62 protein-coding genes, 1 tRNA gene, 1 other RNA gene and 1 riboswitch (2 of these 65 only partly in view) are annotated in these 57671 nt (G+C 26.7%); of the genes, 54 read left to right on the top strand and 10 right to left on the bottom strand.

Annotation, left to right across the window (positions count from 1 at the left end; all coding sequences use genetic code 11):
- From I2A66_RS11825 to I2A66_RS11785, 9 genes are all read left to right on the top strand, one after another.
- On the top strand, positions 1-175 hold the 3' portion of the coding sequence (locus I2A66_RS11825; protein ID WP_147515682.1) for a GntR family transcriptional regulator. 197 nt of this gene lie to the left of the window's left edge; 175 of the gene's 372 nt are visible here — the last part of the coding sequence; the start codon falls outside the window, past its left edge; the stop codon is at positions 173-175.
- Positions 176-179: 4 nt separating this feature from the next.
- Entirely contained in the window at positions 180-1034 is an 855-nt protein-coding gene (locus tag I2A66_RS11820; RefSeq protein WP_122640203.1) for an ABC transporter ATP-binding protein, read from the top strand.
- A 19-nt stretch (positions 1035-1053) separates the two neighbouring features.
- Complete coding sequence (locus I2A66_RS11815) at positions 1054-1698, top strand: ABC-2 transporter permease (RefSeq protein WP_147515683.1); 645 nt, start codon at positions 1054-1056, stop codon at positions 1696-1698.
- Entirely contained in the window at positions 1682-2251 is a 570-nt protein-coding gene (locus I2A66_RS11810) for a hypothetical protein (RefSeq protein WP_122640205.1), read from the top strand. The genes I2A66_RS11815 and I2A66_RS11810 overlap by 17 nt, the downstream gene beginning before the upstream one ends.
- Before the next feature lies 1 nt (position 2252).
- On the top strand, positions 2253-3497 hold the full coding sequence (locus I2A66_RS11805) for an ABC-2 transporter permease (protein WP_195251715.1): 1245 nt from the start codon (positions 2253-2255) through the stop codon (positions 3495-3497).
- A gap of 111 nt (positions 3498-3608) precedes the next feature.
- On the top strand, positions 3609-4043 hold the full coding sequence (locus tag I2A66_RS11800; protein WP_122640208.1) for a helix-turn-helix domain-containing protein: 435 nt from the start codon (positions 3609-3611) through the stop codon (positions 4041-4043).
- A 130-nt stretch (positions 4044-4173) separates the two neighbouring features.
- Positions 4174-5334 (top strand): MFS transporter, encoded by a 1161-nt coding sequence (locus I2A66_RS11795; protein ID WP_122640209.1) that lies wholly within the window; start codon positions 4174-4176, stop codon positions 5332-5334.
- A 135-nt stretch (positions 5335-5469) separates the two neighbouring features.
- The gene (locus tag I2A66_RS11790) at positions 5470-6372 is read left to right on the top strand and encodes an RluA family pseudouridine synthase (RefSeq protein ID WP_122640210.1); all 903 of its coding nucleotides are present in this window, start codon (positions 5470-5472) and stop codon (positions 6370-6372) included.
- A 12-nt stretch (positions 6373-6384) separates the two neighbouring features.
- Positions 6385-7389, top strand: coding sequence for a nucleoid-associated protein (locus I2A66_RS11785; protein WP_147515685.1), 1005 nt, complete (start codon positions 6385-6387; stop codon positions 7387-7389).
- Positions 7390-7435: 46 nt separating this feature from the next.
- Here I2A66_RS11785 and I2A66_RS11780 read toward each other — a convergent pair whose 3' ends face one another.
- Positions 7436-8821, bottom strand: coding sequence for a C40 family peptidase (locus I2A66_RS11780; RefSeq protein ID WP_195251714.1), 1386 nt, complete (start codon positions 8819-8821; stop codon positions 7436-7438).
- A gap of 212 nt (positions 8822-9033) precedes the next feature.
- On the opposite strand from I2A66_RS11780, the gene I2A66_RS11775 reads away from it, so the two are divergent.
- The gene (locus tag I2A66_RS11775; RefSeq protein WP_122640213.1) at positions 9034-9255 is read left to right on the top strand and encodes a hypothetical protein; all 222 of its coding nucleotides are present in this window, start codon (positions 9034-9036) and stop codon (positions 9253-9255) included.
- An 83-nt stretch (positions 9256-9338) separates the two neighbouring features.
- Here I2A66_RS11775 and acpP read toward each other — a convergent pair whose 3' ends face one another.
- Positions 9339-9566 carry an acyl carrier protein gene (gene acpP / locus I2A66_RS11770; protein WP_147515687.1) on the bottom strand — a complete coding sequence of 76 codons (228 nt, stop codon included), beginning with the start codon at positions 9564-9566 and terminating at the stop codon, positions 9339-9341.
- Between the two features lie 142 nt (positions 9567-9708).
- Here acpP and I2A66_RS11765 point away from each other — a divergent pair, with 142 nt between their 5' ends.
- The 7 genes from I2A66_RS11765 (at position 9709) to I2A66_RS11735 (ending at position 13120) form a co-directional block, all read left to right on the top strand.
- On the top strand, positions 9709-10140 hold the full coding sequence (locus tag I2A66_RS11765; protein ID WP_122640215.1) for a hypothetical protein: 432 nt from the start codon (positions 9709-9711) through the stop codon (positions 10138-10140).
- A gap of 44 nt (positions 10141-10184) precedes the next feature.
- Positions 10185-10388 (top strand): hypothetical protein, encoded by a 204-nt coding sequence (locus I2A66_RS11760; RefSeq protein ID WP_122640216.1) that lies wholly within the window; start codon positions 10185-10187, stop codon positions 10386-10388.
- A gap of 161 nt (positions 10389-10549) precedes the next feature.
- Positions 10550-10771 carry a hypothetical protein gene (locus I2A66_RS11755; protein ID WP_122640217.1) on the top strand — a complete coding sequence of 74 codons (222 nt, stop codon included), beginning with the start codon at positions 10550-10552 and terminating at the stop codon, positions 10769-10771.
- Positions 10772-10941: 170 nt separating this feature from the next.
- A complete protein-coding gene (locus I2A66_RS11750) occupies positions 10942-11175 on the top strand; it encodes a hypothetical protein (protein ID WP_164489049.1) in 234 nt (77 codons plus the stop codon).
- A gap of 196 nt (positions 11176-11371) precedes the next feature.
- Positions 11372-11551 carry a hypothetical protein gene (locus I2A66_RS11745; protein WP_122640218.1) on the top strand — a complete coding sequence of 60 codons (180 nt, stop codon included), beginning with the start codon at positions 11372-11374 and terminating at the stop codon, positions 11549-11551.
- A 123-nt stretch (positions 11552-11674) separates the two neighbouring features.
- Positions 11675-11869 carry a hypothetical protein gene (locus I2A66_RS11740; RefSeq protein WP_122640219.1) on the top strand — a complete coding sequence of 65 codons (195 nt, stop codon included), beginning with the start codon at positions 11675-11677 and terminating at the stop codon, positions 11867-11869.
- 237 nt (positions 11870-12106) lie between these two features.
- On the top strand, positions 12107-13120 hold the full coding sequence (locus tag I2A66_RS11735) for a LacI family DNA-binding transcriptional regulator (protein WP_122640220.1): 1014 nt from the start codon (positions 12107-12109) through the stop codon (positions 13118-13120).
- A gap of 42 nt (positions 13121-13162) precedes the next feature.
- Here I2A66_RS11735 and I2A66_RS11730 read toward each other — a convergent pair whose 3' ends face one another.
- Positions 13163-13567: a hypothetical protein gene (locus I2A66_RS11730; RefSeq protein ID WP_122640221.1), complete on the bottom strand. Its 405-nt coding sequence runs from the start codon at positions 13565-13567 to the stop codon at positions 13163-13165.
- Between the two features lie 215 nt (positions 13568-13782).
- Here I2A66_RS11730 and I2A66_RS11725 point away from each other — a divergent pair, with 215 nt between their 5' ends.
- Both I2A66_RS11725 and ssrS read left to right on the top strand, forming a co-directional pair.
- Positions 13783-14592 carry a hypothetical protein gene (locus I2A66_RS11725; protein ID WP_243113390.1) on the top strand — a complete coding sequence of 270 codons (810 nt, stop codon included), beginning with the start codon at positions 13783-13785 and terminating at the stop codon, positions 14590-14592.
- Between the two features lie 139 nt (positions 14593-14731).
- Positions 14732-14915, top strand: a non-coding RNA gene (ssrS, locus tag I2A66_RS11720) — 6S RNA.
- Positions 14916-14947: 32 nt separating this feature from the next.
- Here the strand turns inward: ssrS and I2A66_RS11715 are convergent.
- Positions 14948-15961 (bottom strand): hypothetical protein, encoded by a 1014-nt coding sequence (locus tag I2A66_RS11715; RefSeq protein WP_122640222.1) that lies wholly within the window; start codon positions 15959-15961, stop codon positions 14948-14950.
- Between the two features lie 188 nt (positions 15962-16149).
- Here I2A66_RS11715 and I2A66_RS11710 point away from each other — a divergent pair, with 188 nt between their 5' ends.
- Positions 16150-17346 (top strand): hypothetical protein, encoded by a 1197-nt coding sequence (locus I2A66_RS11710; protein ID WP_243113391.1) that lies wholly within the window; start codon positions 16150-16152, stop codon positions 17344-17346.
- A gap of 62 nt (positions 17347-17408) precedes the next feature.
- Here the strand turns inward: I2A66_RS11710 and I2A66_RS11705 are convergent, their stop codons facing one another.
- Entirely contained in the window at positions 17409-18068 is a 660-nt protein-coding gene (locus I2A66_RS11705; protein WP_147515689.1) for a hypothetical protein, read from the bottom strand.
- A complete protein-coding gene (locus tag I2A66_RS11700; protein WP_122640224.1) occupies positions 18065-19402 on the bottom strand; it encodes a polysaccharide biosynthesis protein in 1338 nt (445 codons plus the stop codon). Before I2A66_RS11700 ends, I2A66_RS11705 begins: the two co-directional genes overlap by 4 nt.
- Positions 19403-19543: 141 nt before the next feature.
- Here I2A66_RS11700 and pdxR point away from each other — a divergent pair, with 141 nt between their 5' ends.
- The 3 genes from pdxR to I2A66_RS11685 are packed head-to-tail and all read left to right on the top strand — an operon-like array spanning position 19544 to position 22614.
- The gene (gene pdxR / locus I2A66_RS11695; protein WP_195251712.1) at positions 19544-20956 is read left to right on the top strand and encodes a MocR-like pyridoxine biosynthesis transcription factor PdxR; all 1413 of its coding nucleotides are present in this window, start codon (positions 19544-19546) and stop codon (positions 20954-20956) included.
- Positions 20957-20979: 23 nt separating this feature from the next.
- The gene (locus tag I2A66_RS11690; protein WP_122640226.1) at positions 20980-21189 is read left to right on the top strand and encodes a DUF896 domain-containing protein; all 210 of its coding nucleotides are present in this window, start codon (positions 20980-20982) and stop codon (positions 21187-21189) included.
- 33 nt (positions 21190-21222) lie between these two features.
- Positions 21223-22614 carry an aminopeptidase gene (locus I2A66_RS11685; protein ID WP_122640227.1) on the top strand — a complete coding sequence of 464 codons (1392 nt, stop codon included), beginning with the start codon at positions 21223-21225 and terminating at the stop codon, positions 22612-22614.
- 43 nt (positions 22615-22657) lie between these two features.
- On the opposite strand, the gene I2A66_RS11680 is transcribed toward I2A66_RS11685, so the two are convergent.
- Positions 22658-23563 carry a selenium metabolism-associated LysR family transcriptional regulator gene (locus I2A66_RS11680; protein ID WP_122640228.1) on the bottom strand — a complete coding sequence of 302 codons (906 nt, stop codon included), beginning with the start codon at positions 23561-23563 and terminating at the stop codon, positions 22658-22660.
- Positions 23564-23747: 184 nt separating this feature from the next.
- Here I2A66_RS11680 and I2A66_RS11675 point away from each other — a divergent pair, with 184 nt between their 5' ends.
- The 18 genes from I2A66_RS11675 (at position 23748) to I2A66_RS11590 (ending at position 41635) form a co-directional block, all read left to right on the top strand.
- Entirely contained in the window at positions 23748-24476 is a 729-nt protein-coding gene (locus tag I2A66_RS11675) for a hypothetical protein (protein ID WP_147515691.1), read from the top strand.
- Between the two features lie 290 nt (positions 24477-24766).
- Positions 24767-25720, top strand: a complete 954-nt coding sequence (locus I2A66_RS11670; RefSeq protein ID WP_122640230.1) for an ABC transporter permease — start codon at positions 24767-24769, stop codon at positions 25718-25720.
- Positions 25710-26711: an iron chelate uptake ABC transporter family permease subunit gene (locus I2A66_RS11665; protein ID WP_330566221.1), complete on the top strand. Its 1002-nt coding sequence runs from the start codon at positions 25710-25712 to the stop codon at positions 26709-26711. The genes I2A66_RS11670 and I2A66_RS11665 overlap by 11 nt, the downstream gene beginning before the upstream one ends.
- Positions 26712-27467: an iron ABC transporter ATP-binding protein gene (locus I2A66_RS11660; RefSeq protein ID WP_122640231.1), complete on the top strand. Its 756-nt coding sequence runs from the start codon at positions 26712-26714 to the stop codon at positions 27465-27467.
- Between the two features lie 122 nt (positions 27468-27589).
- Entirely contained in the window at positions 27590-28537 is a 948-nt protein-coding gene (locus I2A66_RS11655; protein WP_122640232.1) for a siderophore ABC transporter substrate-binding protein, read from the top strand.
- A gap of 73 nt (positions 28538-28610) precedes the next feature.
- The gene (locus tag I2A66_RS11650; RefSeq protein WP_122640233.1) at positions 28611-28934 is read left to right on the top strand and encodes an antibiotic biosynthesis monooxygenase; all 324 of its coding nucleotides are present in this window, start codon (positions 28611-28613) and stop codon (positions 28932-28934) included.
- A gap of 126 nt (positions 28935-29060) precedes the next feature.
- On the top strand, positions 29061-30758 hold the full coding sequence (locus I2A66_RS11645) for an ABC transporter ATP-binding protein (RefSeq protein ID WP_122640234.1): 1698 nt from the start codon (positions 29061-29063) through the stop codon (positions 30756-30758).
- A 152-nt stretch (positions 30759-30910) separates the two neighbouring features.
- Positions 30911-31681, top strand: a complete 771-nt coding sequence (locus I2A66_RS11640) for a TatD family hydrolase (protein WP_195251710.1) — start codon at positions 30911-30913, stop codon at positions 31679-31681.
- A gap of 42 nt (positions 31682-31723) precedes the next feature.
- A riboswitch (TPP riboswitch) is annotated at positions 31724-31823 on the top strand.
- 90 nt (positions 31824-31913) lie between these two features.
- The gene (locus I2A66_RS11635; protein ID WP_122640236.1) at positions 31914-32210 is read left to right on the top strand and encodes an MTH1187 family thiamine-binding protein; all 297 of its coding nucleotides are present in this window, start codon (positions 31914-31916) and stop codon (positions 32208-32210) included.
- Positions 32176-32940 carry an ABC transporter permease gene (locus I2A66_RS11630; RefSeq protein ID WP_122640237.1) on the top strand — a complete coding sequence of 255 codons (765 nt, stop codon included), beginning with the start codon at positions 32176-32178 and terminating at the stop codon, positions 32938-32940. The genes I2A66_RS11635 and I2A66_RS11630 overlap by 35 nt, the downstream gene beginning before the upstream one ends.
- Positions 32941-32955: 15 nt before the next feature.
- A complete protein-coding gene (locus I2A66_RS11625) occupies positions 32956-33960 on the top strand; it encodes an ABC transporter substrate-binding protein (RefSeq protein WP_122640238.1) in 1005 nt (334 codons plus the stop codon).
- On the top strand, positions 33941-34663 hold the full coding sequence (locus I2A66_RS11620) for an ABC transporter ATP-binding protein (RefSeq protein WP_195251699.1): 723 nt from the start codon (positions 33941-33943) through the stop codon (positions 34661-34663). Before I2A66_RS11625 ends, I2A66_RS11620 begins: the two co-directional genes overlap by 20 nt.
- A 126-nt stretch (positions 34664-34789) precedes the next feature.
- The gene (locus I2A66_RS11615; RefSeq protein ID WP_122640240.1) at positions 34790-34972 is read left to right on the top strand and encodes a hypothetical protein; all 183 of its coding nucleotides are present in this window, start codon (positions 34790-34792) and stop codon (positions 34970-34972) included.
- A gap of 120 nt (positions 34973-35092) precedes the next feature.
- A complete protein-coding gene (locus I2A66_RS11610) occupies positions 35093-35782 on the top strand; it encodes a TetR/AcrR family transcriptional regulator (protein WP_122640241.1) in 690 nt (229 codons plus the stop codon).
- A 15-nt stretch (positions 35783-35797) separates the two neighbouring features.
- Complete coding sequence (locus I2A66_RS11605) at positions 35798-36670, top strand: metallophosphoesterase (protein WP_122640242.1); 873 nt, start codon at positions 35798-35800, stop codon at positions 36668-36670.
- Positions 36671-36903: 233 nt separating this feature from the next.
- Positions 36904-39003, top strand: coding sequence for an efflux RND transporter permease subunit (locus I2A66_RS11600; protein WP_147515693.1), 2100 nt, complete (start codon positions 36904-36906; stop codon positions 39001-39003).
- Between the two features lie 29 nt (positions 39004-39032).
- On the top strand, positions 39033-41195 hold the full coding sequence (locus I2A66_RS11595) for a hypothetical protein (RefSeq protein WP_122640244.1): 2163 nt from the start codon (positions 39033-39035) through the stop codon (positions 41193-41195).
- A 137-nt stretch (positions 41196-41332) separates the two neighbouring features.
- Entirely contained in the window at positions 41333-41635 is a 303-nt protein-coding gene (locus I2A66_RS11590; RefSeq protein WP_122640245.1) for a hypothetical protein, read from the top strand.
- Positions 41636-41843: 208 nt separating this feature from the next.
- Here the strand turns inward: I2A66_RS11590 and cdd are convergent, their stop codons facing one another.
- A complete protein-coding gene (gene cdd / locus I2A66_RS11585) occupies positions 41844-42266 on the bottom strand; it encodes a cytidine deaminase (RefSeq protein WP_122640246.1) in 423 nt (140 codons plus the stop codon).
- Positions 42267-42489: 223 nt separating this feature from the next.
- Between cdd and I2A66_RS11580 the strand changes: the two genes are divergently transcribed.
- The 6 genes from I2A66_RS11580 (at position 42490) to I2A66_RS11555 (ending at position 50116) form a co-directional block, all read left to right on the top strand.
- Positions 42490-42939, top strand: coding sequence for a YARHG domain-containing protein (locus I2A66_RS11580; RefSeq protein WP_147515694.1), 450 nt, complete (start codon positions 42490-42492; stop codon positions 42937-42939).
- 217 nt (positions 42940-43156) lie between these two features.
- Positions 43157-45256, top strand: a complete 2100-nt coding sequence (nrdE, locus tag I2A66_RS11575) for a class 1b ribonucleoside-diphosphate reductase subunit alpha (RefSeq protein ID WP_122640248.1) — start codon at positions 43157-43159, stop codon at positions 45254-45256.
- A gap of 11 nt (positions 45257-45267) precedes the next feature.
- Entirely contained in the window at positions 45268-46239 is a 972-nt protein-coding gene (gene nrdF / locus I2A66_RS11570; RefSeq protein WP_122640249.1) for a class 1b ribonucleoside-diphosphate reductase subunit beta, read from the top strand.
- A gap of 293 nt (positions 46240-46532) precedes the next feature.
- Entirely contained in the window at positions 46533-47051 is a 519-nt protein-coding gene (locus I2A66_RS11565) for a CarD family transcriptional regulator (RefSeq protein WP_147515695.1), read from the top strand.
- Positions 47052-47207: 156 nt separating this feature from the next.
- Positions 47208-48647 carry an FAD-dependent oxidoreductase gene (locus tag I2A66_RS11560; RefSeq protein WP_122640251.1) on the top strand — a complete coding sequence of 480 codons (1440 nt, stop codon included), beginning with the start codon at positions 47208-47210 and terminating at the stop codon, positions 48645-48647.
- A 266-nt stretch (positions 48648-48913) separates the two neighbouring features.
- Entirely contained in the window at positions 48914-50116 is a 1203-nt protein-coding gene (locus tag I2A66_RS11555; protein ID WP_147515696.1) for a M20 family metallopeptidase, read from the top strand.
- A gap of 61 nt (positions 50117-50177) precedes the next feature.
- Here I2A66_RS11555 and I2A66_RS11550 read toward each other — a convergent pair.
- Positions 50178-50263, bottom strand: a tRNA-Leu gene (locus I2A66_RS11550).
- 174 nt (positions 50264-50437) lie between these two features.
- Here I2A66_RS11550 and polA point away from each other — a divergent pair.
- The 5 genes from polA to I2A66_RS11525 all read left to right on the top strand — a co-directional run bounded on the left by polA (position 50438) and on the right by I2A66_RS11525 (position 56197).
- Complete coding sequence (gene polA / locus I2A66_RS11545) at positions 50438-53089, top strand: DNA polymerase I (protein ID WP_147515720.1); 2652 nt, start codon at positions 50438-50440, stop codon at positions 53087-53089.
- 8 nt (positions 53090-53097) lie between these two features.
- On the top strand, positions 53098-53703 hold the full coding sequence (gene coaE / locus I2A66_RS11540) for a dephospho-CoA kinase (RefSeq protein WP_122640254.1): 606 nt from the start codon (positions 53098-53100) through the stop codon (positions 53701-53703).
- 16 nt (positions 53704-53719) lie between these two features.
- A complete protein-coding gene (locus I2A66_RS11535; protein WP_122640312.1) occupies positions 53720-54247 on the top strand; it encodes a lytic transglycosylase domain-containing protein in 528 nt (175 codons plus the stop codon).
- Positions 54247-55899: an ABC transporter substrate-binding protein gene (locus I2A66_RS11530; RefSeq protein WP_122640255.1), complete on the top strand. Its 1653-nt coding sequence runs from the start codon at positions 54247-54249 to the stop codon at positions 55897-55899. The genes I2A66_RS11535 and I2A66_RS11530 overlap by 1 nt, the downstream gene beginning before the upstream one ends.
- An 85-nt stretch (positions 55900-55984) precedes the next feature.
- On the top strand, positions 55985-56197 hold the full coding sequence (locus I2A66_RS11525) for a heavy-metal-associated domain-containing protein (protein WP_122640256.1): 213 nt from the start codon (positions 55985-55987) through the stop codon (positions 56195-56197).
- 22 nt (positions 56198-56219) lie between these two features.
- On the opposite strand, the gene I2A66_RS11520 is transcribed toward I2A66_RS11525, so the two are convergent.
- Entirely contained in the window at positions 56220-56381 is a 162-nt protein-coding gene (locus I2A66_RS11520; RefSeq protein WP_164489051.1) for a hypothetical protein, read from the bottom strand.
- A gap of 273 nt (positions 56382-56654) precedes the next feature.
- On the opposite strand from I2A66_RS11520, the gene I2A66_RS11515 reads away from it, so the two are divergent.
- The gene (locus tag I2A66_RS11515) at positions 56655-57272 is read left to right on the top strand and encodes a hypothetical protein (protein ID WP_147515722.1); all 618 of its coding nucleotides are present in this window, start codon (positions 56655-56657) and stop codon (positions 57270-57272) included.
- 75 nt (positions 57273-57347) lie between these two features.
- Positions 57348-57671, top strand: the beginning of a protein-coding gene (locus I2A66_RS11510) for an endonuclease/exonuclease/phosphatase family protein (protein ID WP_243113392.1). It continues 432 nt past the right edge of the window; 324 of the gene's 756 nt are visible here — the first part of the coding sequence; its start codon is at positions 57348-57350; its stop codon lies off the right edge, out of view.

The following is a 57671-nucleotide window of genomic DNA, read 5'->3' as shown; positions in this document are numbered from 1 at the left end:
AGATATAGTTCCTGGTAAAGGAACTTTTGTAGCAGGTTTTAGTAAAGATATTATATATGAAGAAAAAATGAAAGAAATAGAACTTAAAATAGAAGAAATTATTGAAATTTCAAAGATTATAGATGTTTCAAGAGAAGATATAATAGAAATATTTAATTGCATATATGAGGGGTGAATTTATGATTAAAATTAAAAATTTAAATAAAAATTTAGGTGGATTTAAATTAAGTAATATAAACTTAGAATTACCTAAGGGATATATAATGGGCTTGGTTGGTCCTAATGGATCAGGGAAAACAACTTTAATTAAAATTATAATGGGGCTTATAGAATATGATAGTGGAGAAGTAAGTATATTTGATAAGAGAATGGATGAATATCCAGAAGATATAAAAAATAAAGTTGGTTTTGTATATGATAGGTTAAATTTTTACCCAGAGCTTAGTGTAAAAGATTTTAGAAATATATCGAAATATTTATATAAAGAATTTAATCAGGTTAAGTTTGATAATTATTTAAAAAAATTTAATATTAATCCTAAAGTAAAGATAAAAAATTTATCAAAAGGGCAAAGTGCAAAATTAATGTTAGCTAATGCATTAAGTCATAATGCAAAATTATTAATTTTAGATGAACCAACTTCTGGTCTAGATCCAGTTGTTAGAAAAGAAGTACTTACATATATTCAAGAATTTATAGAGGCAGAAGATACTAGTGTTCTTATTTGTACTCATAATACTGAAGAATTAGATAAAGTAGCAGACTATATTACTTTTATAGATAATGGAGAAATTGTGCTTAGTAAAGATAAGGAATGTTTACAAGATGAATATAGAGTGTTAAGAGCAAGTAGAGAAGATTTATGTAAAATAGAAAAAGTTGTAAATATAAATCATCAAAAATACTATAGTGAAGCTTTAGTAAGAGTAGATAATGATGAAGATTATAAAGAAATACTTAAATATGTAGATGTAGATAATATAAAAGTCCCAAACATAGAAGATTTTATGTATTACTATACTAAAAAAGTGTAACTTAGAAAGAGGAGATAAAATGTTTGATTTAATAAGAAAAGATATTTTAGTTTTAATAAAATCAGATAAGTTATTTTTAATTAGATATGTATTAACCGTACTTTTAATATATACAATATTAAATCCGATTTCATATTATTTATCTAGTATTTTTTTAAGCTATGTAACTTTAATAAGTACATTTTCCTATGATCAAGAAAATGATTCTAGTAGATTTATTATGAGCATGCCTATAAATAAGGAGAATATAGTTTATTCAAGATATATATTAAGCTTGATATTTATTTTTATAAGTACAGTTATAAATAATACTCTATTTGAAATACTTTCAGGTAAGATATATAGAGGACCAGTTTTCAATGATGTACTTATATGCTTAATTTTATATTTACTTACTGTATCACTTATATTGCCGCTACATTTTAAATTTAAAAATAAAAGGATAGTTAATGTAATATGTATCTTTTTATTTTTAATAATATTGTTAAAAGTCGGTAAATTTTTAAATTTGATTGTAGATACGGCATCAAATAATGTAAATAATTTTTTCGATTTATATAATTTAAGTTTTATATCGATAGGTATTTTTATAGTATCAATGACTTTATCTTTAATTATTGTTAAAAATAATAAAGGAGGTAAAAGTTATGAAGAAGTTTACTAAAGTAAGTATATGTATAATAGTATCAATTTTACTTTTTATAGGAATTAATAAGTTAATATTTAATAAAAGGGTTGGTATTGAAGATTATAAAATAACTAATCCTATGTATACATATTTGCAATTAGATAAGTATAAAAAAACAGACAATGGAACAGTTTTAAGATTAAAAGTAAAAAATAGTAGTAATTATACATATAGGCTAGAGGATGCAAGTCTTGTAATTTGGTCATGCAATAGATCAGAAAATGGAAATGCTATAAATTCTAGAGAAGCTTTTAGAATAAACAGAATTGAATATGGAATAAATGATGATATTAGATGGAAAGGTATAGAACCAAAAGGTGAAAGTTATATAGAATTCTTATTTCCTAAAGGTATGAGTATTGATGAAAGATTTATTGATTTAGAATCTACAGCATTTGAATATAAAGGTAGTTTTATAAAAGAGCTTCCATTACTTGATGATGCATATACAACAGTTGGTTTAGAAGAACAATATGATTCCATTCAAAGATTGGATAAAGATTTTTACAAAAATCTAAAGGGGGAATAAGATGTTTAATTTAATAAAAAAAGATATAATGACTACTATCATATCAAATAAAAAAGCATATTTAGAATATTTGTTTATACTAATATTTATGTATACTATTTTAAACCCCTTATCATATTTTTCGGTAAATATAATTATAAGTTATTTGATATTAATAAATTCTTTTAAAAATGACAATGAAAATGAAGCGGGTAATTTTATTTTAAGTATGGGAGTTAGTAAAGAAAATATAGTTTACTCTAAATATTTGCTTAGTTTTATTTTGATTATTGTGACGAGTATATTAAATTCTGTAATAACATGGGTATTGGGAGGAATACTTTATAGGGGACCTGTATTAAATGATATTTTAATCTCCAACATTATTTATCTATTTATTATATCAATAATACTTCCTATAATTTTTAAATTTGAGTATAAAAAAACTAAAAATTATATATGGATTATTTCTTTAATGCTAGGATTTATATTATTTATATTGTTAACTTTAATTTCAGATAAAATTCATAATGATATTAATGGAAGTATTGTATATTATGAATTTTCAGGACCATTTAAAAGTATATTTGAATATATTACATATGAACTTAATATAAAATATATAAATTTATATACCTTAGCATTTATAGCTAGCTTGCTTTTCGTGTTATCAATGTATATATCAATAAGAATTGTTAAAGGAAAAAGAATTATAGATTTTAAAAAGTTCTTTATTACAGCTTTAATATTAGTTGTTATATTTGAAGGTTATATATTTATAAATAATAATATATATGAGAATATAGTGCACATTGATGATTATGATATTGAAAATTTTGTAGACATTGAAATGGAGCTTGATGGATATAAAGACACAGCAGAAGGAACTCTTATTAAAATAAAAATTTCAAACAACAGCAGGTATATATGTATACTAGATGACATTACTTTAAACTTTGGAAAAGATATAGAATATGAAGATGGAAGTCTTTCCTTTGCTCCAATTATTAGTTTAGATTACTATGAACAAGACTTAAAAAGTAACAACTTAATGAAAGATGGAATTGACCCTTTTAAAGATGAATATATAAGTTTCTTAAAACCTAAAGGACTTAAATTCGAGGAGAGTTCTTTTGATTTTAACAATGTTAATATAGATTATAAGGCTAAATTTATTGTAAATATACCAATAATAAATATACTTATGACTATTAGTTCTACTGGAGGAAGTTATAATATTGAGTATATAAATTCTTATACAGAGTAAAATGAGGCAATAGCAACATATGCAACTATGGGTTTACAAAAAAGCAACTATTAAATTATAGATAAAAACCTTTATACGATATATAATTTTTATTGAAAAGAGTTGAGTATATTGAATTTAGGAGAAAATTTAAAAAAACTTAGAAAAGAAAATAATTTATCTCAAGAACAACTAGCTGAGAAACTAAATATATCTCGCCAGGCTATATCTAAATGGGAGTCAGGTAAGACATATCCGGATATAGAAAATCTTATATTACTTAGAAATATATTTAAAACAACATTAGATGAATTAATAATAGGCGATAGTCTAAGTGAAGATAAAATACATGATGTTAAATCAGAACAATTAAAAAAACACAATAAAGATGATATAGAACAAGATGATTTATCTGTTGATTTAGTTATTGGAGGTAGTATAATAGGAACAATATTAGGGACTATAACGGGTAACTATATGTGGTCAATGTTAGGTTTTGTAGGATTAGGAATAGGATTTATAATAGAGGCGCTAAGAAAAAACTTTAATAGTGGAATTAAAAACTAGAGAGAAATAGTGTAGTTTATGAAATTATATTTAATTTTAATAGACTACACTATTTTTATATTTAAGGAATGTATATAATAAGCCTTTAGGGTATATTAAAAATAAATTAATTAAAAGTAAAGGAGAAGACATGGACAACAAAGGAATTATAAAAATATTAACTTTTAATTTTTTAGCTATGGGTATATTTAATATTGCTCATCCGGTTACACCTACACTTATAAATGTATTAGGTCTTCCAACATACACCTTTGGCATATTTTATTCAACTATGGCTATAGCTCAGTTTGTTATGGCACCTATTTGGGGATCTATATCAGATAATAAAGGAAGAAAGAAAATACTTATAATGGGACTAATTGGATATGGTATAAGCCAATTAGGATTTGGTTTTTCTACAAATGAATGGATAATACTCGTATTTAGAATTTTAGCAGGAGGATTATCAGTAGGGTACATAACAGTTTCTACAGCATATATAACAGATGTATCTAGTAAAGAAGATAGAATAAAGTATCTTTCATATAATGCAGCAGCAAGCTCTATAGGAGGTTCTTTAGGTGCTTTAGTTGGAGGGTTTATAGGCATTTATGGATATAAAAATGCATTTTTTGTGCAATTTTTACTATCTATAATATTATCACTATTGATATGGTTATGGATTAAAGAGACTATATGTGAAAAAAATTATAATTATAAGGTTTACCTAGGTCATCTAAAATTAAATAAAAACTTAATAGACTTAAAATCACCAATAGGAGTTATGATGGTAGTTATGGCTTTAATCACCATAACAACAACATCTTATAGTTCTAGTATAAATTATTTTTTAGAAGATGTTGCAAGTGTTCCGACAACAGTTAATGGAATTGTTATGGCAATCGCAGGTATAATTGCACTAATTATGAATATATTTATAAATCCACTTTTAAGTAAATATTTTAAAGATGTAAAAATTCTTATAACATCTTTATTTGTAGCTGGAGTATCTATAATTTTATTTACCTTGATGAATGGGTATATAGTATTAGTATTTTTATCTATATTTATAGCATCAAGTGCACTTGTTACACCTATACAGCAAAGCATGGTTTCTAAGATGGCTAAGGATAACCATGGAGAGGTTATGGGAATTCAAGGTTCATTTAAAGCTTTAGGTATGGTTACAGGTTCATTGATATCGGGGTTTATATTTGATTATGGTAATAAATTACCATTTGTAATGGGTGGATTATCTTGTCTAATTGCATTTATGATATGTTTAAGAGTCAAATTTAACATAGAGGATTAATATTAAAATAAAGTATACTTAGAAATTTTTAAGTATACTTTATTTATTATGTAAATAAATTTTAAAACATATTATCTAATATCATAAAATAGTGTAAAATATATAATGTTATAAAACTTGAGAGTAGGTGTAAATTTGTTTAGAAAAGAAGCACAAAAATATAATCTTATATCATACACTAGTGATGAAGATTTAACTTTAAAGGAAATATTATTAGATAAACTAAACTTTTCAGTGAGGTCTTTATCAAAGATGAAAAGAGAAAAAACTGTTTTAGTAAATGGGACATTTAAAAAGCCTAGTGAAAAAGTATTAAAAGGTGATTTAATAGAAGTTCAAATAGATGAGGATATGGCTAATTTTGAACCACAAGATTTAAATTTAAGCATCATATATGATGATTTTGATATAATAATGGTAAATAAACCACCATTTATGGTAGTTCATCCCACAAAAAGCCATTTTGATAAAACTATTGCAAACGGAGTAACTGACTATATAATAAAAAAGAAAGAAAAGGCAAAGGTAAGATTTGTAAATAGATTGGATATGAATACATCAGGACTTGTTATAGTTGCTAAAAATGCATATGCACATCATGTTTTATCCAAAGATATGAGTGATGATAAGGTTGAAAAAACGTACATAACAGTGGTTAAGGGAATTGTCGAATCTGATGAAGGAACAATAAACCAACCTATATATAGACCTACTGAAGATAGTATAAAAAGAGTTGTGGATGAAAGAGGACAAGATTCTGTAACTCATTATAAAGTACTAGAAAGATTGAATGATGCTACTGTTTTAGAGGTAAAATTAGAAACTGGTAGAACTCATCAAATAAGAGTTCATATGAATTTTATTGGTCATGGAATAATAGGGGATGAGTTATATGGATATGTAGATGAAGCTTTAATAAATAGACAAGCACTACATGCATATAGCTTAAAATTTATGCAACCAAGAACTAAGGAAATATTAAACTTTAAAGCAGATATTCCAGATGATATGAAAAAATTAATAGAAAAATTAAAATAGAGGTGAGAGAGTATGATAATACATAAGTTTATAATACACGTATTAGATAAAGATAATGAAGCTCCAATATTAAATGACTATGAGGGAAGAGTTAGTCCAGAAGTAGATAAATTTTTCCAAAAAGTTATGAATAGAGTTGCTAAAGATGATGATTTAAGAAAAGCTGTATTCAAAAACTATAATGATAATTTAATAAAAAACTGTTGTGAGCAAATTATATATGATGAAAATACATTTTTACAAAATTCAAAAGAAATAGCAGCATACCTTTTTGATGTTATGAAAATTAATGCAGAGATAGATTCTTGTGATTTAGCAATATGTTTATATACTGTAAAAGATGAAAAATATGTAGGTATAGTTAAATTAGATTATAAGAGACTTTATACTCACTCAATAGAATTACTAGATGATAAATTTAATATTCAAATGGTAAGTAATGAAATTGGAATACCGGAAACTGGTAGACAAAAGCAGGCTGCAATAGTTGGAACTAGTGGTATAAATGATGAATATCAATTAAGAGTATTAGATAAGGATGCAGAAAAAGAAGGTAGTGAGTCTAAGTTTGTATCTGAATTCTTAGGTGCTTCGAAGATAGATGATGATAAGTATAAAACTAAAGTATTTAAAAATACAGCTGAAAATTGGATAACAAATGCGTTAAGCAATGATATAAAGAAAGCTGAAGATGTAAGAAGCGTACTTAATTATACTTTAAAAGAAAAGCAAGAAGTTAATGTTAAAGATTTTATTGAGAATAATATAAAAGATGAAGAATTAAAAGAAAGTTTTAAAGAGCACATGGATGAAAAAGGCTTAGAAGAAAGCTTTAATATAGATAAGAAATGGGTAGAGAAGAAGCTTAAAAAGAGAAGTATAAGAACCGATAATGGATTTGATATAAAAGGAAATTTATCTGATTTTGAAGATCCTATGAAATATAGTGTAAGACAAAATGAGAATGGTACTATAGATATAGTAATAAAAAATGTAAACTTTTATGAAGAAAAATAAAAAAATAATGGCATATATCAAAATATTGATGTATGCCATTATTTTTTTATAAGACCCTTTTTGCATGTAAGTAAACATTATTCCAATATGTATTATTTATTTTAGTTATTTGAACATTTTCTCCTGGTTTAGGAGCATGTATCATTTCGTTATTTCCTATATAAATTCCAACATGGCTAACATTACCTGTACCATTAGTACTTGAAAATATTAAATCTCCAGGTTGTAAATTTGATTTGCTAATAGTAGTTCCAACTTTAGATTGATCACTAGATGTTCTTGGTAAAGATATATTTGCTGCATTTTTGTAAACATAGCTAGTTAATCCAGAACAATCAAATGAGTTAGGTCCAGTAGCTCCCCAAACATAAGGTTTACCTATTTGTTGTTTAGCTAAATTAATAACTGCATCAATTTTATTTGATGTAGAAGTATCTTCTGATGGAGTGTTAGTTGAATTATTTGAAGATGACGAATTAAGATCAATGTATTGAGAGCTAACCCAACCATTAGAACCATTAGAAAGCTTAACTTTATACCACCCATTAGAACTACTTATAATTTCAACTGTACTACCTTTAGATAAACTACCAATAATAGAATAGTTAGTACCAGCACCACTTCTAACATTTAAAGAAGAAGTATTAACAGTACCTATTTTACCCGCAACAGAAGTATCTTCTGATGGAGTGTTAGTTGAATTATTTGAAGATGACGAATTAAGATCAATGTATTGAGAGCTAACCCAACCATTAGAACCATTAGAAAGCTTAACTTTATACCACCCACTAGAACTACTTATAATTTCAACTGTACTACCTTTAGATAAACTACCAATAATAGAATAGTTAGTACCAGCACCACTTCTAACATTTAAAGAAGAAGTATTAACAGTACCTATTTTACCCGCAACAGAAGTATCTTCTGATGGAGTGTTAGTTGAATTATTTGAAGATGACGAATTAAGATCAATGTATTGAGAGCTAACCCAACCATTAGAACCATTAGAAAGCTTAACTTTATACCACCCATTAGAACTACTTATAATTTCAACTGTACTACCTTGAGATAAACTACCAATAATAGAATAGTTAGTACCAGCACCACTTCTAACATTTAAAGAAGAAGTATTAACAGTACCTATTTTACCCGCAACAGAATTATTATTTTTATCAACGTATTGAGAACTAACCCAACCAGTAGAACCATTAGAAAGCTTAACTTTATACCACCCATTAGAACTACTTATAATTTCAACACTATTTCCCTTATATAATTTTCCTATTATAGAGTAGTTAGTACCAGCGCCACTTCTAACATTTAAAACAGATGTATTTATAATGCCCATGTCAGAAGCATTAGCCTCAGTTGAATTTATAGCTAAAACTGCAGACGTAACTGCCATAGACATTATTAAATTCTTTTTTATCATTTAATATCCTCCCATATAAAATTACCTAAATAAATGGTTAAAAATGTAATTTACAATATAAATATAACATTAATTAAACATTTATGTAAATATAATGAAAAAACAACATGGAAAAATATTGAAATTATCGTGTTGAAATACAAGCACTTAGATACAGTAGATAGCATATATATATTAGAGAAATTATATATACATACTTAAGGAGGTAAAATATGAGCCAAATAAGTGACCTTGTAAGAGGTTTTGATTTTATTGATGACAACCCAATGATATTATTTTTAATATTTGGTGTAGTAATATTTTTTGCACTTTCAGGTAATAATTGTGGTGATTTTTTCGAACAAAACAATGTTTTGATATGGATTGTATTAATAGTGTTTGTTTTATTTTTATTAAATAATAATTCTGATGATGATTGTGATTGCTGTTATTAAAAAGATATTTAATCTTATATTTTTATTGAAATATAAAAAAACCTTTTAATTAAATTATTAATTAAAAGGTTTTTTTATGTAAATTACTTGTTTTCTTCTATATAGTGGCATATATCACCTATAGTTTTCATGTTTTCAGCTTCTTCATCAGGTATATCTATACCAAACTCGTCTTCAAGGGCCATTATAACTTCAACGGCATCTAAAGAGTCTGCATCTAAGTCTTCTTTTAGAGAAGTTTCTAATGTTAGTTCATCTACATTATCTATACCTAATTGATCGGCAATTATATCTCTTATTTTTTCAAACATGATTAGACCTCCTAAACGGTTTCTTAATTTTAATTGTAGTTTAATATAATATGAAAATTTTTTCAATATGCAATTAATAAAAAGTAATAAAGTTTTAAAATATGAATATAAATTATACAAATATAACATAGGAGGAATTGTTATGAAGTATATAGGACTAGTATTATCATCTATATGTGTTTTTATTATCGTATTAGCAAATTTATACTATAACTCTATAACATTAGATATGCAAAAGATGAAAAATTACATAGTTGAAAGTAATAGGGTATTATCAGATGTAATTGAAAAAGAGGATGTAGTACAAGATAATAAAGATGAATACATATCAAGATTAATTAGCTTAAAGAAAGGAATAGAGAACTCTAAGACATCGTTTTTAATTAGCGACTATAAAAGCTATAGAATAAAATCAATAGACAGTTTAATATATAGTATCTCAAACTCTAAAGAAAAGGAAAAATATTTAAGTGATGTAGACAAATACAATAAACTTAGTGAGGAAGAGTTAAATAAACTAATAAATAAAACTTTTATAGAAGTAACTTATTTGTCAGCTAAAACATATATTTAGTTAAAGCAAAATTTAACCTTTTACTTATTAAGGAGGGAAAGGTCATGGCGAAACTAGAAGATACTTTATCTCGCTTTTTGGGAGGCAATGATGGCCTTTTTAGTGGAGGGGTATTATTAATAATTGTTATAGTATTTTTATTGATTGGAACAGATTTATTAGATGACTTTTTTGATGATGATAGTGTATGGATTTGGATAATTTTAATAATTCTATTGTTATTTAATTTTGATGATAATTGTTGCTAATTTAATAATTTATTTAAAGAAATCGATTAGATTTCTTTTTTTATTGCCTTTAAATAAATATAAAAATATTAGACAAAATGTAACAATTTAGTATTATAAATCATATTATTCATTAAATAGGTAAATAAAAACCTATAAAAATTAACACAGGGGGTATAAAGATGTCTAGTCAAGATAAATTAACTCGTTTATTTGGAGGTTGCTTTGGAGACGGATTATTTGGAGGTGGAGGAATAATATTAATAATATTATTAGTGATACTTTTATTAGGAGATGACTTATTAGATTTTATATTCTGTGAAGATAATGCTTTAATATGGATAATATTAATAATATTAGTCATAAGCAATCTTGATTTTGATGGCGGATGTGGATGCTGCTAATTAAAAAAAGGAGGGGTCAAGTGATGACCTCTTTTTATTGTATATAAATAAACTATATATTAAAAAATGATAACACTTTTTTGATTATTGCATAGTATATAAAAGAAGTGCTATTACTTTGACAACTTAGTACTTACATAATTATAACCGATAAGTAAGGGGGAGGTTGTATGAGTAGTAAATTAAGTAGATTATTTGAAACTATGGGATGCGGTGGAGGAGGATGGTGGATAATTATATTATTCTTCTTATTCTTAGCGTTCCAAGAATGTTGGGCTGAAATATGTATAACAGACTGGATTCCATTCCTAATCCTATTACTAATTGTTTGTTCATGTAATGGGATAGGTTGTGGCGATGATTTTGGATGTTTAGATAATAGTAATTATGATTGTAACTGCTAAATATATAAAAATTATGGAGCTATGAAAATAGCTCCATAATTTTTATATACAATTTATTTTGAATAAGAAAATTTATATTAAATTACTAAAAAAGTATTTAATAAAAAATACCATTAAATATTATCACAAATAATACAACCTGCATATTATATGTTAAGAGCGAAAGCTCAATATATCAACAGGAGGTAACATAAAGATGTTAGAAAGACTTTTTGGAGACGGTGGATTTTTTGGAGCAGGAGCATGGTGGATAATAGTATTATTCTTCTTATTCTTAGCATTTGGTGATAGCTGGGTAGATATAGATATAATGGCTTGGATACCATTCTTAATAGTTCTATTAATACTTTGCAGCTGTGGTGGAATGTTTGACTAGAGTAACATTTTAGATAGAATTTCATACAATAAAGTATTAGGTGGTTAGATAAAAGTCATATGACCCTAGCCATTAATTAAGCTTATAGTTTAATTAAAATTTTTTAAATGGGAGGACTTTGTTATGTTCAGTAGATTATTTGGAGATGGTGGATGTTTTTCAGGAGCATGGTGGATTATAGTTCTATTCTTCTTATTCTTAGCATTTGGTGATTGTTGGGAAGATATAGATATAATTGCTTGGATTCCATTCTTAATCTTATTATTAATAACTTGCTCTTGCGGTGGATTCTTCGATGATGGAGGATGTGGCTGCTAAAATAGAAATTAATTAATCTAGGAGTGTTGGTATAATATACCAGCACTTTTGTTTTTATAAGATATTATTTATAATACTGAGGGAATATTACATAAATAAATTTATAATATGGGAAAATATGAATGAAAACATATTTATAAAAAAAAAACTTTGTGGTAGAATTAATAGTTAACTAGTAAATATTTAATTTTGAATATTCGCATTTAATTTAAATAAATTTAAGATAGGAGGCTTTATATGAAAAGTAATATAACAATAAAAGATGTAGCAAAAAAAGCGGGCGTATCAATATCCACTGTATCAAGAGTTATAAATGATTCAAAGCCGGTAACAGATGAGGTAAAACAAAAAGTTCTAGATGTAATAAAAGAAACTGGATATATTCCAAATCCATTAGCTAGAAGTTTAGTAACTAAAAAAAGTCAATTAATAGGAGTAATAATCCCAGAGGTGTCAGATTCCTTTGCAAATGAAATACTAAATGGGGTAGAAGAAATTGCAAAAATGTATGATTATGAGATACTTTTAGCTAATACATATTCAGATAAAGAGCAGGAGCTAAAGAGTATAAATCTATTAAGAGCCAAGCAAGTTGAAGGTATTGTAATGATATCATGGAAAGTAGAAGAAGAGCATGTTGATTATATGCAAAGATGTGGAATACCAGCATGCTACATAAGTAAGACTGCAAGAGATTATGATATATATACTGTAAGTACAAGTAATATAGATGCTACGTATGATATGACAAAATACCTTTTAGATAAAGGTCATGAAAAAATAGCATTTATTATGACTAGTCAAGATGATACTATACTAGAAAGAGAAAGACTGACTGGGTACGAAAAAGCACTAAGTGAAAGAAATATTAATTTAAATGAAAAATTAATAAAACATGGAACTACTACTTATGAAGGTGGTTATAAAAGTATGAAAGAAATGCTAGAAGAGGGAATTATACCTCATGCGGCATTTGTAACAGGGGATGAGGCTGCTATAGGAGCTATAAATGCTATTTGTGATGCTGGATATAGAGTTCCAGAAGATATATCTGTAGCTGGATTTAATGATGTAAAGATAGCTAAGATGTATAGACCTAAATTAACAACAGTACATCAGCCATTATATGATATGGGGGCAGTTGCTATAAGAATGGTTATAAAGATGATAAATAAAGAAGAATTAAATGAAAAGAAAATAGAATTACCATATAGAATAGAAGAAAGAGAAAGTGTTATCGAAAGAAGATAATAAAAAAGCTAGGTTAAAATAATTTAACCTAGCCTTTTTTATTTAATTAGAAGGTGATTTTTTAGTTTTTTTAACAACTTTTTTTACTTTCTTAGTTTTTTTAGTCTTAGGGGCAACACTTCCATCAGATTGCAATTCTTTAGAGTGTGAATTATTGGATTTTTTATGTTTTGTTTTTTTATGATCAAGTTTATCTTGAACTTCTGCTTCAGAAATTTTGTTCATAATAGTGTCTAATTTTTTTCTTTGGTTTTCATCTAGGAATGTTTTAAATTTAGAAATAACCTCCTCTTTCCCTTCTAATGTTTTTCCTATTTTAACCAATTCATCAATAAGTTCATTTTCAGATTTTCCTTTATAGTCATTTGCAATTTTTTCGATTTTATCTTTATCAATATTTTTTTCTTTAGCCATTTGCTCTAGAGTTTTAGGATCTACTTTTTTCATAAATATGCTCCTTTCTATAATATCTATAGTCTATAATTCATATTATTTATATATAGAAATATTGTTAAAGTGGTGAGTATAAATTTAAAATCTATAATAAATAAAATTTATTATAGATAATATATATGCAATTTAAATAAAAAAAAGTAACAATAAGATCAAATAAAACATAGTTTATATATGAGGGAGTAGTATAGTTTAAGGGGTGACTTGTATTGAATAATCTACTATTAATACTTGGAATGCTAGCATTAAGTAATGGTAACATATCATTATTTGATAATAAAAATAAATCTAAAAAATCATCAGAAAGTAATTCCACTAGTAGGACGCCTAAAGTTAAAAATAAGAATAATCATAATTCTAATACTAAAATAAAAAGAAGAAGAAAACAAAATAATAATTCGACAAGTGATAATGACGATATATTTAAGTTTAATATGAATGATATAAGTAAGGGGTTAAAATTAATGGAATTAAGTGACGAGGATTTAGATAGAGGCATGGAAATCATAACTAGAACAAAAAAATACATGTCACGAGATGAAAAAAAAATTCTTATAAAAATAGAAAGCTTACTAGATTTAGTAAAAGGAATTAAAAAATTAAGTGCTATAGATATATCTGATGATTTAGAAGAAAGTAATTTTTTTAGAACAATGGATGAAGAAGATAAAAAAAATATGATGATAAGAGAAATTATAGAGGTTTTCCCAGAAAAAAGAAAAGAGTCTGTAGAAAAAGCTATTGATATAAAGAAAAAGATTGACTTATTTGCAGAACTATTTTTACCTGATGATTTTGGAGAGGGTGGATTTAGCTTAAGTTCATTGGCTGATATAAATAACTTAGGAAGTATAAGTAATCTGAAATTATTAGGTAATTTATTACGTGGTGATGATGATGGATTATCTTATGAAGATGAAGAAGATGATTATGATTTCGAAGAAGATAGTTACGAAGAATTTGATGAATATGAAGATGAAGAACAATATGAATATATAGATACTGATGAAGACGATTAATTTATAAAAAATTAAATCTAATCGTATGAATTACATAATATGGATAAGAAAGAAAAAGTAGGAATTAATTCACAATATTATTTAAATTACTATATAAAACCTCTTTTAAAATTTTTATATTTATTATATAATAATAATATAAATCCTGAAGCATTCGATAAGGCTTTCTTAAATTCAACCGACAAAGTTTAAACGGGAGATCGAGTCTAAATCCAGCTAATATGCCCTAACATACATAGGGAAATTAAAAGTATTTAGCAGGTCACCCACCTGGGAGTATCTCGGGTCTGAATTTATAGGGCCACCGGTGTTTTGGGATTAAAAAAAGTGTTGCTCTATAGCAACACTTTTTTATTTAAAATCCTAAAATTCCTACATCATCTATACTTGTAAATACTGTATTAACGTTGTAAGGTAAATCATCTTTATAATTTGAAAAAAAGTTAGCTCTCATAAAATCATTTTCAACACTATATTCATCAATTTCATGTTCACTCCAGCTTTTTCCTAAATCTTTAGAATAACTTGTATGTAATTTTCCAAAATTGACCCACATTAAATATAAAGTTGAATCTTTTTTTAAAAAAGAAGGATACATACATGTAGAAGGACCTGTTATATAAGTTGATATATCTGTATCAAATGAAGTATCATTTAAATAACCGTTTAAATATTTTACAGAGTATCCGTTATCTAAATTCTCACAGAATGTTAAGTGATAAAAATTCATGCTATCTTTCAATACATTTAAGTAAATTTTATTTTTTCTAGAGTTAGTTATTTGAACAGGTGAGGACCATGTCAGTGTGCTTTTATTAAATCTAGATAAAAAAACTTCTTCAATTCCATTTACTAAATTAAAATAAAATACGCTAGGGGAATCATAGCTCCAAATAACAATAAAATTATCTAAAATAATATGATTTATAAAATCTATCTTATTTTCAGTCCATACATCATTATGTTTGAAATGATGAAATAGAGCACAAGTATTGGCAGAATTATGATTATAAACATAGTATAAAATATGTGTATCATTTCTGGTAATATTTATATATGGGAAACAAATACCAAACTTTTTAGAATTGTATTTTAAGAGCTCTTTTTGCGTAAAATTAGAAGATCCACTTTGTGAAGTTAAAATTTTTAGAGCTCCATCATTATAAATACCATATACATTATCAAATTTATCTAAATTAAAAAAGCAATTTGCAGAATCAATAGAATTATTACGTATCAATTTCTTTGAAAAAAGAAACTCGTTATTTTTATCATAGTAATTATAAGATATATCTTTATCAAAGGTAATAAAAAACATATCCTTAGAAGAACGTCTAATTATTGTTGAGCATTTATTAATAAAACTCATATATACCTCCTACTTAATTTATAAGAAAATATTCACACTATATATATATTTACAAAAAAAAGTTTTATTCTACTTTATTGTTATCTTTAGGTTAAGGCAAGTCACAAAAGATAGTTAAACTGCATAATATTAATTAGGCTAGTAAAGCCGAGGCATTGAGAAATCATTTAAGGGGAGGACAATGAGAAATGCAAGATCTTAGAAAGAATAAAAGAAAAATGATTAATAAACATATGAATGCAGTCAACAACCCTGAAATAGAAGAAATGAGCGACGATTTAGAGAGGGTTTATAGACCAAAACACAGCGATAATTGTAATCCATGTCCAAAAGAATGCGAACATGAACATGAACACGAATGTGACTGTGAATGCGAATGTCATCATCATCACCATCATCATGAAGATTGTGAACCATGTGAAGTTGAATCTGACAATTGTGTAAATAATCCTTGTTCTGAGGAATGTTGTACTCCAATAGTTCCATCAACATTTTCAACTAGTAATAGTATACCAGTTGCTATTGAAACTAACAGAGTATTTGATAGTATAGTTTTCCAAACACTTACAGATGGAATGAGCTTACAAGGTCCATTGGTGTATGATATTGAAGTTGCTGAAGTTAGAGGTCCAGTTCCAAGAACAGGTCCAGTAAGTGTAACTATTGAAAAAGTATGTATGAACTACTGCTCAATAGATATAGAATCAGAAGATCCTAGATTAGAAGATTTTAACGTAGTTAAAACATGTTCAGATGATAGAGGGCTTTGTGATACAACTTTTGAATATAAGGTATGTGGAGATACAAATACAACTTGCTGTGAAAAGAAAAAAGGTCAATCTGTTGCATATAAACAAAAAGGATTAGTTGCAACTGTAAAAGATTTGGTATTAGAACTAAGAGGTAAATGTGGATGTACAGAAATAATAGCATTGGCATATCCAGCAGTTAGAACTCCAAGTGGATGCTTACAAAGAGTCTCAGAAGTTCAATTCCCATATAATACGTTTGCAGCATCATGTTGTTTACCAGCTAGTGGAAGACCAGTTACATTAAGACAAGATTATCAAGTTAGTTTAACAGTTGATTGTGTTGGAAAAGCATATTTATGTTTAGTAGAAGTTTCTGATTGTGAATGTTATTATAATTTAGATATACCTAATGGTATAGATGTGGTACTTTGCTTGCAAGAGGTTGTAAGTATATTAGTAAACGAGAGAATTGTTGTATTAGCATCACCAACTCAAGTTTCTCCTAGAGTTGTAGATAATTACTCTAAATTATGTGACTTTACACAATGTGTAGATTCAGTTACATCTACACAATCAGGTGAATCTACAACATCAACAAATGGATGCAACACATGTAAAAAAACTTATAAATAAATTTGATAGTGTATAAATCAAATGGTGAACCTAATTTTAGGTTCACCATCTTTGATATAATATTATTTTTTATATTTTATACTATAACAATACTCAAATATATCATCACGAATATTTGATTTACTTTGATTATTAGAAGTATAGTTAATATCTCTAAGTAATGTATTAGGGGTTAGCCATAATCTAGATTGACTATTAAATATAATAGTATTATTATTAGACTCACCTCTAGTAGAAATATTTAAAGCCTTATACTCAAAGACAATATTTGATAAATCATCTATGTTTAATTTATAAATATGTCCTTTATCTTTTACAATATTGTTGATATCATGCTTTGATATCTTAGTATTTCCTGGGCAAAAATTAAAATGTGATACTTTATAAATATTTTCATCAAGAGAGCTTTCTTCAACAACAAATAAGTTTAAGTAATTATTTATTATATAAAGTCTCATATCTTTAATATTTTTTGTATTATTAAATGCTTTACAGATAGCAGTTTTCTTCCAATATCCTCTATTATTATTAAAAAAGTGAATTAATCTTCCTGTTGTATCTATAGAACAAATATGAATTCTTTTTTGAGAATCAATATTTGCACAATAAGTATAAATGTTATTTGATAATTTTTCAGTATGTTCATTTATATTTTTTATATAAAGTTTATCATTACTAGTATAAATATAAAAAGGTTTTATGTCAGAATTAGTTTTACTCATCTTATCCTCCTAATTTTAAGGTTTTTTATAGCATTAATTAAAACTACACTATGTAATATACAGGTAAATATAGAAACAGCAGTCATTATATATATGTAAGCGTATATATTTAAATTAGGTATTGGAAGCAAGAAGTAGAGAGCTATTAATTGAATAACCATTCCTAAAATCGTATTTACGCTAGATTCAAATTCTTTTCTTATAGAATGTAAAATACCTGAAAGAGTTTGGTTTAATGATAAAAATAAAGGAGCTAAGCACATTGATTTTAAGTAGTCTCCAGCTATTTTATTTTTAAATACAATTAAGCATATTTCTTCACCAAAGAAATAAAAAAGTAATGAAGATGAAATTCCAACAGCAATTGTAAGTAGTAATGAATACTTTATTTTTTTAAAAACATTTTTATATTTGTTTAGTGCTATTTCTTGTGAGATACTGGGGATTAAATTTACAACTAATGCAGAGCCAACAGTAAATGGAAGATAAACAAATGGTATAACCATACCACTAATAATTCCATACATGCTTAAAGCACTTGAATAAGAAATACCTGCTAATACTAATCTAGATGGAACCATCATTGAGCTTATAGATTGCAACAATACATTTGACATACGATTACATGTAATTGGTAAAGAAAACTTTAGAGTTTCTATTGAAGAATTAATGAAATCATTTATATTTATTGTATAATTTTTTGATAAATCATTATTTTTATATAAGCATATGGTCATAAATAATACATTAGTACCTTCACCTATAGATATACCTAATAAAGCAATGTAACAATTAAATGCTTTATCCTTTATATACATACATAATAAACATACGAATAAAATTTTACTTACTTGTTCTAGAATTTGGCCTAATGCAGGTATAGTAACTTTTTTTATTCCATAATAGTATCCTCTTATTATATTTGAAATAGTTATTATTACAACTGCAGGGCAGATTGAGAGTACAAATAAATTTAAATCTTTATCATTAAGCAATTTGAGAGAGATAAATTTACTACTGAAAGATATAAATAATGAAATTGCAAATGAAATTATAAATGCCACGTATAATGTAGATATAAATAATGTATTTAATTCATGATTGTTTTTTAGTGCCTTTCTTTTAGCGACTAAACAACTAAGAGATGTAGGTATACCTGTTGTAGTAAGAGCTAAACAAATCATTAAAAAATTAAATATCATGTGATATATACCTAAACCGGTTTCGCCCATAGTGTTGGATAAGAATATTTTATATAAAAAACCGAGAATCCTTACAATAAAATTTGATATGAATAATATAATCGTTGATAACAAGAGGTTAGGTATTCTCAATTAATCACCCCCCTTATGTTTAAATATATTCATAAGATAATTAAAAAATAATTAATCTTTGTAAAATTTAATTTTTCCATTTCATCTAAACTTTGGTATTATATATACATACTATATAATGTATGATAGATGGTGATGATAATGGAAAAATATATTTTAGATATAAATAATACCTCTAGTAAATACTTACAAATTTATAATCATATAAAGAATCTAATAATAGAAAAAAAAATAAAGGATTATGAAAAGTTACCACCAATAAGAAAATTAGCAAATAGTATAGGCGTGAATAATTCAACTATTGTAAAAGTATATGAATTATTAGAACATGAAGGATACATATATAAAGTAGTTGGAAGTGGAACTTTCGCATCTAATAGGAAATTTAAGAAAAAAACTACAGAGAAGGATATAATACATTTTGATAGTGGAAATCCATCAACAGATATATTTCCAATAGATGACTTTAAAGAAGCTATAAACATGGCATTAATCAATGAAGGTTCATCAATTTTTGAGTATGATGAGGGTTTAGGAAGTGAAGACTTAAGAGAAAAAATAGCTGAATATTTAAATAAAAGGTCAATACAAACAAATAAAGATAGTATACAGATAATATCTGGAGCACAACAGGGAATTGATATAGTCTGTAAGGGGCTTATAAACTATTCAGATGTAGTTTTTGTGGAAGAACCAACATATAATGGGGCTATAGAAGTTTTTAAAAGTAGAGGTGCAAAGATAATATCTATTCCTATGCTTGATGACGGAATTGATATTGGAATACTTAAGCTAAAGTTAGAAAAGATAAAACCAAAACTAATTTATGCAATGCCTAATTTTCAAAATCCAACTGGGGTATCTTACTCTTCTTATAAAAAGAAAAAATTAATAGAATTAGCAGAAGAACATGATTTTTATATATTAGAAGATGATTTTATAAGTGACTTTAATTTTGAATCAGAAGATAATAAGACTATTAGAAGTTATGATGATAAAAATAGAGTTATTTATATAAAAAGTTTTTCAAAAATACTTATGCCAGGTCTTAGAATTGGTATAGTTGAAATACCTAATGAGATTCAAAGAGAAATACTTTGGGCAAAATATTCTTCAGATATATCAACACCAGGACTTATACAAAAATCAATGTACTATTATATGGAATATTTTGATTGGGATAATTATTTAAAATCAATAGATAAAATATATAGTGAAAAATATAAAGCTGCTAAAAAGTTAATTGAAGATAATTTAAGTGATAAATTAAAATTAAGAAAATCTAATGGAGGTATAAACTTTTTTATAGAGTTACCGAGGGGATATTTATCCCAAGATTTTTATGAATTTATGCTTGAAAAAGGTGTATCTGTAACTCCGGGGACTTATTTTTTTGACAATATAATAGATGATAGATTTTTTAGGATAAATATAGCAAATGCAAGTATAGCAGATTTAGAAAAGGGAATATCTATAATAAGTGAAAATTTAGAAGAATTTTTTGATAGATTTAAAAACAAAATAGAGTTAAGAAGTAATAAAATATTTTACTAACAGATAAAATTTAGGAGGCAAAAATGTTTGATCAAAAGAAAATAGATAGGATAAATGAATTAGCTAAAAAAAATAAAAATGAAGGTTTAACTGAAGAAGAAAAGAAAGAAAGAGAAATATTAAGACAAGAGTACTTAGCTAACTTCAGAGCACATTTTAGATCAAGATTAGATAGTGTAAAGGTAGTATCACCAGAAGAATATGAAGAGCATATGAAAGCTAAAAAAAATTAATATAGCTAAAAGGGTAAAAATAGGAGGGGTAAAATGGAGATAAAATATGAAGCTAAAAATGCATGGAAAATTCATACAAAAAATAACACTTTAGAAGAGGTTATGAATTATAGTAAAGGATATATAGATTTTTTAAATAAGTCTAAGACTGAAAGAAGTTGTGCTAAAGAAATTATAAAGCAAGCTAAAGAAAATGGTTATATATCGTTAGAGGATGCTATTACTAGAGGTAGTATAAAATCAGGAGATAAAATATATGCAAATAATAAAGACAAAGGTGTTTGTTTATTTATAATAGGAAAAAATCCTCTTGAAAGAGGAATGAGGATAATAGGAAGCCATATTGATGCACCTAGAATTGACTTAAAAGCAAATCCATTATATCAAGAAGCTAATTTAGGTTTATTGAAAACTCATTATTATGGAGGAATAAAAAAATACCAATGGTTAGCATTACCATTATCTTTACATGGTGTAGTAATACTTAAAGATGGTAAGAAGGTTGATATATGCATAGGCGAAGATGAAGATGATCCTGTATTTTGTATAACAGATATTCTTCCACATTTATCATCAGATCAAAATCAAAAGAAAATATCTGAAGCTATAAAGGGTGAAGATTTAAATTTATTAATAGGAAGTATACCAACTGAAGAACAAGAAGGTATAGTTAATAATATATTAAACATATTAAATGAAAAATATGGGATGATAGAAGAAGATTTTTTAACAGCAGAATTTGAAATTGTACCTGCTGGAAAAGCTAGAGATTTAGGATTAGATAAATCTATGATCATTTCATATGGTCATGATGACAGAGTATGTACATACGCTGCTATAACATCTATATTTGATATAGAAGAAGTAGATTATACTGTAGTAACATTATGTGCAGATAAGGAAGAAGTAGGATCAAACGGTAATACTGGTATGCAATCTAGATTTTTTGAAAATATTATAGCAGAGCTTATAGAGTTAGAAGAAAACTATTCGGACTTAAAATTAAAAAGAGCTTTAGCCAAGTCTAAGGTATTATCGGCAGATGTTTCTGCTGCGTATGATCCTAATTTTCCAAATGCATATGATAAAAGAAATTCTGCTTATGCAGGTAATGGAGTAGTTTTAATAAAATATACTGGTGCTAGAGGTAAAAGCGGATGTAATGATGCAAATGCAGAGTTTTTAGCAGATGTCAGAACTGTATTTGATAATGCAAATGTAATTTGGCAAACGGGTGAACTTGGAAAAGTTGACCAAGGTGGCGGTGGAACAATTGCTTATATGTTAGCAAACTACGGAGCTGAAGTAGTAGATTGTGGAGTAGGAGTTCTAAGTATGCATGCACCATATGAGGTTATATCAAAAGTCGACTTATATGAAACTTACAAAGGATACAAAGCATTTTTTGAAAAAATAAAATTATAAAATAAAGAACTTTAAAATGAATTGATATTCATTTTAAAGTTCTTTATTTATCTATATTAAAATAATTATATAGTTCATTTATAAATCTATTTTCAAGTGGTGTAAGAACTTTTTGTTTAGAATATATAAAATAGAAATTCCTATTAAATTTTATGTTTTTTAATCTATAGAAATTAAGCTTATTATCATTTATATAGTCTATAGCAGACATATACGACACAAAAGATACACCTAATCCAAGTTTAACCATCTCCTTAATTGACTCATTTGATTCTACATGAGCAATAACATTTAAGTTATTATATGAAAAGTTATTTTCTTTTAATGTATCTAAAATTAATCCTCTAGTAGCAGAACCATCTTTTCTCATAATAAATTTAAAGTTAGACAACTCATTAATACCAATGTATCCATTTTCATTTTTTACATTTAAATTTTTAGAAGTTATTAAAACTAGTTCATCATTTAATATTTTTATTGACTCAATTTGGGTATTACTCGGTTTAACTCCAACAAATCCAAAGCTAATTCTTTCATTTAAAATTTCTGATATAGCATATTGTGAATCATAATGATTTATACTAAATTGTACATGTGGAAAATCATTTATAAATGATTTCATAAATCCAGGCAGTATATAAGTTTCAGGAATAGAACTACAAGCTATATCAATTAAACCTTCTATTTTACCAGAGTATTCTTTTATGTCACAAATAGCTTGCTTACAATTATTAAGAATATATATAGCGTGTTTATAAAGTATCTCTCCAGACTCTGTAAGTTTAATTGTTTTATTATTTCTATTTAATAATACTGTATTTAATTCTTTTTCTAAGTTTTGAATATGAGAACTTACTGTAGGTTGAGTAAGAAACAATTCTCTGGCTGCTTTTGAAAAGCTTTCATGTTTAACAACTGATACAAAGACCTCAAGTTGTTTAAAGTCCATATAAATACCTCCTGAGATTTAATATTAAATATATTATATCATAAGCAAAAAGCAATTAACCTTTTAAAATACATATAAAACTGCATCTTATTACAAAAATATTACAGATTAACAATACATATTATTAAATTTAGAAAAATGTTATATAATTTATACATAAATAATAGAAAAGGAGGTCTATAAGATGAATTTAAAGAGATTAGTAGCAAGTTTCATTATCTCAAGTCTATTTTTGACGGGGTGTACAAATGATAGTGCAACAAAAACAGTAACTAATAGAGCTAAACAACAGCAAACAATGACAAAAGTTCAAAATGATGTAAATGAGATAATGAATAAGGACTATAATTACGTTTTAAATAATATGGGAGCTCCTTATAGTACAACTTATTGGATAGATAAATATAAAATAAATAATACTCAAACTATTGAAGAACTTAATGAAACTGGAATAGTTGGTTTGGTATATCCTAAATATACAGCAGATAATGAATTAGAAGGAAGTGCTTTATATATAGAGTTAAATAATAATAAAGTAGTTGAAGTTCAAACATATGATTTCGGAACATATGAAGAAGATGAAGTACTAGAAGATAGTAGTTTGATTGTAATGGATAAATATAGCAATGAAGGAATATTAGAATTAAGTGATATGGAAAGTATAAATTTAAATACGTTTAAAGGTAATCCTGTAGATGAACTACATAAATATTTAAACTATATAACTCCAAATATTGATGCCTATGATATGGTAAGTAAGAGTAAATCTATAGAAGTATATAAGTTAATACACAATAGCGTAAATACTAATAAAACATTAATGGTATTTTTAGATGATGGAAAAATTGAAAAGATAAACATAGTAGGAGATAGCTTCGTAATAAAACAAGCTAGAGATTATTTTAACCAGTAAAAAGATTATAGCAAATGTATAATCTTTTTTTATTGTCAATTGAAATATATAATTAATAATGTTTAATATGAAAAATACAGGGTAGATATAAAATAAATCGAAAAAAATGCAAATAAATAAAAATAAAGTTAAAAAAAACTAAATATTATAAAAAAATAAAAAAGTTGATAAAAATTATTGACAATAAAATCTAACACTGATACTATGTAAAAAGAGTGAAAATGATTATCAGTAAAACATGGAGATAGTGTTCAAGTAGATTGGATAATCACTTTAAATTAGGAGGAGTAATGAAGAAGAGATATTTAATTTTAGCATTAATTGTTTTATCTTATATATCCTTATTTTTAGGAGCGAAAGACATAACATTAATAGATATATTTACAAAAGATCAGGATAAACTTATGGTATTTATGATAAGTAGAATTCCAAGATTAATAAGTATTCTAGTTGCCGGAATGGGAATGAGTATAGCAGGACTTATAATGCAGCAGATAAGTAAAAATAAGTTTGTATCTCCAACAACAGGAGCTACAATAGATGCAGCACAACTTGGAATAGTTATATGTATGTTATTTATGCCAAAGGCATCAATGTTTTCTAAGACAATAGTAGCATTTATATTTTCACTAATAGGAACATTTATGTTTATGAGAATACTTGGAAAAATTCAATTTAAAAATGTAATATTTGTTCCATTAGTAGGTATAATGTTTGGGAATATAATAGGATCTATAACAGATTTTATAGCATATAAATATGATCTTACACAAAATGTAGGTGCATGGATGCAAGGTGACTTCTCCATGATATTAAAAGGGAACTATGAAATACTATACATAACGATACCTATGATAATAATAGCCTATGCATATGCAAATAGATTTACTATCGCAGGTATGGGTGAAGATTTTGCTACTAATTTAGGTCTTAATTATAAGAAGGTAGTAAATTTAGGGTTAGTAATAGTTGCATTAGTAACAGTATGTGTAGTTGTTACAGCAGGAAGTATACCATATATTGGTCTAATCGTACCGAATATAGTTTCATTATACAGAGGAGACAATATAAAAGAAAATATATGGCATACGGGATTATTTGGAGCAGTTTTTGTTCTAGCATGTGATATATTTGGAAGATTAGTTATATATCCGTATGAAATAACAATAGGATTAACAGTAGGTGTTATGGGAAGTATAATATTCCTTTACCTTTTATTAAGGAGGAATGTAAGTGCAGCTTAATAGTGTAAATAAGAAGATAAATAAAAAAACTAACAAAGTAAATTCGAGTTTAAATAAAACTCTATATATAATGGGAGCTTTAGTAATAGTATTTGCAACATTATTTTTATTCTACGGTATAGACATGAATCATTTTGATTATGCAATATCAAAAAGAATACCTAAAATTATAGCAATAGTTTTAGGTGGTGGATGTATTGCATTTACAACAGTAGTTTTTCAAACTATAACCAATAATCAAATACTAACACCTAGTGTACTAGGATTGGACTCATTGTATGTATTAGTACAAACAATAATTGTATTTGCATTTGGATCAACGAGTATATTTATAGTTAATAAAAGTTATAACTTTGTGATAAATGTGGTTATAATGGTGGGAGCATCAATACTTTTATATAAAATATTATTTGAAAAAGGAAAAAATGATATATTTTTCTTATTGCTTGTAGGTATGATATTTGGAACTTTATTTAAAAGTGGTTCTTCATTTATGCAAATGGTAATAGATCCAAATGAATTTTTAGCTTTACAAAGTAGTATGATAGCTAGTTTAAATAATATTAACACAGACGTACTTATGATATCGATGATAATGATTATTGCTATAGTACCATTTATATATGATGATATAAAGTATTTAGATGTATTATCTTTGGGAAGAGAACAAGCAATAAATCTAGGCGTTGATTATGATTCATTAGTAAAAAAGATGATAATAGTGATTTCAGTACTAGTATCTATATCAACAGCTCTTATAGGGCCAATGACATTCTTAGGATTAATAGTTGCTAACGTTGCAAGAGAAGGTCTTAAGACTTACAAGCACAAATACTTAATTATAGGTTCAACTTTAATAAGTATGATAACTCTTGTGGGAGGTCAATTCTTTGTACAACATATATTTAGTTTTAACACAACTTTAAGTGTAATAATAAACTTTATAGGTGGTATTTACTTTATACAGCTTTTATTGAAGGAGAGTAAATAGATGATAGAAATAAAAAATATTTTAAAAAAATATAAAGATAGAAATGTTGTAGATAATGTTTCTTTCAATATAGAAAAAGGTAAAATAACTTCATTTATAGGTCCAAATGGAGCTGGTAAAAGTACAGTTTTAGGAATAGTTACTAGACTTATAAGTGGCGATGGTGGAGAGGTAGTTATTGAGGGTAAAAACTTAAGTGATTATCACACTAAAGAATTAGCAAAAAAAATAGCTATACTTAAACAATCAAATAATATAAGCTTAAAACTTACAATAAGAGAATTAGTTGGATTTGGAAGATTTCCACATAGTCAAGGAAACTTAAATGCTGAAGATGAAAAATATATTGATGAAGCTATAGAATATATGAAATTAACTGATATACAAGATAAGTACTTAGACGAATTAAGTGGAGGACAAAGACAAAGGGCATATATAGCTATGGTTATAGCTCAGAACACAGAGTATATATTACTTGATGAGCCTTTAAATAATTTAGATATGTCTCATTCAGTTCAAATGATGAAAGTTCTTAGAAATCTTTGTGATGATTTGGGTAAAACTATCGTATTAGTCATGCATGACATAAACTTTGCATCATGCTATTCTGATAATATAGTTGCACTTAAAAATGGTAGGATTGAAAAAGTTGGAAAAACAGAAGAGATAGTTCAAAAAGAAGTACTTGAAGACATATATGAAATGAATTTTGATATAAAAGAGATAAATGGAAATAAAATATGTGTTTACTTTTAATAATATAGGGCAATCTTAGTAAGATTGTCCTATAAAAAGAAAAATAATTGAGAATGATTTTAAATACTGAATTAGAAGTAAACTCAATATACAATAAATTTATATAAAGAGAGGGAGATATTATGAATAAAAAAGCAGCAATAATAGCAGGAGTTGCAATAATAGGACTAGTAGGAGCATTTGCATTAACTAAAAATAAAAATAATGTTACTCCAGATACAAATGTAGCAGCAGAAAGTACAATGACAATAACTCATGACTTAGGAGAAACAACAGTAGAAAAAAATCCTGAAAGAGTAGTAGTATTCGATATACCTACTTTAGATACAATGGAAGTTTTAGGAATAGACAATGTTGTTGGAGTTCCAACATCAACGTATCCAGAAAACTTATCAAAATATGACTCAGATGAATATGCAAAAGTTGGTACAGTTAAAGAAGTAGATTTAGAAGCTATAAAATCAGCAGATCCAGATTTAATAATAATAGGTGGAAGACAAGCAGATTATTATGATCAATTAAGTGAGATAGCACCAACAATATCAGTATCAAAAGAAAATACTGATTATGTAGGAAGTGTGACTGAAAATATAAATACTATAGCTGAATTATTTGAGGTGGAAGATAAAGCTTCAGAAGAATTAGCAAAAGTAAAAGAAAGATTAAATGAAGTTAAAGAATTAGTTAATGGTAAAGAAGCATTAACTGTTATGGTGAATGAAGGAAACTTAAGTGTTTATAGTGAAAACTCAAGATATGCTTTATTATATCAAGGTCTTGGATTCAAAACAGCAGATGAAACGATAGAAGATTCAACTCATGGTCAAACAGTTACATTTGAATACTTAGCTGAGCAAAATCCAGAATACTTAGTAGTTTTAGATAGAGGAGCTGCTACAGGAGGAGAGTCAACAGCTGAAACAGTATTAGATAATGACATAGTTAAGTCTACTGATGCATATAAAAACGGAAAAATAATATATTTAGATGCATATACTTGGTATATAAATGATGGTGGTCTTAACTCTATAAATATAATGATAGATGATATAGCAAATAATATAAAATAATAAAATTACTTAAAAAGTCAGTTTTAAGTTTAAACTTAAAACTGACTTTATTTATAAAAATGGGAGATATAGTATGTTTATAGAAACTAAAAAATTTACAGTAAAAAAGGGTTATGCAGAAAACATAATTAATAAATTTTCAAGACCCAGAAATGAAGATGATACAAATGAAAGAAAAAAACCTCAAGGACTTATTGATGTTACAATAATGCAAAAGTTAAGAAAAGAAGAACATGAAGAAGTAATAGTTATGTTTAGATGGGAAAGTCAAGAAGATCATAAAAACTTTAAACTTAGCGATGCTCATAAAGAGGGTCATAAAAACAAAGGTGAAAAGCCAGACTTTATAATAAATGTAAGTGTAGATATGTATGATGTTAAGCATATAAATATGTAATTAAAAAGAGATGATTATTAGGAGTCATCTCTTTTATATTGTGTAGATTTATTTTAGTTGGGTAATAAGTATATGATATACTAATTTTATAACAAAAATATATAATCATAGATAGGAGGAGTTAGTATGATAAAAGATTTTATAAAATATTATGAACCATACAAGAAGCTTTTTTTCTTAGATCTTTTAGCTGCATTTTTATTTTCAGCATGTAATTTAGTTTATCCAATGATAACTAGAGATATTATGAATGATGTTGTACCCAATAAAGATTTAAGAATGTTAATTATATTTGGTATAATACTTGCAGTTATATTTATTTTCAAGGCAATATTAAATCATTTTATGCAATACTGGGGGCATGTGGTTGGAGTTAGAATGCAAGGGGATATGAGAAATTATGTATTTACTCACTTACAAAAGTTACCTAATTCTTATTTTGATAATAATAAGACAGGTGTTACTATGTCTAGAATAATTAATGACTTAATGGAAGTATCAGAGCTAGCCCATCATGGACCAGAAGATTTATTTATATCAGGAGTTATGCTTATTGGTTCTTTCTTTATACTTTTAAATATAAATGTAGGGTTAACTATTATTATATTTGCAATACTACCACTATTAGTGTGGTTCGCAATTGCACAGAGAAAAAGAATGAATAAAGCATTTATGGAAACAAGAGTAAAGACTGGGGATGTTAATGCTACTTTAGAAAATAGTATAGCAGGGATGAAAGTTACTAAGTCTTTTTGTAATGAGAAAGAAGAATTAAAGAAATTCAACAATAGTAATAGTATATTTAAGATTGCTAGAGAGTCTGCTTATAAAGTTATGGCAGATTATTTCTCAGGAATGAACTTATTTATGGATATACTTGAACTTATAGCATTAATAGCAGGAGGATATTTCGCTTATATAGGAAAGATAACTCTTGGAGATTTTACAGCATATTTATTATATGTAAAGATGTTTATTGAACCGATAAAAAAGCTTATTAACTTTACAGAACAATATCAAAGTGGTATGACAGGATTTGAAAGATTTATGGAAATTGTTAATGAAGAAACAGAAAAAGAAGCTGAAAATCCTATAGAGTTAAAAGATGTAAAAGGAGATATAAACATTGAAAATATATCTTTTACTTATGAAGATAAAAAAGAAGTATTAAAAGGATTAAATTTAAATATAGAAGCGGGAAAAACCGTAGCACTAGTTGGACCATCAGGTGGAGGAAAAACTACTTTATGTAGTTTAATACCAAGATTTTATGAATTTGAACAAGGTGATATAAAAATAGATGGAATAAGTGTTAAAGATGTAAGTTTAAAATCATTAAGAAAAAATATTGGAGTAGTTCAGCAAGATGTATTTTTATTTACGGGAACTATAAAAGATAATATTATTTGTGCTAAGCCAGAGGCCAATGAGGATGAGATTATAGAAGCTGCAAAAAAAGCTAGAATACATGAGTTTATTGAAAGTCTACCAGAAGGATACGATACTTATATAGGAGAAAGAGGTGTTAAATTATCTGGAGGGCAAAAGCAAAGAATTTCTATATCAAGGATATTCTTAAAGAATCCACCAATAATTATACTTGATGAAGCAACTTCAGCTCTTGATAATGTTACTGAAAGAGAAATTCAAGCATCTTTAGAAGAGTTAAGTAAAGATAGAACTAATTTAGTAGTAGCTCATAGATTATCTACTGTAAGAAATGCTGATGAAATTGTTGTTTTAACTAATAATGGAATTGCAGAAAGAGGAACTCATGAAGAATTAATAAATAAAGGTGGAGTTTATAGTAAACTTCATAGATAATTATAATAAAGCTAGCAAAATTTGCTAGCTTTATTATTTGAAAGACTTAAAAATATATTTAAATTAGGATAGACTTTTGTTAAAAAATAATATAAAGTTTAGGAATATTGATTTAGACTAAAGATATATCATAAAAATAAAGGAGGTGCTAGATGTATATAGATTTCCATAATCATATAGATTTCCATAATCATATAGATTTTTATAGTAAGGATAAAGTCAATGAAGTAATAAATATTATAAATAAAGAAAAAATAATAACTATAGCTTGTGCAATGGATGAAAAAAGTTATATAGAAAATATTGGATACTCAAATAAAAGTGATTATATAATACCTATATTTGGTATACATCCTAGTAAAGTTAAAAATAATAAATTTAATTTTGATAAAATAGAAAATTATATAAAATATGCCCCTTTGATCGGAGAAATAGGCCTTGATTTTTATTGGGTAGAAGAAAAAGAAACTTATTTAAATCAAATTGAGGTATTTGAGTATTTTTTACAAACTGCTAAAAAATATAATAAATATATAAATGTACACACTAAGGGGGCAGAGGAATTAGTATTAGATTATATAAAAAAGTATGATGTGTCAGAACAAACTATAATACATTGGTACTCAGGAGAAGAAAAAACTTTAGAAAAGTTAATAGATATAAAGTGTTTGTTTACTGGAAGTGTTGATTTAGGGTACAGCGATAAAACTAATGAGATAATAAAGAAAATTCCAATAAACCAATTATTAGCAGAAACTGATGGACCAACTGCATTACAGTGGGTAAATAATATTTATGGAATGCCAGATGAAATAAAGAAAGTATATAAAAAAATAAGTGATATTAAAAATGTTGAAGTTGAAGAATTTAAAGAGCACTGTAGCAAAATACTAAAAGAAATAACAAATTTTAACAAAAAGTAGCGCAAGTTATTAAAGAATGATACAATTAATATAGAAAATAAAAAATACATACAGGGGAGCTAATTTGCTGAGAGGAGATTAAAATCTCGACCCTTAACCTGATTTGGGTAATGCCAACGTAGGTAGGATGTTAATTATAGTGATTAATAATATAAATTATTATATTTTATTATAAAAAGTCTTATCTTAATGATAGGACTTTTTTTATTAAAAATTAAAAGGAGGAAATAAAATGGTAATAGCAGATATAGCAGTAGTACCTTTAAGACCTTATAGAGGAGAAGAAGAAATGTATAAGGTTGTAGATGCATGTATAGAATGCATAGAAGAAAGTGGATTAAAATATGAAGTTGGTGCAAATAGTACAACTATAGAGGGAGATTTTGAAGACATCTTTAAAATAATTCAAAAGGTACATAAGTTACCTTTTGAACTTGGGTGCGAAAGAGTTATAACTACTGTTAGGATAGACGAGAAAGCAGGAGGAATAACAATTGAAGACAAGCTTAAAAATCATAGACAAAAGTAAAAATTATATCTACCCAATATTAACATTTATAACAATATTAATTATTTGGCAATTAGTTGTTGAATACAAAGAGATACCTCAATACATACTGCCAACGCCAATAGATATTATTAACGTATTTATTAATGACTATCAAGTTTTATTTGCTAATATAAAAGTTACTTTATATGAATCTATATGTGGTTTCATTTTGGCTTTAGTTAGTGCAATGTTTTTAGGAGTAATTATGGACTTTGTAAGTATAATAAGAAAATGCTTATACCCTATATTATTAGTTTCCCAAACTATTCCAACTATAACCATTGCACCACTTTTAATAATCTGGTTTGGATTTGATACTTTACCTAAAATATTAATGGTCAATTTAACTTGTTTCTTTCCAATACTTATAAACTTTGTAGATGGATTAGAAAATATAGATAAAGATTATCTAAATCTATTTGAAACTATGAAAAGTACAAAATTAAAAACTTTTATTCATTTAAAACTTCCAATGTCTTTAGATAAATTATTTTCAGGAGTGAAAATATCAGCAACATACATGGTTGTATCAGCAACTGTTGCAGAGTGGCTTGGAGGAACAGAAGGTTTAGGGGTATACATGGTAAGGTCAAAAAGTGCATATGCACTTGATAAGGTATTCGCATCAACAATTATAGTTGTAATACTTAGTTTAATATTCGTGGGAATAGTAGATATATTAAGAAAAGTAATAATAAGACATAAATAATCAGGAGGAGATAAGATGAAATTAAAAAGAATGATGTCACTAGCTTTAATTAGTACATTAAGTTTAGGAGTACTTTCAGGTTGTACAAAAAATAAAGAAGCAAAAAGTGAAAATGAATTACAAGATGTTACGATGGTCTTAGACTGGACACCTAATACTAATCATACTGGATTATATGTAGCGTTGGAAAAAGGTTACTTTAAAGACGAAGGATTAAATGTAAAAATAGTTCAACCATCTGATGGTGGATCAGCTACTTTAGTTGCAACTGGAAAAGCGGATTTTGGGATTAGTTATCAAGAAGAAGTTACTTATGCTAAGACAAGTAAAGATCCATTACCAATAAAAGCAATAGCAACAGTTATACAACATAATACATCAGGGTTTGCATCTTTAAAGAGTAAAAATATAACTTCACCAAAAGACTTTGAAGGAAAAACTTATGGAGGATGGGGATCTCCATCAGAAGATGCAATACTTGATGCTGTTATGAAAAAAGAAAATGTAGACTTTTCTAAACTAAAAGTTTTAGATGTTGGAGAAGATGATTTCTTTACAGCAGTAAATAACAGTGTAGATATGATGTGGATATTTGAAGGTTGGACAGCAATAGAAGCTAAGCAAAAAGGTATAGATTTAAATTATATATCATTAAGAGATTTAGATGAAAGATTAGATTATTATACTCCAGTTATAATATCTAATGAAACTATATTAAGTGAAAATCCAGAACTAGCTAAAAAGTTTTTAAATGCTACATCAAAAGGATATAATTATGCTGTAGAAAATCCAGAAGAATCAGCAAAAATCTTAGTAAAGCATGCATCTGAAATAGATGAAACCTTAGCTATAGAAAGTCAAAAATTCTTAGCAAATGAATATATAAGTGATGCAAGTAGATGGGGAGAAATGAAGGATAGTGTATGGAATAATTACACAGAATTTTTAAGAGAGTACAATTTAATAGAAAAGGATTTGAAAGCAAGTGATGCATATACCAATGAATTCTTACCAGAATAACAAAGCAAAGCTAATATTAAAAAATGTAAGTAAGAGTTATGATAATTTATTAATATTAAAAAATATAAGCATAGATATAAAAGAAGGGGAATTGATTACTTTATTAGGTCCAAGTGGAAGTGGTAAAAGTACAATATTTAATATAATAACAGGTATTACTAAAATGGATAGTGGAGATATGCACATAGATGGTAAAATAAGTTATATGCAACAAAAGGATTTATTATTGCCATATAAGAACATTATTGACAATGTATCTATTCCCTTAATTATTAATAAGAATAAAAAAAGTCAGGCCAGAAATATAGTGAAACCTTATTTTAAAGAATTTGGTTTAGAAGGGTATGAGCTTAAGTTTCCCAGTGAATTATCTGGTGGAATGAAGCAAAGGGCTAACTTTTTAAGAACTTTTATAAATAGTAAAGATTTAATGTTGTTAGATGAACCGTTTGGAGCACTTGATTCTATAACTAAGTCGAATATGCAAAAGTGGCTACTTAATGTTAGAAAAAAGTTTAACTCAACAATTATGCTTATAACTCATGATATAGAAGAAGCAATCACTTTATCGGATAGGATATACGTTATTTCTGAAAAGCCAGCAAGTATTAAAGCTGAATTTATATTAAATAATAAAAATAAATATAAGTTTGGCAGTGATGATTATATAAAATTAAAAAAAGATATATTGAATTTACTTTAGAAAATAGCTTAGATATATAGTTGTATATCTAAGCTATTTTTATTAAAAGAGTAATGTGAGAATATTAAAGTGTAAAAATGGATAAATTATACTTGTCAATATCATTCAAAGTTTCAGGAGGCATTTATGGACAATAATAAAAATAGAATGAAAGACAGACCAAAATCTAATGCAGAATTAAGAAAAATGTATTTCGAGCATGGCTCTGAAATCGGAGTAAAAGATGGCGAAAAAATAGGGGCAAGAAATTGCGGCACTAATAAAACTAAGAGTGAAAAACTATATCACAAAGTGAAAAAAGATGATTAATCAACCTAAATAAGAAGTGGCAATATAGCTACTTCTTATTTTTTTATAAAAGTATTTTTATTATATAATTGAAGTACTATAATGGAATTAAACAAGTACTTTAAATAAGGAGAAATTTAAATGAATATAAATAATATAGAAAATACAATAGATTTAAGAAAGAAAATAATAGAAAAATCATCTGAATTATTTTTAACTCAAGGGTATAATAAGACTACAGTTAGAAAGATAGCAGATGATTGTGGAATAGGAAGAGGACATCTATACTATTATTTTAAAAAGAAAGAAGATATACTACTTTTTATATACAGAGATTTTTTAGAAAAAATATATGAGTATATAAATAATAATAATGATATTGGCAGTAATACTATGGTTAGATATGCAGTTAGTCAGTATTTATATACATATATAATAGTAAGTTCACATTCATTATTTAGAATATATATAGAAGCATCTAAGGTAGACGTAATAAGAAAAGAATATGTGAGTATATTGATAGACTTATTTAATAAAAAAGGATTAAATAAAGAATTTGAATTTGATGAAGAAGATATATACTTAAGTATGACTATTGGATGTGCAGGAGAAAGTGAACTTCTAAATAGGTATTATGAGAAAGATTGTAGTTTAACTTTAGATGATATAGTAAATAGTACAATAATGACTAGATTATTACTACTTAACATTGATTATAATAAAATTAATAATATAATAGAAGAAGCTATAAAAATAATCAATAATTTAGACCTAGATAATATCAAAAGTATAAGTGAAATAAAAACATTTTGGTCTAAATATATACAGTAAAAGAGAGGTAAAAGTATGATTAAAGAATTACTAATAGGAAGCTCCCTTCTATTAGGAGGATACACTTTTTTTAGATTTGAGAATAAATCATTAGAGAAAGTGGAATATTTTATAGAAAATGAAAAAATTCCAAGGGAGTTTGATAACTTTAATATAGTTCAAATTAGTGATTTACATAATATGAAATTTGGAGAGAATAATTGTAAGCTGTTACAATATGTAGACGAATTGTGTCCAGATATCATAGTAATAACAGGAGATTTAGTAGATGGAGAAAAATCAAATTTTAATGTTGCTCTTAATTTAATAGATGATCTATCTAAGAAGTATAAAGTATATCATATAATAGGAAATCATGAACAAAAGGCTTTAATAAAGAGGTATAGAGATAAGTATAAAGAGTATTTTAGTGAATTAGGTAAGAAAAATATTATAAATTTAAATAATGAACATATTGAGATAAATCGTGGAAATAGTAGCATAAATTTATATGGATTAGTAGTTCCACTAAGTTGTTATAGATACTTATTTGAGAAAAAAGATAATATTAATATAGATAAAAAATATGTTGAAAAATTACTAGGACCTATAAATAAAGGTAAGTATAATATATTATTAGCTCATACTCCTTTTTATTTTAATGAATACGCAAAATGGGGTGCAGATTTAATTCTAGCTGGGCATGTCCATGGAGGAATAATAAGGTTGCCTTTTTTAGGTGGATTGCTATCTCCAAATAGAGAATTTTTTCCTAAGTATGACTTAGGGAAATATGAGTATAATAATTCAGAAATGGTATTAACTAAAGGACTAGGAGGTTCAAAAGTGTTAGTTAGAGTAAACTGTAGACCAGAGTTAGTCAAAATAATACTTAAGAGTAAAGAATAAAAATTTTATTAAATAATAAAATTAAATAATAAAATTTGAAAATAGAAATTGATAATAAAAGGATATAATGGTGAGTATATATAGAATAGTAAAGCGATGAATTAAGATAGAATTCATCGCTTTACTTTATTATAGAATACATTTTATTAAATTTGTATAATGACATTAAGTTAGGGGTGAAATACAATGTATTTATAAATTACTTAGGCATGCCTAAAATAGGAGGGAGAAATATGTACAGGTTAGCAAAACAGATAGCTAGTCATAGAAAACTTATAATATTCATAGCTTTAATTTTATTAATTCCATCATTATTTGGATATATAAAAACAAATATAAACTATGATATATTAAGTTACTTGCCAGATAGTAGTTCAACTATAAAAGCTGAAAAAATATTAAAAGAAGATTTTGGATCAGGGTCACTATCTATGCTTATTGTAGAAGGTATGGAAGATAAAGACGTTGCAAAATTAAAAGAAAAAGTTTCAAAAGTTGATGGTGTAAATAGTGTATTATGGATAGATGATTTTATGGACTTATCAGTACCTAAGGAAATTATACCCAAAGATATGGTTAATTTTTTATACAATGGTGATAAGTCTACTATGATGGTTATTAATTTTGAAGATGGTTCAGCCAGTACAAAAACTATGAATGCTATAGATGATATAAGACGTATAGCAGGTAAACAGACATTTTTAAGCGGTATGGCAGGAATAGTTAAGGATACTAAAGATATATCAGAACAAGAGATGCCGATGTATGTTATATTAGCAGGAATAGTAACTACAATAATATTATGTTTTGCATTAGAGTCTTATATAACACCATTTATATTCATTGGAAGTATTGCTTTAGCAATAATATATAATTTTGGTACAAATATAATATTTGGAGAAATTTCATACATAACAAAAGCATTAACTGCAATACTACAGCTTGGAGTAACTATGGATTATTCTATATTTCTTTTACATAGATACGATGAGGAATTAGAATTAACAGACGATAGAATCGATGCAATGTCAAAAGCAATTGTAAATACAGCTAAATCAGTATTTGGTAGTTCAATAACTACCGTAGCAGGTTTTTTAGCTCTATGTGCAATGGATTTAACTCTAGGTAAGGATATAGGATTAGTAATGGCAAAAGGTGTTATTATAGGCGTTATATGTACAATAACCATATTACCTGCATTTATACTTACATTCGATAAATTAATTCATAAATATAAACATAAAAGTTTATTACCTACATTTGAAAAAACATCAAATTTTATAGTTAAAAATTATAAAAAACTTGCTATTTTATTAGTAATTGTATTTATACCTGCCTTTATAGGGAATCAAAAAGCAGAAGTTTATTATAATTTAGATGAAAGTTTACCAGATAACTTAGACTCAATAGTAGCAACTAATAAATTGAGAACAGATTACAATATGAATAGTACAGATATAATCCTAATAGATAAGTCGATGAGTTCTTATGAAAAGTCAAATATGGTAAAAGAAATTGAAGATTTAGATGGAGTAAATTTAGTATTAGCATTAGAAAAATACTTAGGACCGGGGGTATATGAAGATATACTACCAAGTGAGATTTTAGATCAATTAATTTCTAATGGATACGAGGAGATTATAGTTAACTCAGAATACAAAGCTGCATCTCCAGAATGCTCAGAACAGTTAAAAGAAATGAATAAGATTGTTCATAAATATGATAAAAATGCTTTAATTGGTGGAGAAGCTCCACTGACTGAAGATTTAATACAAATAGCAGATACAGACTTTAAAAAAGTAAGTGCAGTATCTATAATAGCAATATTTTTAATTATAGCTATTATATTTAAGTCAATATCATTACCAGTAATACTAGTATTAGCAATAGAGACAGCTATTTTTGCAAACTTAGGAATACCGTATTATACAGGTACAGTAGAACCCTTTATAGCATCAATAGTTCTTGGGACAATACAGCTTGGGGCTACTGTTGACTATGCAATATTGCTTACATCTAGATTCCAAGAAGAGCTAATTAACGGATATGATAAATTCACAGCTATGAAAAACTCAATACAAAGCTGTGGAAGATCAATAGTTACAAGTGCATTATCTTTCTTTGGAGCTACAATTGGTGTTGGCATTATATCTAAATTAGAGCTTATAGGCTCATTATGTGCATTAATGGCAAGAGGTGCTATTATAAGTATGTTTGTAATTATATTCTTTTTACCAGCAATACTTATAATATTTGAAAAAATTATACTAAAGACTAGCAAAGGATTCTTAGAAGATAAGAAGAAACAAGAATTATCTACAGTTCAAGATTAAACTTTTATAAATTTTCGGGGGGATAAGATATGAATAGAAAAAATAAAACTATGAAAGTAAAGTCAGCAACTTTAATAACTGCAGCAATAGTTGCAAGTAATGGAACTTTAGTATTTGCCAATAATAGTGATATAAAAAAAGATGAAACAGTATATTCCATATTAGATGAAAATGGAAATATAAAAGAAAATATAGTATCAACATGGATAAAAAGTAATTCTAAGTTAGGGGAAATAAAAGATATAAGTGATCTTACAAATATAAAAAATTTAAAAGGTGATGAAGAGCCAACTATAAATGGTAATGATGTTACATGGAATATAGATGGAGATGATTTATATTATAGTGGTAATAGTACAAAATCAATACCGATTAATATAGGGATAAAGTATGAATTGAATGGTAAAAAAGTAGAACCAAGTGAAATTATTAATAAATCAGGTAAAGTAAAAATTACTATATCATTAAAAAATAGAGAGCCTAGAAGTATAGATATTAATGGTGAAAATAGAACAGTATATATACCATTTTTATCAGCTGTTGAAGTAATTATGCCTAGAGATAATTTTAAAGACATAGATGTAAGCAGTGGTACCGTTTTAGATGAAGGAAAAAATTGTTCTATAACTTTCATATCTGTACCAGGTTTAAAAGAATCATTAGATTTAGATCAAGATCTAAGTACAGTAATAGGATTAGAAGATGAACTAGTTATAGAAGCGAATGCTACAAATTTTACAATGCCTAGCATAATGGCTGTAGTTTCTCCTAATGCTTTAGATATGAATGAGTTAGAAAATTTAGATGAAAATAGTACTATAAGTGATTTAAGATCATCATTAGGTGATTTACAAAAAGGAGGAGAGTCTTTATTAGATGGGGCTAAACAATTATCTAAAGGTGCAAATGAACTAAATGAAAAGTATGCACTATTTAATAATGGAGTTAAAACATTAGATAGTGGGATAAGTGACTTAAATAAAGGTGTAGGTGAGCTAAGTAGCTCTACACCTGCATTAAGTCAAGGGGCAGGAACATTACATAGTGGTTTATATGAATTAAAGACAGCACAAGGACTATTCACACAAGGTGTTAATGTACTTGATAGTGGAGCAGCTCAATTAGATAGTGGAATATCTAGCTTGGTATCAGCATCACCACAATTAACAAATGGAGCAAATAGTTTAAATTCAGGGGTTAATGAATATGTAGGTGGAGTAAGTAAATTAGCAGGATCATATAAAGGTATAGATGATGGAATAAGTAGTGCGTATGAAGGAGCATCATCATTAGTAAATGGATTAGGTAATGGAGTAGGTAAGTTAAATCAGCTGAGTAGTAGTGATATAAGTTGGGCTATATCAATACTACAAAATAGTAGTGATCCAAATGTACAAAAAGTGGCACAAATGTTGGTAAATAACGGTGTAATAGACCAATTTAATGCTTTAAAAACTGGATTAAATGAAGCCTATGATGGAGCAAAAGAATTACAATCTGGACTTAAAAATCTTAAGTCTGGATCAGATACATTTAACACAAATTTAAAATACATTTCATCTAAAGGAAATGAATTAACAAACGGAAGTAGTCAGTTACTATCAGGGATAAATCAATTAGCTTTAGGAGGAGAGCAATTGAAGGAGGGAAGTAGTGCACTAAAATTAGGAACATCAGAACTAGCTTTGAATGCTTCTAAGTTAAATACAGCGACAGGAACTATATATAGTGGTAGCGGTGACTTATATGATGGAACTATTAAATTGAACCTAGGTGTAAATCAATTAAACCTAGGCTCAAAGACTTTAAAAAATGGAACAGCAGAACTTAGTGAAAATTCAAGTAAAATATTAAGTGCAACTGAACAATTAAGTAGTGGTGCAAGTAACTTATATAATGGAACTAATAAGCTTAAAACAGATGGATTAGATAAATTATATGAGTTAGGTGATGAAAAATTAAGTAAAATAGATGGAGTATTGCAAGCTAAGGATGAAATAATAAATATATCTAAAGAGTACGATAATTATGGTGGAAAATCTGAAGATATGCAAAGTAATGTGAAGTTTGTAATGAAAGTAGAAAGTAGCGCTGATGAGAATAGCGATGATAAGACTAAAAAAGAAGATAATACTAGTCACCAAAATGAAAAAGGCGGTATTTTAAAATGGATGAAAGGATTATTTAAATAAAGATTAAATTCTGATAGAATATTGAATAAATATATGTGAGTCTTATAAAGAAATATAATTAGTATTTAATATTGTTACTGATAATATTTATAGGGTAAAATATAGAGTATAAATTTATAATTTAAGGAGAGACAACTATGGAAGATATGAATATACTTATAACATCAGAAGCCAAAAGGGAGTTAGATAAGCTGTTAGAGAATAGCGATAAAAAATGTATAAGAATACTAACTAGATGTATAACAATGACATCTAATGCAAAAATAGATTTAGAATTAGATACCCCTAATGAAAATGACAATTTATATGATGTAGATGGATATAAAATAATTATAAATAAAGCATTAGACTCACAAATGAATTATATAACTATTTCATATGGTGGTCTTCTAAGTAGAAATGAATTTTGTGTAGAAGCAGATTTTTGTTTTTATTATTAAAATACAAAATAAAAGTACCGGTAACATAAGAATATACCGGTATTTTTATTTATAATGTTATATAAATTCAATATAAAGCTATATGAGATTATATAAATTTAATTAAATAAAAAGTAAAAAGTCATTGGATAAACTCAATGACTTTATTTATATACTTATAAAATCAAATCTAAATACCATAAGATCTTATGTAATGTAAATCTACAATTTAGTCTAAATTCTTACCTGTAAATGCTAAAGGTAAAAGTTCACCTAAAGTATATTCCAGATATTCATCTCTACTTTTAGCGATATAAATTTTAAAAGTTTCAAGATTACAAAATTCTGCCATAACCTGTCTACATACAGCACAAGGAGCACAGAAATCTCCTTCACCTTGACTTATGCCATGTTTATTTCCTACAATAGCTATTGCAGTGAAGTTATTATCTCCTTCTGAAATAGCTTTAAATATAGCTGTTCTTTCAGCACAGTTAGTAGGTGTGAATGCAGCATTTTCAATATTACACCCTTTATATATTTTTCCGTTATCGCAAAGTAGTGCAGCTCCTACGCTAAATCCTGAATATGGAGAATAAGATAATTTCTGAGCTTCAAATGCTTTGTCAATTAGTTCTTTTACATCGATCATAAATTCTCACCTAATCCTTTATATTTAATACTATAAAACTTTCTATATAATTATTTATATTACCCTTATTGAGGGATTATTATTGTATCATCAATAATTAAAAATGTAAATAGAAAAAATATTATTTCACTATACATTATTATTAATATGTAAAAATAATAAGTTTAACATATAGACTATTAAATGCATATTTTAGTAATAAAATTGTAAAGTTGGTGAAACTATGAAGCATAATTTGGGTATAAGTTTATTAATATCTTCAATATGTTTAGTTCAAATAGGATGCTCATCTGAGCCTGTAGTTAATAATAATAATATAGTTATTAAGGATGAAACCACTACAAACAATGAAAAGATAAGGAATGATAATACAGTTCAAAATAATCAAGTAATAAAAGAAAATAGTGAAAATAATGCGCCAAATAATTATTATATAATTTCCTACAGTAGTAGCCAGTATCTCACTTATGATGATATACGTTATTTAAGTAAAGAAGAACTAGCACTAGCTAGAAATGAAATATTTGCACGTCATGGATATACTTTTGATAAAGCGAAATATAAAAACTACTTTAGTAGTCAACAATGGTACACTCCAATTGGAAAAGTTGATATGAATACATTTAGTGATATAGAAAAATATAATATAAATTTTATAAAATCATATGAATAAGTAGAAATGAGGCATTACTTTAGATTGAAAAGTAGTGCTTTAACTTTTATACATTTAAAATTAAAAATAAATATAATAAAAAAGTTTAAAAAGACATAAATAAGTGTATATACTATATATTGCGTTTGGTATTATTATATACAACTATATATAGTGATATATAAAATATAAATTGTAAATGTAAAATACAAAACAAAAAGTTAGAAGGATGGGAGAAATGAACTGGATAAAGCTTAACAACCAAGTAATAATAAAAGATGAAGATGGCAAATATCAACTTGAAAAAGATAAAGAAGCCTTAGACAGTTACATAAAAGAATATGTAACTCCAAGATTAAGAGCATTTAATGGTATAGAGGAAAGATTAGAATATTTAATAAAAAATAATTATTACTCAGAAGAAATTATAAATAAATATAGTCTGGAGTTTATAAAAAAATTAGAAGAAAAAATAAAAAAATATGATTTTAAATTCCAATCATATATGAGTGGAAATAAATTTTATGGAAATTATGCTCTAAAGAGCGATGATGGTAAGGAAATTCTAGAAACTTACAATGATAAAGTGTTAATAACTTCATTAGCATTAGGCGATGGAGATGAAAAGTTAGCTTTAAAATTAGCTGAAAAGTTATCAAAACAAGAATTCCAACCAGCAACCCCAACATTTTTAAATGCAGGAAGAAAAAGAGCAGGAGAAATGGTATCATGCTTTTTACTATCAGTAGAAGATAGTACAGAAGGAATATCTTATGCCATATCTTCATCAAATCATCTATCAAAAATAGGTGGAGGAGTAGCTTTAAACTTATCAAGACTTAGAGCTAGTGGAGAAGATATAAAAGGAATACAAGGTGCTGCTGGTGGCGCAGTTGGAGTAGCTAAGATGTTAGAACAATCTTTTAGTTATTTTAATCAAATGGGAGCTAGACAGGGAGCAGGAGCTGTTTATCTAAGTGTATTCCATCCAGATTTTGAGATGCTTATGGACACTAAAAAAATAAATGCAGATGAAAAGATAAGATTAGCAACGTTATCTTTAGGAGCCGTTATACACAATAAATTTATGGAATTAGCAGAAAAAAATGAGAAAGCTTATGCATTTTATCCTCATTCAGTTTATAAAAAATATGGAGTTCATATTGATGAGATGAAAATGGATGAATGGTATGATAAATTAGCTAATGATGATGATATAAGAAAGAAAGAAATAAACCCAAGACAGATGCTAACAAAAATAGCTCAAATGCAACAAGAAAGTGGATATCCATATGTAGTATTCATAGATACAGCTAATAAAGAACATATTTTAAAAGATGTTGGAATAATAAAAATGTCAAACTTATGTTGTGAAATTTTCCAATATCAAACATCTTCTGATATAAAGGGTTATGGAGAAATGAATAATTGGGGACAAGATATAAGTTGTAACTTAGGATCATTAAATATTGCCAATGTAATGGATAATAAAGATATAGAAGGAACTGTTAATACAGCCATTAGAGCATTATCTTTTGTATCGGATAATACAAATATAAAAGCTGTTCCTACCGTTAAAAATGGAAATGATAAGTCTCATTCAATTGGTTTAGGGGCCATGAATTTACATGGATATTTAGTTAGAGAAAATATGCTATATACTTCTGATGAAGCTAGAGAATTTTCAGACGTATTTTTTGCAATGGTTAGATATTATGCTATAAAAGCATCTATGGAAATTGCAATTGAAAAAGGACAAACTTTTGAAGGCTTTGAAAAATCTGAGTATGCAAAAGGTAGAGAAAGTAGTGTTCTTTCAAAATATTATATAAACTCATACTTACCGAAAGCTAAAAAGGTTATTAAGTTATTTGAAGGTATATATATACCAACAAAGGAAGATTGGGCAAAGTTATTAGATGATGTAAAAATAAATGGAATCTATAATGCATATTTAACTGCAATAGCACCTACACAAAGTATTAGTTATGTACAAAACGCAACATCAAGTATAATGCCTATAACAGAGCCTGTTGAAGTAAGAACTTATGGAGATTCTACTACCATTTATCCTATGCCATTTTTAACTAATGAGAATATGCTTTACTACCAATCAGCATATAGAATGGATATGAGAAAAGTTATAGATATTGTATCTACTGTCCAACAACATGTAGACCAAGGCATATCAACTACATTATTTGTAACAGACGATAAGACTACAAGAGATATAGCCAAATTATATATATATGCATATAAAAAAGGATTAAAGAGTCTGTATTACACAAGAACGAAAATGACTAGAGATGATAATGAATGTTTAATGTGTTCAGTATAAGGAGATAGATTATGACTTTTAGATTAGGAAAAATACACAAAGCTGTAAACTGGAATAAAGAAGATGATGGATTTACACAAGCTTTTTGGGAACAAAATGTAAAACAATTTTGGTTACCAGAAGAAATATCTGTATCTAAAGACCTGAAGGTATGGAATGATTTAAATGATAAAGAAAGAGAATTATATAAAAAAGTTCTAGGAGGACTAACTTTATTAGATACAAAGCAAGGTAATAATGGAATACCATCAATGATGAGTTTAACTGAGAATCTTCAAAGAAAAGCAGTATTATCATTTATGGGAACTATGGAAGAAATACATGCAAAAAGTTATTCATCTATTTTTACAACACTTCTTTCTAGTAATGAAATAGATGAATTATTTGACTGGATAGAAACAGAAGAAACCTTACAAAAAAAAGCTGAGTTAATATTAGAGCAATATGAAAATACTAATGATCAAAAAAGTTTATACTTATCTATGGTTACAAGTGTATTCTTAGAGAGTTTCTTATTTTATTCGGGATTCTTCTATCCACTATACTTAGCTGGACAAGGTAAGATGGTTGCAAGTGGAGAGATAATTTCTTTAATACTAAGAGATGAGTCTTTACATGGTAAATATATAGGATTACTTGCCCAGGAAATATACGATACGTTTGATGATAGTGAAAAATTAGCACTTAAAGAAAGAATGTATGTTATACTTAATAATCTTATGAAAAATGAAATTGAGTATACTAACAAAATATATAAGGAAAGTAAACTTGAAAAAGAAGTTATAAATTTCTTACAATACAATGCTAATAGAGCATTAGAAAATTTAGGGTTTGAAGATTTATACGAAGTTAGTGATATAAATCCGATAGTTTTAAATGGATTAAGTACAGAAACTAAAACACATGACTTCTTCTCTACAAAAGGTAATGGATATCAAAAGGGTATATATGAAGAATTAGAAGATGAAGATTTTATAATTTAAAAATGTTTTTATATAGATAAAAACTATATTATTTTAATTAACATTATATCAATATAGTAAAGCTAAACAAATAAAAATTAATGAAGAATAAAATAAGGTAAATAAAAAATCTCTTAGTATTTAATACTAAGAGATTTTTTTATCTAATGGGAGTATACTTTGGAATAATAGTTCGTATTACGGTTAATATATAAAATAAATTTTATAAAATTACTGCTTACATTTAAAGAAAAAAATATGATAATCTTATATTGTAGGGTTGTTATACTTTAAATGAAAGGTGGTATTTTTATATGTATAAAGTAGGGGATTTAATTATTTATGGTAGTAGTGGAGTATGTAAAGTAGAAGATATAGGAGTACCTAATATAACTGGAATAAACAATAATAAAGATTATTACACATTAAAACCTGTATACCAGGATGGAAAGATATTTACACCGGTAGATACAAATATTTTTATGAGGCCTATTATGTCATATAAAGAAGTACAAGAATTAATAGATATTATACCAACAATGCAAAAAGATTTAATATATGACAAAAATGCAAGAGTAGTGGAAGATTATTATAAAGAATTTTTAGAAACTCATGATTGTTCAGAATTATTAACATTGATTAAAATGTTATATGAAAAAAAAGCTGATACTATAAATAATAAGAAGAAACCGAGTCAAATAGATGAAAAGTTTATGAGTATAGCTGAGAATTTAATTAATGAAGAATTTTCTGTAGTTTTAGGTATTGAGAAGGATGAGGTTCCTAATTATATTGGCAGCAAATTAGACAATACACAAGTTAATAATGAATAGAAATTTTATATAAAAGAACTCCAATCTTAAAAAAGAATAGAGTTTTTTTATTTTAGCTTTTTATTAATATTTGGTTAAGATAGTTACTATATAAAAAGTTAGGAATAATCTGTGTATATGTCTTAAAAAATGGAATACTAGAAATGAGGTGATTAGATGAAGTCAGTATGGACTAAAAGTTGTAATTTAACTAAAAGATATACTTTAGATAAAGATATAAATGTTGATAATTTAATTATTGGAGCAGGGATGGCAGGAGTATTAATAGGGTATATGTTAAAGAAAAATGGTGAAGATGTAATTTTAATTGATGCAGATGAAATTGCAAGTGGAAATACTAAAAATACTACTGCAAAGATAACATCTCAACATAATTTAATTTATAATAAATTAATATCTGAGTTTGGAGAAGAAAAAGCTGGACAATATGCTAAAGCAAATGAACTTGCTATAAAAAGATATAAAGAAATTATCGATGAAAGAAAAATAGATTGTGATTTTGAAAGTAAATCAGCATATACATATTCATTAAATGATATAGAGATAATTAAAAATGAGGTAAAAGCTGCTAATAGGCTTGGTATAAATGCTGAATTTGTAGAAAAAGTTAACTTACCTTTTGAAATTAAAGGAGCTATTAAATTTAATGATCAAGCACAGTTTAATCCACTTAAGTTTTTAAAAAATATTTCACAAGATTTAATTATATATGAAAACACAAGAGCATTAGAAATTAAAGAAAATTTAGTAATTACAAATAGAGGAAATATAACAGCAAACAATATTGTGGTAGCTACACATTATCCAATAATGAATATACCAGGATATTACTTTATGAAAATGCATCAAGAAAGAAGTTATGTTATAGCATTAGAAAATGCAACTTATGTTGATGGAATGTATGTAGATGTTAATAGCGATGGATATTCATTTAGAAATTATAATAACTTATTATTATTAGGAGCTATAAGTCACAGAACGGGAGAAAATGAAAATGGCGGTAACTATGATAAGTTAAGGAAAATTGCAAAGGAGTTATACCCTGAGTCTAAGGAAAAGTATACATGGTCTGCTCAAGATTGTATGACTATAGATAAAATACCGTATATAGGTAAATATTCTAAGGAAACTCCTAATATATATGTTGCGACAGGATTTAATAAATGGGGAATGACAAGTTCTATGGTGTCAGCTATGATAATATCCGATATGATACTAGAAAAAGAAAATGATTTTTCAGAAATATTTTCTCCAAGAAGATTTGATTTATCTTTATCTATAAGTAATATAGGTAGAGATATGGTAAAAACAGCTAAAAATTATATTGCACAAAAAATATATATTCCAAGTAGTGATATAGAGCACATTAAAAATGGACATGCTGGAATTGTTGAATATAATGGAGAAAAAGTTGGAGTTTATAAAAATAAGGAAGGGAAAGAATTTATTGTATCAACAAAATGCCCTCATTTAGGCTGTCAGCTTAGTTGGAATGCAGATGAATTAACATGGGATTGTCCGTGTCATGGATCAAGATTTGATTATAAAGGTAAATTAATGGGAAGTCCTGCAACCAAAGGGATTGTAGAGGATTAAACAAATATATGAGATATTTTCAAGAATATTAAGAAAATTTCGGGGGGGGTACATATTGATTTTATAAAAATATATGATAAAATATGTAAAAAAGGAGTTATATCATATAAGAATAGAGTTAAATTTTGATAGAGTACTATATTAATATATGTATTGATGTAATTGAATTTATAACCTCAGTGTAGATACTTTTATCTATTACTGGGGTTTTTATTTAATATATAATATAAAGACTAGTAGGGGTTAAGTAGAAAGGTTGAGTAAATATGGAATTAAGAGAATTGAAAAATTTATCATATAAGATAGAAGATGAATTAAGAAAAGAAATAGAAGAGGTAAGTGACTTTATATTTAATAATCCAGAACTAGGAGGGCAAGAATATATATCATCTAAATATTTAGTAGATAAAATATCTCAATATGGATTTAATGTTGAATATCCTTATTGTAATATAGACACTGCTTTTAGAGCTGAGATTGGAGATAATGAGGAGACTAGTATAGCTTTTTTAGCTGAATATGATGCTTTACCAGGTTATGATGGACCGAATGGATTAGGACATGCTTGTGGTCATAATTGGATAGCTGCAGGAACCTTAGGAGCGTGCTTAGTTTTAAGTAAATTAAAAAAATATTTTAAGGGGAAAATTGTGTTAATAGGAACACCAGCAGAAGAAACTATAGGATATAAGTGTGACTTAGTTAAAGCAGGAGTTTTTAATGACATAGATATAGTTTTTCAAATGCATATAGAAGCTTTTAATAATATAAACTGTAAGGCATTAGCTATGGATTCTATAGAGTTTTCTTTCAAGGGAGTTGCAGCTCATGCAGCAAGTCACCCACACATGGGAGTTAATGCTTTAGATGCAGTGCAACTTACATTTGCAGGAATAAATGCATTAAGGCAACATGTTACATCAGATGTAAGAATACATGGAATAGTAAGTAATGGTGGAGAAGCTCCTAATATAGTTCCAGATAGAGCTAGCTGTAAATTTTATGTTAGGGCAGAAGATAGAAAAAATTTAGAAGTTGTAAAAGAAAAAGTAATAAACTGCGCTAAGGGAGCAGAACTAATGACTGGTTCACAATTAACATATAGATATTTTGAAAATTCTTTTGATAATATTATAAATAATAGTATATTACAAGATATAATGAGAAAAAATCTAGCTAATGTAGGTATAAGTGAATTATTAGAATCACAAGATGGACCAACTGGTTCAACTGATATAGGAAATGTAAGCCAAGTTTGTCCAACTATGTATACAGAACTAGCTTTAGATATATGTCCAATAGTAAGAGTACATGAGAAGGAGTTTTTAAATTATGCTAACTCATTAGAGGCGTATGATAAGCTTCATAAGTCAGTTAAAGCAATGGTTACTTCAGCTCTAGAAATATACTTAGATAAGAAATTGCTTAAAGAAATAAAAAAAGAGCATATAAAAAATATAAGTTTATAGATTAAATATAAAAACCGCATCACATATATGATACGGTTTTTATATTTAATAATATTAATATTGGTGCCGGATATGGGACTTGAACCCATACGGTATTACTACCAACGGATTTTGAGTCCGTCGCGTCTGCCATTCCACCAATCCGGCATTTTCTGAAAATTTAAATATTATATTAAAGATTATAGCAATAAATTATAACGTTTGCAACATATTTTATCTTAATATACATTTAATATTATGTTATTATTAAATAATAGCATAATTGTATATAATAACAATAGTAAAAGCGCTAAAATACATAGAAATTTAGGAGTGAGGATTTTGGACAAAAGATTAATTATTATAGATGGAAACTCAATAATAAACAGAGCTTTTTATGCATTGCCAGAAATGTCGAATAAGGAAGGATTGAAAACTAATGCAATTTATGGTTTTACTACAATGTTATTTAAAATAATAGATACATATAAACCTACTCATATAAGTGTAGCATTTGATAGAAAAGCACCTACATTTAGACATTTAGAATATAATGAATATAAAGCTGGAAGAAAGAAAATGCCAGACGAACTTAGAGAGCAGTTTGAACCATTAAAAGAACTTTTAGATAAGTTTAATATACATAGATTAGAATTAGATGGATACGAAGCAGATGATATAATAGGTACAGTTTCTAAATTAGGAGAAGAACACGATTATAAGGTGTATATAGTTACAGGGGATAAAGATGCAATACAGCTTGCATCAAATAAAACAACAACTTTAATTACTAAAAAAGGTGTTGGTGAGGTTGAGGAGTATGACTTTAACTCTGTTATGGAGAAGTATGAAATGACTCCAACTCAGTTTATAGATCTAAAGGGCCTTATGGGTGACAAATCAGATAATATACCAGGAGTTCCAGGTATAGGTGAAAAGACTGGAATAAAGTTAATAAAAGAGTTTTCTAGTATAGAAAACTTAGTTGAACATATAGACGATTTAAAAGGTAGTGTGAAGAAAAAAATTGAAGAGAATAAAGAATTAGCTATAATGAGTAAAAGACTGGCTACAATAATAAGAGATGTTCCAATAAACGTAAAATTAGAAGAATTAGAGTACGGAGATTATGATACAGAATCTGTAATAGAAGAATTTAAAAAGCTTGGATTTACAAGTCTTGTATCAAGGCTTTTAGATTTAGATGGTGGTAGTGAAGTAGCGAAAGAGTCACCTTTAGAATTAAAAATAGGTCCTGTTGATGATATATCATCATTAATAAAAGATATAAACGATAAGAAAGAAGTTATGATTAAAACTGTAACGAAAGTTGGGAATATACTTGAAAAAAATATAATGTATATATTCATAAGTATAGATGGTAATAACATATATTATCTAAATGAAGGACAAATATCTGATTTTAAAGAAATTCTATCTAGTAATGAAATTAAGAAGTTTGGTTATAATCTAAAAGATGATTATATAGCATTAAGACCTTATGATATAAAGCTTGAAAATATGTATTTTGATATAACAATAGCAGAATACTTAATAGATTCAGCTTCATCTACATCTTATGAATGTAGTGCAATAGCAATGAAGTATCTAACTAGAAAAGTAAAATCTAAAGAAGACTTACTAGGTAAAGGTGCTAAAGCTAAGAAATTTGAAGATTTAGATATAGAAGAAATAAAAGACTATATAGGTCAAATTATAAATGTAGTAAAACTTTCTTCAGAAAAAATGGAAAAGTATTTAAATGAAAGTGATATGGACAGCCTATTCCATGAAGTTGAGATGCCTCTAGTTGAAGTTTTAGGAGAAATGGAATTTATAGGAATAAATGTAGATAGAGATATACTTAATGAGCTTGGTACTCAATTTAAAGAAATTATAAGTAAGTTAGAATCTGAGATATATGAAATGGCAGGAGATTCATTTAATATAAACTCACCAAAACAATTAGGCGTTATATTATTTGAAAAGCTAGGATTACCAGTAATTAAAAAAACTAAAACTGGGTATTCAACTAATGCAGAAGTTTTAGATAAATTAAGAGACAAACATGAAATAATAAATAAAATCACAGAGTATAGACAAATAGTTAAATTGAATTCTACTTATGTTGAAGGTTTACTTGGAATAATAAATCCAATAAGTAATAGAATACATTCATCATTTAATCAAACTATTACTACAACAGGAAGAATTTCTTCTACAGAACCAAATCTTCAAAATATACCAGTTAAAATGGAGATGGGAAGAAATATAAGAAAAGTATTTATAGCTGGAGAAAATTATGAGTTAGTAGATGCAGATTATTCTCAAGTAGAATTAAGAGTTTTAGCCAACATGAGTGGAGACGAAAATATGATAGATGCTTTCAAACATGGGGAAGACATACATTCAAAAACTGCATCACAAATATTTGATGTAGATATAAATGAAGTAACATCTAGACAAAGAAGTGAAGCTAAAGCTATAAACTTTGGTATAGTTTATGGAAAAAGTGATTTTGGTTTATCAGAAGATTTAAATATACCAGTAAAGCAAGCTAAAGAGTATATAAATAGTTATTTTGAAAAATACAGCAAAATAAAAGAATTTATGGATAAAACAATAGAAGATGCAACTCGTGATGGATACATAACGACGCTATTGAATAGAAGAAGATATATACCAGAGCTAAAATCAAGTAACTTTATGTTAAGAAATGCTGGAAAAAGAGCTGCAATGAATGCACCTATTCAAGGGAGTGCCGCAGATATTATAAAAATAGCAATGGTAAATGTGTATAAAAAATTAGAAGAAAAAAATCTTAAATCTAAACTTATACTTCAAGTGCACGATGAACTTATAGTAGAAACTGCAAATGATGAATTAGAAATAGTTAAGCAAATAGTAAAAGATGAAATGGAAAACGCATTTAGTATGGATGTTAATTTAGATGTAGACCTTAATGTAGGTTGCTCATGGTATGAAACTAAGTAGGTGAATGTATGTTAGTATTAGGGTTAACTGGTAATATAGGCTGTGGTAAAAGCAGCCTATCTAATATTTTTAGAGAAGATTTTAATATAGATATAATAGACGCAGATGTTATATCTAGAAATATATTTGAAGATAAATTATTGCTTAATAAAGTTTTCGAAGCATTTGGAGAATCGATAAAAAATAAAGATAATACATTAAATAGAAAAGTTTTAGGAAGTATAGTTTTTAATGATGATGAAAAGCTGATAAGGTTAAATGAAATTACCCATCCTAGAATAAGAGAAAAGATATTAGATAATATAAAATCAATAAGAGAACAAGGTAAAAAAATAGTTATTATTGATGCAGCATTACTAGTAGAATGTGGATACCTAGAATTACTAGATAAACTTCTAGTGGTATACTGTAGAGAAGATATTCAAATACAAAGAATTATAAATAGAGACTCATGTAGTAAACAAGATGCTCTTAATAGAATACGATCTCAACTTAGTCAAGAAGAGAAAATACGTTACTCAGATTATAAAATTGATAATTCTGGAACATATGAAGATTTGAGAGTAAAAGCACATAAGTTTATAAATTATGTAAAGGAGAAATGGTGTGAGTAAAAAAATATTAATTTTTATGGCTATCATCATAACCATAGTTGCATCTATAATGATAGAAAGTGATGGATTTAAAAAATTAATATATCCAAAAAAATACTCTAACTATGTAGAAAAATACTCTAAAGAATATAATATAGATGAAAACTTAGTATATAGTGTTATAAAAGTAGAAAGTAAATTTGATAAAGATGCAGTATCTCGAAAGGGAGCAAAGGGATTAATGCAAATTAGTGACATTACAAGAGATTGGGCAATTGAAGAGTTGCAACTAGGTGATATAGATATTTTTGATCCGGAAACTAATATAAGAATTGGATGTTGGTATTTAAGTAAACTTTATAAACAGTTTGGGACACTTGACTTAGTTATAGCAGCTTATAATGGTGGTTCAGGTAATGTAAGAGAGTGGCTTGGAAATGATGAATATAGTAAAGATGGAAAGCTATATAATATACCATTTCAAGAAACTTCAAATTATGTACTTAAAGTTGAAAAAAACTATGAAAAGTACAATATGTTATATGATGAGGAAGGGAAAGACTAATGAATGTGAAGAAACTGCTAGCTATATTTTTAGCTGCGTCTATGATATTAGTTGGATGTAGCTCCAACAATGAAGAGACCACTTCTAGTGACAGTAAAGAAAATACAAGTGGATTTAACTCAAAGTACATAAATCTTACAATGGTAAAACCTACTACTATAAATCCGGTTTTAAATACGGATAAATCTGTAGGGTATGTAATGAATTTAATTTATGATGGCTTATTTACAATCGATCAAGATTACAATGTAGTGCCTCAATTAGCAAAAGAGTACTCATTATCAGCAGATGGTAAAAGCATGAATATAAAATTAAAAGATGCCAAATGGCATAGTGGAAATGATGTTACATCTAGTGATGTAATGTATACTATAGGATTAATTCAAAAAAATACTACAAGTCCATATAATGCATTTACTGAAAATATAGATTCTGTGAATATAACTAATAGCAAAGAATTTACTATAAACTTTAAAGAATCATATGCATTTTCTAAGGATACATTAATATTTCCAATAGTATATAAGGATTCATTAAGTAACAAATCAGATAGTGAGATACTTGAAAATGATAATAACTTAATTGGTAATGGTCCATATAAAATAGAAAAGATGGAAGATAGAGAAGGCATGACATTAGTGGTAAATCAAGACTACTATGATGAACTTTCAGATACAATGAAGGATATACACGTTAGTATTGTACCTACAGAAGAAGAACAAGTATCAATGGTTATGGCATTAGAAAGTGATATGGCAAATATATCATTAGGAGATTTAAGTCAGTTTTATGAAGATGAATTTAATATAACTAACTATGAAGGTAGAGACTATGAATCTATTATATTTAATTATGACAATAAATATCTAAATGATAATAATTTCAGAAAAGCAATAGCATATGCTATAGATAGAAATTTAATTTTAGAGGAAGGATATATAGATAATGCAAAATTAGTAAACTTCCCACTAAACACTATGTCTAAATACTATGATAGTGAGTTAAAAGCTTTAGCATATAATAAAACTAAAGCTGAAGAGTATTTAAAGAAAATAAATCCTAATATTAGTGAAAAAACAACTGAAAAAGATTCAAATAATGTAGAACAAGCTACAACAGAAAATAATACATCTGAGAACAAAATAGAAAAAACAAATTTAACATCACAAGAATTAAAATCTTTATTATCTGATATTAATTTAAAAATAATAGTAAATAAAGATAATGAAGAAAGAACAAAAGCTGCAAGTATAGTTAGTGATAACTTATCTGATATAGGAATAAAAACAACTATTGAAGCACTGACAAGTGAAGAAATGACTACAGCTTTAAATAATAAAGATTATGATTTAGCTTTTATAGGATGGGAATTATCTAGCATTCCTGATGCAAGATCAATTATTGAAGCTAGTGGATATTCAGATGAAAAGCTAACAGCGTATATGGAATCTTTAGCAATTGCAACATCAGATTCTAAAATATCAGAAATTTACTCAGCAATTCAAAAACATATTAGGGATAAGGTTGCCTTTATAAGTTTAGTAATACGAAATGAGTATTTAGTTACTAATGAAAGGCTAGAAGGTAAGACCCAACCAAATGACTTTGATGCTTATGAAGGTATAGCGAACTTGACTATAAAAGGTAAATAATTTCAATTGTTTTACAAAAATATATTTTATTATAAAGTGAAATATGATGATATACCCCTGCAGGGTATATATGGAGGTGAAATAAATGAAAAAAAAGCTATTAATAGAAGGTATGAGCTGTGGACATTGTGTAAATCATGTTAAAACAGCTCTTACTGAGGATATTCAAGGTGTAGAAGTCTTAGAAGTTAACTTAGATGGCAAATATGCACTAGTTGATGTTAATGAAAGTGTAACTGATTCTGATTTGAAATCAGTAATAGAAGACTTAGACTTTGAACTAAAAGGAATAGAGTAATACAAATAGAGGAAGATGAGATCTAGTAAATCTCATCTTCCTCTATTTGTATTATTCCCTTAGAAGTTAAAAACTCTTCTTGAAGTTCTAATATTAATTCTATAGTATATTTAGAAATAGACTCTCCACATCCCTTGTAAATAAATTCAATCATTTCATTCATAGATATAGTTCGTTCTTCCATTATAATAACCTCCTAATATAGAATATAAAAATTATATTATATCAAAAAGTTATTAAAAACAATAAAAAAGACTTCTATTGGGGGAAAATAATAGAAGTCTAAAATGGGGGAGATTGAGTATGTTTGATTTTACATTTATATTATGTCCATACTCAATATTTATATACACTAAAATTTTAATGTATATAAATATATTATGAAAAATTCGTACTAAGGGAACTCACATTTTGAAAAAATAATGAATATAATAAAAGTAATTAAGGGGGGAGTATCATGGAATCTAGAGATTGCAAAGATAATTTAAGAAAATTGATACTTGATATGGCCCAAAAAGAACTTGAGGAACATGCATCTACAAAAGGAGCTCAAAAATACTTTGAGGGAAATGTTGATAAAGTTATAAATAATAATATACAGAAAATGGGGAAGGAAAGAAGTTCTAATTCAATTTATACTAAAGTTATAAAGCAGGGAACATATCAAGATAATGTTGTATCAGTAGCAAAGGTTATAAAAAAAGAGGAAATATTTAAATCTAAAAATGAACTACTAAAATTCGCAAGATACTTAGGACTAAACTTAAATATGAAACAATCTTATGGACAGATATTAAAGAAAGTTTCTAGACATATATATTCAAATAGAAATCTATATTCTAAGAAGTATGTTTTATATAGAAGGGGAAATCAGGAATATATATTAGAACCTGAAAAAATAAAAAATGAACTATTTGAAAGTTATAGATCTAAGACTAGAGATGATATGAAGTCAATAGCTAGATTATTAGATTTAAATGTTAAGGATGATGAGGGAGCAGAAGATATAAGAAAAAAAGTTATAAACTATATTATTAAAGAAAAGTTAGGTAAAAAAGGGGATAAGAAGAGTTAAAGGCGCAAAGTATGCGTCTTTAATTTTTATATTCGCATATACTATAAAAGATAATAAATGAGGAGATGATAGAAATTGAAATTTAAGAAGCTAATCATAACATTTATTATACTTGGTTTCATAGCTATAACATCTATATCAGAAATGAAATATTTACAAAAATCAAAGGAAATAACAATAATAAGCTATAATATACATAGTGGACTTAATAAGGACATGTTCCCAACATTATTTGATATAATAGATTTCCTTAGAATGTCTGATGCAGATATTATATGCCTTCAAGAAGTTAATGAGTCGGCAAAAGTAGGATTTCAAGTTAGTAGTTTAAAAGAAGAACTTAAGATGTACTCTCATTTTGGAGCTAATGTAGTTAATTTAGGATCTAACTACGGATTA

Source organism: Romboutsia sp. 1001713B170207_170306_H8 (assembly GCF_015550495.1).
Classification (GTDB): domain Bacteria; phylum Bacillota; class Clostridia; order Peptostreptococcales; family Peptostreptococcaceae; genus Romboutsia_E.
Note: the sequence above shows the minus strand (reverse complement) of the source record. Positions and strands in the feature narration are given on the sequence as shown.

What these genes read in the sequence shown, in the direction of transcription:
- I2A66_RS11820 (WP_122640203.1), top strand. Translation starts at nt 180, where the DNA reads ATGATTAAAATTAAAAATTTAAATAAAAATTTAGGTGGATTTAAATTA.
- I2A66_RS11815 (WP_147515683.1), top strand. Translation starts at nt 1,054, where the DNA reads ATGTTTGATTTAATAAGAAAAGATATTTTAGTTTTAATAAAATCAGAT.
- I2A66_RS11810 (WP_122640205.1), top strand. Translation starts at nt 1,682, where the DNA reads ATGAAGAAGTTTACTAAAGTAAGTATATGTATAATAGTATCAATTTTA.
- I2A66_RS11805 (WP_195251715.1), top strand. Translation starts at nt 2,253, where the DNA reads ATGTTTAATTTAATAAAAAAAGATATAATGACTACTATCATATCAAAT.
- I2A66_RS11795 (WP_122640209.1), top strand. Translation starts at nt 4,174, where the DNA reads ATGGACAACAAAGGAATTATAAAAATATTAACTTTTAATTTTTTAGCT.
- I2A66_RS11785 (WP_147515685.1), top strand. Translation starts at nt 6,385, where the DNA reads ATGATAATACATAAGTTTATAATACACGTATTAGATAAAGATAATGAA.
- I2A66_RS11780 (WP_195251714.1), bottom strand. Translation starts at nt 8,821, where the DNA reads ATGATAAAAAAGAATTTAATAATGTCTATGGCAGTTACGTCTGCAGTT.
- I2A66_RS11775 (WP_122640213.1), top strand. Translation starts at nt 9,034, where the DNA reads ATGAGCCAAATAAGTGACCTTGTAAGAGGTTTTGATTTTATTGATGAC.
- acpP (WP_147515687.1), bottom strand. Translation starts at nt 9,566, where the DNA reads ATGTTTGAAAAAATAAGAGATATAATTGCCGATCAATTAGGTATAGAT.
- I2A66_RS11765 (WP_122640215.1), top strand. Translation starts at nt 9,709, where the DNA reads ATGAAGTATATAGGACTAGTATTATCATCTATATGTGTTTTTATTATC.
- I2A66_RS11760 (WP_122640216.1), top strand. Translation starts at nt 10,185, where the DNA reads ATGGCGAAACTAGAAGATACTTTATCTCGCTTTTTGGGAGGCAATGAT.
- I2A66_RS11755 (WP_122640217.1), top strand. Translation starts at nt 10,550, where the DNA reads ATGTCTAGTCAAGATAAATTAACTCGTTTATTTGGAGGTTGCTTTGGA.
- I2A66_RS11750 (WP_164489049.1), top strand. Translation starts at nt 10,942, where the DNA reads ATGAGTAGTAAATTAAGTAGATTATTTGAAACTATGGGATGCGGTGGA.
- I2A66_RS11745 (WP_122640218.1), top strand. Translation starts at nt 11,372, where the DNA reads ATGTTAGAAAGACTTTTTGGAGACGGTGGATTTTTTGGAGCAGGAGCA.
- I2A66_RS11740 (WP_122640219.1), top strand. Translation starts at nt 11,675, where the DNA reads ATGTTCAGTAGATTATTTGGAGATGGTGGATGTTTTTCAGGAGCATGG.
- I2A66_RS11735 (WP_122640220.1), top strand. Translation starts at nt 12,107, where the DNA reads ATGAAAAGTAATATAACAATAAAAGATGTAGCAAAAAAAGCGGGCGTA.
- I2A66_RS11730 (WP_122640221.1), bottom strand. Translation starts at nt 13,567, where the DNA reads ATGAAAAAAGTAGATCCTAAAACTCTAGAGCAAATGGCTAAAGAAAAA.
- I2A66_RS11715 (WP_122640222.1), bottom strand. Translation starts at nt 15,961, where the DNA reads ATGAGTTTTATTAATAAATGCTCAACAATAATTAGACGTTCTTCTAAG.
- I2A66_RS11710 (WP_243113391.1), top strand. Translation starts at nt 16,150, where the DNA reads ATGCAAGATCTTAGAAAGAATAAAAGAAAAATGATTAATAAACATATG.
- I2A66_RS11705 (WP_147515689.1), bottom strand. Translation starts at nt 18,068, where the DNA reads ATGAGTAAAACTAATTCTGACATAAAACCTTTTTATATTTATACTAGT.
- pdxR (WP_195251712.1), top strand. Translation starts at nt 19,544, where the DNA reads ATGGAAAAATATATTTTAGATATAAATAATACCTCTAGTAAATACTTA.
- I2A66_RS11690 (WP_122640226.1), top strand. Translation starts at nt 20,980, where the DNA reads ATGTTTGATCAAAAGAAAATAGATAGGATAAATGAATTAGCTAAAAAA.
- I2A66_RS11685 (WP_122640227.1), top strand. Translation starts at nt 21,223, where the DNA reads ATGGAGATAAAATATGAAGCTAAAAATGCATGGAAAATTCATACAAAA.
- I2A66_RS11680 (WP_122640228.1), bottom strand. Translation starts at nt 23,563, where the DNA reads ATGGACTTTAAACAACTTGAGGTCTTTGTATCAGTTGTTAAACATGAA.
- I2A66_RS11675 (WP_147515691.1), top strand. Translation starts at nt 23,748, where the DNA reads ATGAATTTAAAGAGATTAGTAGCAAGTTTCATTATCTCAAGTCTATTT.
- I2A66_RS11670 (WP_122640230.1), top strand. Translation starts at nt 24,767, where the DNA reads ATGAAGAAGAGATATTTAATTTTAGCATTAATTGTTTTATCTTATATA.
- I2A66_RS11660 (WP_122640231.1), top strand. Translation starts at nt 26,712, where the DNA reads ATGATAGAAATAAAAAATATTTTAAAAAAATATAAAGATAGAAATGTT.
- I2A66_RS11655 (WP_122640232.1), top strand. Translation starts at nt 27,590, where the DNA reads ATGAATAAAAAAGCAGCAATAATAGCAGGAGTTGCAATAATAGGACTA.
- I2A66_RS11650 (WP_122640233.1), top strand. Translation starts at nt 28,611, where the DNA reads ATGTTTATAGAAACTAAAAAATTTACAGTAAAAAAGGGTTATGCAGAA.
- I2A66_RS11645 (WP_122640234.1), top strand. Translation starts at nt 29,061, where the DNA reads ATGATAAAAGATTTTATAAAATATTATGAACCATACAAGAAGCTTTTT.
- I2A66_RS11640 (WP_195251710.1), top strand. Translation starts at nt 30,911, where the DNA reads ATGTATATAGATTTCCATAATCATATAGATTTCCATAATCATATAGAT.
- I2A66_RS11635 (WP_122640236.1), top strand. Translation starts at nt 31,914, where the DNA reads ATGGTAATAGCAGATATAGCAGTAGTACCTTTAAGACCTTATAGAGGA.
- I2A66_RS11625 (WP_122640238.1), top strand. Translation starts at nt 32,956, where the DNA reads ATGAAATTAAAAAGAATGATGTCACTAGCTTTAATTAGTACATTAAGT.
- I2A66_RS11620 (WP_195251699.1), top strand. Translation starts at nt 33,941, where the DNA reads ATGAATTCTTACCAGAATAACAAAGCAAAGCTAATATTAAAAAATGTA.
- I2A66_RS11615 (WP_122640240.1), top strand. Translation starts at nt 34,790, where the DNA reads ATGGACAATAATAAAAATAGAATGAAAGACAGACCAAAATCTAATGCA.
- I2A66_RS11610 (WP_122640241.1), top strand. Translation starts at nt 35,093, where the DNA reads ATGAATATAAATAATATAGAAAATACAATAGATTTAAGAAAGAAAATA.
- I2A66_RS11605 (WP_122640242.1), top strand. Translation starts at nt 35,798, where the DNA reads ATGATTAAAGAATTACTAATAGGAAGCTCCCTTCTATTAGGAGGATAC.
- I2A66_RS11600 (WP_147515693.1), top strand. Translation starts at nt 36,904, where the DNA reads ATGTACAGGTTAGCAAAACAGATAGCTAGTCATAGAAAACTTATAATA.
- I2A66_RS11595 (WP_122640244.1), top strand. Translation starts at nt 39,033, where the DNA reads ATGAATAGAAAAAATAAAACTATGAAAGTAAAGTCAGCAACTTTAATA.
- I2A66_RS11590 (WP_122640245.1), top strand. Translation starts at nt 41,333, where the DNA reads ATGGAAGATATGAATATACTTATAACATCAGAAGCCAAAAGGGAGTTA.
- cdd (WP_122640246.1), bottom strand. Translation starts at nt 42,266, where the DNA reads ATGATCGATGTAAAAGAACTAATTGACAAAGCATTTGAAGCTCAGAAA.
- I2A66_RS11580 (WP_147515694.1), top strand. Translation starts at nt 42,490, where the DNA reads ATGAAGCATAATTTGGGTATAAGTTTATTAATATCTTCAATATGTTTA.
- nrdE (WP_122640248.1), top strand. Translation starts at nt 43,157, where the DNA reads ATGAACTGGATAAAGCTTAACAACCAAGTAATAATAAAAGATGAAGAT.
- nrdF (WP_122640249.1), top strand. Translation starts at nt 45,268, where the DNA reads ATGACTTTTAGATTAGGAAAAATACACAAAGCTGTAAACTGGAATAAA.
- I2A66_RS11565 (WP_147515695.1), top strand. Translation starts at nt 46,533, where the DNA reads ATGTATAAAGTAGGGGATTTAATTATTTATGGTAGTAGTGGAGTATGT.
- I2A66_RS11560 (WP_122640251.1), top strand. Translation starts at nt 47,208, where the DNA reads ATGAAGTCAGTATGGACTAAAAGTTGTAATTTAACTAAAAGATATACT.
- I2A66_RS11555 (WP_147515696.1), top strand. Translation starts at nt 48,914, where the DNA reads ATGGAATTAAGAGAATTGAAAAATTTATCATATAAGATAGAAGATGAA.
- coaE (WP_122640254.1), top strand. Translation starts at nt 53,098, where the DNA reads ATGTTAGTATTAGGGTTAACTGGTAATATAGGCTGTGGTAAAAGCAGC.
- I2A66_RS11535 (WP_122640312.1), top strand. Translation starts at nt 53,720, where the DNA reads ATGGCTATCATCATAACCATAGTTGCATCTATAATGATAGAAAGTGAT.
- I2A66_RS11530 (WP_122640255.1), top strand. Translation starts at nt 54,247, where the DNA reads ATGAATGTGAAGAAACTGCTAGCTATATTTTTAGCTGCGTCTATGATA.
- I2A66_RS11525 (WP_122640256.1), top strand. Translation starts at nt 55,985, where the DNA reads ATGAAAAAAAAGCTATTAATAGAAGGTATGAGCTGTGGACATTGTGTA.
- I2A66_RS11520 (WP_164489051.1), bottom strand. Translation starts at nt 56,381, where the DNA reads ATGGAAGAACGAACTATATCTATGAATGAAATGATTGAATTTATTTAC.
- I2A66_RS11515 (WP_147515722.1), top strand. Translation starts at nt 56,655, where the DNA reads ATGGAATCTAGAGATTGCAAAGATAATTTAAGAAAATTGATACTTGAT.